This is a genomic window from Rhizobium sp. PRIMUS64 (assembly GCF_023006465.1).
Taxonomy (GTDB): domain Bacteria; phylum Pseudomonadota; class Alphaproteobacteria; order Rhizobiales; family Rhizobiaceae; genus Rhizobium; species Rhizobium leguminosarum.
The window spans coordinates 1-55,400 of the sequence record NZ_JALBGX010000026.1; the positions used below are offsets into that span (position 1 = coordinate 1).

57 protein-coding genes and 2 pseudogenes (1 of these 59 running past the window's edge) are annotated in these 55,400 nt (G+C 62.3%); 22 read left to right on the plus strand and 37 right to left on the minus strand.

Annotation, left to right across the window (positions count from 1 at the left end; all coding sequences use genetic code 11):
* Nucleotides 1–441 (plus strand): annotated as a pseudogene (locus tag MOV76_RS13180) (hypothetical protein); the annotation flags it as partial.
* Between the two features lie 96 nt (nt 442–537).
* Here the strand turns inward: MOV76_RS13180 and MOV76_RS13185 are convergent.
* From MOV76_RS13185 to MOV76_RS13225, 9 genes are all read right to left on the minus strand, one after another.
* Complete coding sequence (locus MOV76_RS13185; protein ID WP_247264676.1) at nt 538–1,617, minus strand: DUF1513 domain-containing protein; 1,080 nt, start codon at nt 1,615–1,617, stop codon at nt 538–540.
* A gap of 4 nt (nt 1,618–1,621) precedes the next feature.
* Nucleotides 1,622–2,722 (minus strand): imelysin family protein, encoded by a 1,101-nt coding sequence (locus MOV76_RS13190; RefSeq protein ID WP_247264677.1) that lies wholly within the window; start codon nt 2,720–2,722, stop codon nt 1,622–1,624.
* Nucleotides 2,722–4,260 carry a di-heme oxidoredictase family protein gene (locus MOV76_RS13195; RefSeq protein WP_247264678.1) on the minus strand — a complete coding sequence of 513 codons (1,539 nt, stop codon included), beginning with the start codon at nt 4,258–4,260 and terminating at the stop codon, nt 2,722–2,724. The genes MOV76_RS13190 and MOV76_RS13195 overlap by 1 nt, the downstream gene beginning before the upstream one ends.
* 47 nt (nt 4,261–4,307) lie before the next feature.
* Nucleotides 4,308–5,585, minus strand: a complete 1,278-nt coding sequence (locus MOV76_RS13200) for an imelysin family protein (protein WP_247264679.1) — start codon at nt 5,583–5,585, stop codon at nt 4,308–4,310.
* A 214-nt stretch (nt 5,586–5,799) separates the two neighbouring features.
* A complete protein-coding gene (locus MOV76_RS13205) occupies nt 5,800–7,089 on the minus strand; it encodes an RsmB/NOP family class I SAM-dependent RNA methyltransferase (RefSeq protein ID WP_247264680.1) in 1,290 nt (429 codons plus the stop codon).
* Nucleotides 7,090–7,220: 131 nt separating this feature from the next.
* Entirely contained in the window at nt 7,221–7,583 is a 363-nt protein-coding gene (locus MOV76_RS13210; RefSeq protein ID WP_018244428.1) for a septal ring lytic transglycosylase RlpA family protein, read from the minus strand.
* A gap of 407 nt (nt 7,584–7,990) precedes the next feature.
* Nucleotides 7,991–8,860, minus strand: a complete 870-nt coding sequence (locus tag MOV76_RS13215) for an SDR family oxidoreductase (protein ID WP_247264681.1) — start codon at nt 8,858–8,860, stop codon at nt 7,991–7,993.
* Nucleotides 8,860–10,017: a tRNA epoxyqueuosine(34) reductase QueG gene (gene queG, locus MOV76_RS13220; protein ID WP_247264682.1), complete on the minus strand. Its 1,158-nt coding sequence runs from the start codon at nt 10,015–10,017 to the stop codon at nt 8,860–8,862. Before queG ends, MOV76_RS13215 begins: the two co-directional genes overlap by 1 nt.
* 12 nt (nt 10,018–10,029) lie before the next feature.
* Complete coding sequence (locus MOV76_RS13225) at nt 10,030–10,722, minus strand: glutathione S-transferase family protein (RefSeq protein ID WP_003544722.1); 693 nt, start codon at nt 10,720–10,722, stop codon at nt 10,030–10,032.
* A gap of 232 nt (nt 10,723–10,954) precedes the next feature.
* Between MOV76_RS13225 and MOV76_RS13230 the strand changes: the two genes are divergently transcribed.
* Complete coding sequence (locus MOV76_RS13230; protein WP_247264683.1) at nt 10,955–11,752, plus strand: undecaprenyl-diphosphate phosphatase; 798 nt, start codon at nt 10,955–10,957, stop codon at nt 11,750–11,752.
* 680 nt (nt 11,753–12,432) lie between these two features.
* Here the strand turns inward: MOV76_RS13230 and MOV76_RS13235 are convergent.
* The 7 genes from MOV76_RS13235 to dnaN form a co-directional block, all read right to left on the minus strand.
* Nucleotides 12,433–13,413 (minus strand): complex I NDUFA9 subunit family protein, encoded by a 981-nt coding sequence (locus MOV76_RS13235; RefSeq protein WP_028731730.1) that lies wholly within the window; start codon nt 13,411–13,413, stop codon nt 12,433–12,435.
* A 112-nt stretch (nt 13,414–13,525) separates the two neighbouring features.
* The gene (locus MOV76_RS13240) at nt 13,526–13,813 is read right to left on the minus strand and encodes a DUF1330 domain-containing protein (protein ID WP_003544731.1); all 288 of its coding nucleotides are present in this window, start codon (nt 13,811–13,813) and stop codon (nt 13,526–13,528) included.
* A 28-nt stretch (nt 13,814–13,841) separates the two neighbouring features.
* Entirely contained in the window at nt 13,842–14,549 is a 708-nt protein-coding gene (gene pyrF, locus MOV76_RS13245) for an orotidine-5'-phosphate decarboxylase (protein WP_247264684.1), read from the minus strand.
* A 6-nt stretch (nt 14,550–14,555) separates the two neighbouring features.
* On the minus strand, nt 14,556–15,137 hold the full coding sequence (locus MOV76_RS13250; RefSeq protein ID WP_247264685.1) for a histidine phosphatase family protein: 582 nt from the start codon (nt 15,135–15,137) through the stop codon (nt 14,556–14,558).
* A gap of 1 nt (nt 15,138) precedes the next feature.
* Nucleotides 15,139–15,738, minus strand: coding sequence for a phospholipid N-methyltransferase PmtA (gene pmtA, locus MOV76_RS13255; protein WP_018244435.1), 600 nt, complete (start codon nt 15,736–15,738; stop codon nt 15,139–15,141).
* A gap of 95 nt (nt 15,739–15,833) precedes the next feature.
* Entirely contained in the window at nt 15,834–16,745 is a 912-nt protein-coding gene (locus tag MOV76_RS13260) for a DUF72 domain-containing protein (protein ID WP_065276939.1), read from the minus strand.
* Between the two features lie 54 nt (nt 16,746–16,799).
* Nucleotides 16,800–17,918, minus strand: coding sequence for a DNA polymerase III subunit beta (gene dnaN, locus MOV76_RS13265; protein WP_247264686.1), 1,119 nt, complete (start codon nt 17,916–17,918; stop codon nt 16,800–16,802).
* A gap of 93 nt (nt 17,919–18,011) precedes the next feature.
* Between dnaN and MOV76_RS13270 the strand changes: the two genes are divergently transcribed.
* The 4 genes from MOV76_RS13270 (at nt 18,012) to MOV76_RS13285 (ending at nt 20,076) form a co-directional block, all read left to right on the plus strand.
* Complete coding sequence (locus MOV76_RS13270) at nt 18,012–18,182, plus strand: hypothetical protein (RefSeq protein ID WP_165419720.1); 171 nt, start codon at nt 18,012–18,014, stop codon at nt 18,180–18,182.
* Nucleotides 18,179–19,096, plus strand: a complete 918-nt coding sequence (gene rsmI, locus MOV76_RS13275; protein WP_247264687.1) for a 16S rRNA (cytidine(1402)-2'-O)-methyltransferase — start codon at nt 18,179–18,181, stop codon at nt 19,094–19,096. Before MOV76_RS13270 ends, rsmI begins: the two co-directional genes overlap by 4 nt.
* On the plus strand, nt 19,086–19,454 hold the full coding sequence (locus MOV76_RS13280; RefSeq protein WP_018447878.1) for a YraN family protein: 369 nt from the start codon (nt 19,086–19,088) through the stop codon (nt 19,452–19,454). Before rsmI ends, MOV76_RS13280 begins: the two co-directional genes overlap by 11 nt.
* Before the next feature lie 118 nt (nt 19,455–19,572).
* Nucleotides 19,573–20,076 (plus strand): cupin domain-containing protein, encoded by a 504-nt coding sequence (locus tag MOV76_RS13285; RefSeq protein ID WP_247264688.1) that lies wholly within the window; start codon nt 19,573–19,575, stop codon nt 20,074–20,076.
* 29 nt (nt 20,077–20,105) lie between these two features.
* On the opposite strand, the gene MOV76_RS13290 is transcribed toward MOV76_RS13285, so the two are convergent.
* The gene (locus tag MOV76_RS13290; RefSeq protein ID WP_130653471.1) at nt 20,106–21,125 is read right to left on the minus strand and encodes a LacI family DNA-binding transcriptional regulator; all 1,020 of its coding nucleotides are present in this window, start codon (nt 21,123–21,125) and stop codon (nt 20,106–20,108) included.
* Between the two features lie 334 nt (nt 21,126–21,459).
* On the opposite strand from MOV76_RS13290, the gene MOV76_RS13295 reads away from it, so the two are divergent.
* The 6 genes from MOV76_RS13295 (at nt 21,460) to MOV76_RS13320 (ending at nt 29,001) form a co-directional block, all read left to right on the plus strand.
* Nucleotides 21,460–22,446, plus strand: a complete 987-nt coding sequence (locus MOV76_RS13295) for a sugar ABC transporter substrate-binding protein (RefSeq protein ID WP_028731722.1) — start codon at nt 21,460–21,462, stop codon at nt 22,444–22,446.
* Nucleotides 22,447–22,626: 180 nt separating this feature from the next.
* On the plus strand, nt 22,627–24,147 hold the full coding sequence (locus tag MOV76_RS13300; protein ID WP_247264689.1) for a sugar ABC transporter ATP-binding protein: 1,521 nt from the start codon (nt 22,627–22,629) through the stop codon (nt 24,145–24,147).
* On the plus strand, nt 24,131–25,153 hold the full coding sequence (locus MOV76_RS13305) for an ABC transporter permease (protein ID WP_018244445.1): 1,023 nt from the start codon (nt 24,131–24,133) through the stop codon (nt 25,151–25,153). Before MOV76_RS13300 ends, MOV76_RS13305 begins: the two co-directional genes overlap by 17 nt.
* A 146-nt stretch (nt 25,154–25,299) precedes the next feature.
* The gene (gshB, locus tag MOV76_RS13310; protein ID WP_018516393.1) at nt 25,300–26,247 is read left to right on the plus strand and encodes a glutathione synthase; all 948 of its coding nucleotides are present in this window, start codon (nt 25,300–25,302) and stop codon (nt 26,245–26,247) included.
* A gap of 216 nt (nt 26,248–26,463) precedes the next feature.
* Nucleotides 26,464–27,996 carry a YifB family Mg chelatase-like AAA ATPase gene (locus tag MOV76_RS13315; RefSeq protein WP_247264690.1) on the plus strand — a complete coding sequence of 511 codons (1,533 nt, stop codon included), beginning with the start codon at nt 26,464–26,466 and terminating at the stop codon, nt 27,994–27,996.
* 417 nt (nt 27,997–28,413) lie between these two features.
* Entirely contained in the window at nt 28,414–29,001 is a 588-nt protein-coding gene (locus tag MOV76_RS13320; protein WP_247264691.1) for a hypothetical protein, read from the plus strand.
* Here MOV76_RS13320 and cysK read toward each other — a convergent pair.
* The gene (cysK, locus tag MOV76_RS13325) at nt 28,998–29,960 is read right to left on the minus strand and encodes a cysteine synthase A (protein ID WP_018244449.1); all 963 of its coding nucleotides are present in this window, start codon (nt 29,958–29,960) and stop codon (nt 28,998–29,000) included. The genes MOV76_RS13320 and cysK overlap by 4 nt on opposite strands.
* A 145-nt stretch (nt 29,961–30,105) precedes the next feature.
* Nucleotides 30,106–30,723, minus strand: a complete 618-nt coding sequence (locus MOV76_RS13330) for a LysE family translocator (protein WP_128408388.1) — start codon at nt 30,721–30,723, stop codon at nt 30,106–30,108.
* 233 nt (nt 30,724–30,956) lie between these two features.
* On the opposite strand from MOV76_RS13330, the gene MOV76_RS13335 reads away from it, so the two are divergent.
* A complete protein-coding gene (locus tag MOV76_RS13335; protein WP_018447826.1) occupies nt 30,957–31,475 on the plus strand; it encodes a Dps family protein in 519 nt (172 codons plus the stop codon).
* A 44-nt stretch (nt 31,476–31,519) separates the two neighbouring features.
* On the opposite strand, the gene MOV76_RS13340 is transcribed toward MOV76_RS13335, so the two are convergent.
* Nucleotides 31,520–32,434: a DMT family transporter gene (locus tag MOV76_RS13340; protein WP_018244452.1), complete on the minus strand. Its 915-nt coding sequence runs from the start codon at nt 32,432–32,434 to the stop codon at nt 31,520–31,522.
* A gap of 99 nt (nt 32,435–32,533) precedes the next feature.
* Between MOV76_RS13340 and MOV76_RS13345 the strand changes: the two genes are divergently transcribed.
* Entirely contained in the window at nt 32,534–32,998 is a 465-nt protein-coding gene (locus MOV76_RS13345) for an Lrp/AsnC family transcriptional regulator (RefSeq protein WP_018244453.1), read from the plus strand.
* 73 nt (nt 32,999–33,071) lie between these two features.
* Here MOV76_RS13345 and MOV76_RS13350 read toward each other — a convergent pair whose 3' ends face one another.
* Nucleotides 33,072–33,971 (minus strand): GNAT family N-acetyltransferase, encoded by a 900-nt coding sequence (locus MOV76_RS13350; protein ID WP_247264692.1) that lies wholly within the window; start codon nt 33,969–33,971, stop codon nt 33,072–33,074.
* Entirely contained in the window at nt 33,971–34,441 is a 471-nt protein-coding gene (dut, locus tag MOV76_RS13355) for a dUTP diphosphatase (protein WP_018244455.1), read from the minus strand. The genes MOV76_RS13350 and dut overlap by 1 nt, the downstream gene beginning before the upstream one ends.
* A 90-nt stretch (nt 34,442–34,531) precedes the next feature.
* On the opposite strand from dut, the gene MOV76_RS13360 reads away from it, so the two are divergent.
* Nucleotides 34,532–36,115, plus strand: coding sequence for a peptide chain release factor 3 (locus MOV76_RS13360; protein WP_018244456.1), 1,584 nt, complete (start codon nt 34,532–34,534; stop codon nt 36,113–36,115).
* Between the two features lie 76 nt (nt 36,116–36,191).
* Here MOV76_RS13360 and MOV76_RS13365 read toward each other — a convergent pair whose 3' ends face one another.
* Entirely contained in the window at nt 36,192–37,109 is a 918-nt protein-coding gene (locus MOV76_RS13365) for a LysR substrate-binding domain-containing protein (RefSeq protein WP_247264693.1), read from the minus strand.
* A 113-nt stretch (nt 37,110–37,222) separates the two neighbouring features.
* Here MOV76_RS13365 and MOV76_RS13370 point away from each other — a divergent pair, with 113 nt between their 5' ends.
* Nucleotides 37,223–37,930, plus strand: a complete 708-nt coding sequence (locus MOV76_RS13370; protein ID WP_247264694.1) for a glutathione S-transferase family protein — start codon at nt 37,223–37,225, stop codon at nt 37,928–37,930.
* 44 nt (nt 37,931–37,974) lie between these two features.
* On the opposite strand, the gene MOV76_RS13375 is transcribed toward MOV76_RS13370, so the two are convergent.
* Nucleotides 37,975–38,361 carry a RidA family protein gene (locus MOV76_RS13375; RefSeq protein ID WP_247264695.1) on the minus strand — a complete coding sequence of 129 codons (387 nt, stop codon included), beginning with the start codon at nt 38,359–38,361 and terminating at the stop codon, nt 37,975–37,977.
* A 27-nt stretch (nt 38,362–38,388) separates the two neighbouring features.
* On the opposite strand from MOV76_RS13375, the gene MOV76_RS13380 reads away from it, so the two are divergent.
* Complete coding sequence (locus MOV76_RS13380) at nt 38,389–38,970, plus strand: Lrp/AsnC family transcriptional regulator (protein WP_247264696.1); 582 nt, start codon at nt 38,389–38,391, stop codon at nt 38,968–38,970.
* Nucleotides 38,971–39,060: 90 nt separating this feature from the next.
* Nucleotides 39,061–39,552 carry a tRNA (N6-threonylcarbamoyladenosine(37)-N6)-methyltransferase TrmO gene (tsaA, locus tag MOV76_RS13385; protein ID WP_018447816.1) on the plus strand — a complete coding sequence of 164 codons (492 nt, stop codon included), beginning with the start codon at nt 39,061–39,063 and terminating at the stop codon, nt 39,550–39,552.
* Between the two features lie 18 nt (nt 39,553–39,570).
* Here tsaA and MOV76_RS13390 read toward each other — a convergent pair whose 3' ends face one another.
* From MOV76_RS13390 to MOV76_RS13410, 5 genes are all read right to left on the minus strand, one after another.
* Nucleotides 39,571–39,780, minus strand: a complete 210-nt coding sequence (locus tag MOV76_RS13390) for a molybdopterin-binding protein (RefSeq protein ID WP_018447815.1) — start codon at nt 39,778–39,780, stop codon at nt 39,571–39,573.
* 68 nt (nt 39,781–39,848) lie between these two features.
* Complete coding sequence (locus tag MOV76_RS13395) at nt 39,849–40,250, minus strand: GFA family protein (RefSeq protein WP_047617326.1); 402 nt, start codon at nt 40,248–40,250, stop codon at nt 39,849–39,851.
* Between the two features lie 109 nt (nt 40,251–40,359).
* The gene (locus MOV76_RS13400) at nt 40,360–41,889 is read right to left on the minus strand and encodes a S10 family peptidase (RefSeq protein ID WP_247264697.1); all 1,530 of its coding nucleotides are present in this window, start codon (nt 41,887–41,889) and stop codon (nt 40,360–40,362) included.
* 100 nt (nt 41,890–41,989) lie between these two features.
* Nucleotides 41,990–43,282: an MFS transporter gene (locus MOV76_RS13405; RefSeq protein WP_247264698.1), complete on the minus strand. Its 1,293-nt coding sequence runs from the start codon at nt 43,280–43,282 to the stop codon at nt 41,990–41,992.
* Nucleotides 43,279–43,956 (minus strand): FadR/GntR family transcriptional regulator, encoded by a 678-nt coding sequence (locus MOV76_RS13410; RefSeq protein WP_131702148.1) that lies wholly within the window; start codon nt 43,954–43,956, stop codon nt 43,279–43,281. The genes MOV76_RS13405 and MOV76_RS13410 overlap by 4 nt, the downstream gene beginning before the upstream one ends.
* Before the next feature lie 527 nt (nt 43,957–44,483).
* On the opposite strand from MOV76_RS13410, the gene MOV76_RS13415 reads away from it, so the two are divergent.
* On the plus strand, nt 44,484–45,296 hold the full coding sequence (locus MOV76_RS13415; protein ID WP_131631052.1) for a class II glutamine amidotransferase: 813 nt from the start codon (nt 44,484–44,486) through the stop codon (nt 45,294–45,296).
* Nucleotides 45,297–45,326: 30 nt separating this feature from the next.
* On the opposite strand, the gene coaBC is transcribed toward MOV76_RS13415, so the two are convergent.
* The 3 genes from coaBC to MOV76_RS13430 form a co-directional block, all read right to left on the minus strand.
* The gene (coaBC, locus tag MOV76_RS13420) at nt 45,327–46,532 is read right to left on the minus strand and encodes a bifunctional phosphopantothenoylcysteine decarboxylase/phosphopantothenate--cysteine ligase CoaBC (protein WP_247264699.1); all 1,206 of its coding nucleotides are present in this window, start codon (nt 46,530–46,532) and stop codon (nt 45,327–45,329) included.
* Nucleotides 46,533–46,709: 177 nt separating this feature from the next.
* Complete coding sequence (locus MOV76_RS13425) at nt 46,710–47,459, minus strand: SDR family oxidoreductase (RefSeq protein ID WP_247264700.1); 750 nt, start codon at nt 47,457–47,459, stop codon at nt 46,710–46,712.
* 135 nt (nt 47,460–47,594) lie between these two features.
* Nucleotides 47,595–48,359: an SDR family oxidoreductase gene (locus MOV76_RS13430; RefSeq protein WP_247264701.1), complete on the minus strand. Its 765-nt coding sequence runs from the start codon at nt 48,357–48,359 to the stop codon at nt 47,595–47,597.
* Between the two features lie 125 nt (nt 48,360–48,484).
* On the opposite strand from MOV76_RS13430, the gene MOV76_RS13435 reads away from it, so the two are divergent.
* The gene (locus MOV76_RS13435) at nt 48,485–49,390 is read left to right on the plus strand and encodes a LysR family transcriptional regulator (RefSeq protein WP_131631056.1); all 906 of its coding nucleotides are present in this window, start codon (nt 48,485–48,487) and stop codon (nt 49,388–49,390) included.
* Between the two features lie 100 nt (nt 49,391–49,490).
* On the opposite strand, the gene MOV76_RS13440 is transcribed toward MOV76_RS13435, so the two are convergent.
* Nucleotides 49,491–50,366 carry a LysR family transcriptional regulator gene (locus tag MOV76_RS13440; RefSeq protein WP_130718720.1) on the minus strand — a complete coding sequence of 292 codons (876 nt, stop codon included), beginning with the start codon at nt 50,364–50,366 and terminating at the stop codon, nt 49,491–49,493.
* Between the two features lie 91 nt (nt 50,367–50,457).
* Between MOV76_RS13440 and MOV76_RS13445 the strand changes: the two are divergent.
* Nucleotides 50,458–51,709 (plus strand): annotated as a pseudogene (locus MOV76_RS13445) (MFS transporter).
* Nucleotides 51,706–52,092, plus strand: a complete 387-nt coding sequence (locus MOV76_RS13450; protein ID WP_018244472.1) for a VOC family protein — start codon at nt 51,706–51,708, stop codon at nt 52,090–52,092. The pseudogene MOV76_RS13445 and the gene MOV76_RS13450 overlap by 4 nt, the downstream one beginning before the upstream one ends.
* Nucleotides 52,093–52,109: 17 nt before the next feature.
* On the opposite strand, the gene MOV76_RS13455 is transcribed toward MOV76_RS13450, so the two are convergent.
* The 4 genes in view from MOV76_RS13455 to MOV76_RS13470 are tightly spaced (at most 33 nt apart) and all read right to left on the minus strand, a layout consistent with a single transcriptional unit that may run on beyond the window.
* On the minus strand, nt 52,110–53,771 hold the full coding sequence (locus tag MOV76_RS13455; RefSeq protein ID WP_247264702.1) for a urocanate hydratase: 1,662 nt from the start codon (nt 53,769–53,771) through the stop codon (nt 52,110–52,112).
* A 33-nt stretch (nt 53,772–53,804) separates the two neighbouring features.
* Nucleotides 53,805–54,134, minus strand: coding sequence for a TfoX/Sxy family protein (locus tag MOV76_RS13460; protein WP_247264703.1), 330 nt, complete (start codon nt 54,132–54,134; stop codon nt 53,805–53,807).
* 3 nt (nt 54,135–54,137) lie between these two features.
* Entirely contained in the window at nt 54,138–55,235 is a 1,098-nt protein-coding gene (locus MOV76_RS13465) for a DUF917 domain-containing protein (RefSeq protein WP_247264704.1), read from the minus strand.
* Nucleotides 55,216–55,400, minus strand: partial view of a Zn-dependent hydrolase gene (locus tag MOV76_RS13470; RefSeq protein ID WP_247264705.1) — the 3' portion only. It continues 1,096 nt past the right edge of the window; only the last 185 of its 1,281 coding nucleotides appear in the window; its start codon lies beyond the right edge, outside the window — the gene reads right to left on this strand; the stop codon is at nt 55,216–55,218. Before MOV76_RS13470 ends, MOV76_RS13465 begins: the two co-directional genes overlap by 20 nt.

Sequence of the window (55,400 nt, forward strand, 5' to 3'; positions counted from 1 at the left end):
AGCCTCGGCCGGCCGCGTTTCGTCGCCTATGCCGAATGGCAGGGTGGGCCGGTGCTGCGCGAGGCGAAGGCGCTGCTGCCGTCCGTCTGGTCGCTTCGCCACAGGCCGCAGGACGTGGCGATCCATGCGGACGAGATCGCCAATGGACGGGCGCGCTCAGCCGATCCTCACTACCGGATCTCCGACCGCATCCTCGTGCGCCGGCTCTCGCCGAACAGCTGCAAGATTGAAATCGACCGGCATCCCGAGATCTTGCTTTCGCCGACGATGCTGGAACTGATGGGCTTCGAGATCGCCAATTGCCATTCCGACGATGCGGCGACGGTTGCAGCGATCTTGAAGGACTTGGCGGTGCGGGGAAACGAATGGCTGCACGAGGCGGCAAGGGCGGCGGCATCGAGCGTCAGCGCCGAGCAGAAAGCCTATTCCCGCGCCACCTAGAGCAATTCCAGGAAAAGTGTGAAGCTGTTTCGTCCGGAATTGCGTAAAAACAAAAGGATAGAGCGGTTCTGCGCTTCCGTTAAAAGCTGAACCGCTCTAAATCCGCACGATGTGCTGATCCCAGGCGACGTCGCTGCGGGTCGACAGGAAATCGCCATCATAGGAGGAAACGGCAAAGCCGCCTCTTGCCGGCGCGATGCCCGCCGCATCGGGAACGACGGTCTCGGCCAGCACCTTGCCCGACTTTGCGTCAAGGGTCACCGAGGCGCCGCCCTTCGGTGAGGTGATGCCGACGAGACCTTCGCTGCGATTGACGGCGATCGCCCCGACGTAATTGGCAAGCCGGCGCGTCGTCTCCTCCGGCAGGTCGATGAAGGAGAGATCTTCACCCTTGGCGAAATGGCCGACGAGCGGCGGCAAATCCTTGCGGTGGCCTTCATACTGGCAGGCGAACCAGATGCGGCCCTCGCCGTCGAGATCGACGTGGCGGGTGGAGAGTTCTGCCCATTCCGCCGGCAGCACATGTTTTTCGACCAGCGCCCCGGTTGCCGCATCGATCAGCGCCAGCGATGGCTGCATCTCGCCGAGATTGAGCTTGGTGCGGCCGAAATCCGGATGCGTCTCGATGCCGCCATTGGCGACGATGAGAAGGCGTCCGTCCTCGGAAACGGTTATGTCGTGCGGACCGATGCCGTAGGTCTCGAATTCGCCGATGCGGGCGAAGCGGTCGGTGGCGTCGTAGAGGCCGATCATGCCGCGATTACCGTCGAAGTCGTTCTCGCTGGCGTAGAGCAAACGACCATCAGGAGAGAAGGCGCCGTGGCCGTAAAAATGCCGGTCCTCCCTGGAGTTGATGACAACAGGCTCGCTTTTGTTCCAGGGATCGAAGATCATCGCATAGGTGCCGGGCCGGCGCGCGAAGGCGACAGTCTTGCCGGTGCTGGCGCTGAAGGCCATGCCGTGAGCGCGGGCGGGAAGCGCCACTTGATCGACGATCTCGCCACGCTCGGTCACGGTCGCAATGGCAAAGGAGCCGTCGGCTGCACGAATACCCGATGCATAGACCGCATCGGCCCGCTCCAGCGCCATCAGCGACCTCGGCGCCAAGGCCGAAAGGAAGCCAAGGCCGGCCGCCTTGACGAAGTTGCGTCGGTCGATCGCGGCACTTGGCATCATCGTCTCAGTCTCCGTCCGAAAAGGAAAAGCCGGCTGAAAGGCCGATGGCCGCGCCATATTCGTCGCTGATCCGGGTGATCAGGTCGCGGCTATCGGCAAGCAGCGTATCGAGCTTGGCCTTCTCCGCATCGCTTGTGGCGACATCGATGTCGGGATTGAGCTTCGGCACGCTGTCGAGCAGCGATTTGAAGTCCTCATCGATCGAGGCGGCAACCGGCTGCTTGTCCGGCGGCAACAGCTCGGCCATGCCGGCCTTCTGCCAGAGCGTGCGTAGGCCCTCCAGATTGGCGGCCATCGATTTCCAGGTATTTTTGGAGCGCCAGTAGATCGCCATGCGCGGCCGTGGCGCGGTGTCCTTGCCCTTGTAGAACTGTTCCAGGCGCTGGTCGCGGACATTCTCGGCACCATGGACGAGAATGCCGAGCAGCGCCGTCACCGCTTCCTTATTGTCCATGAAATCGTTGCTCTGCGGGCCTGGATGTTTCCAGCTCGCCTGCACGCCATCGGGCTTTTCCCAGGCGGCGACGACTTCGCCGGCCTCACGCTGGATATTGCCGGCGACCGCCTGGCCGTAAAGGCAGCGGAAACTGCCCTTCTGTCCGACGAGATCGTCGGAGCCATTGCCGTAAAGCACGTATTCCAGCGCCGTCAGGCCCTGCAACGCAACACTCTTGCCGGCGATCGCATCAACGGTCGCATCCTTCGGATCGGCCTTGGCGATCAGCGCCTGCACCTGCTTGAGGCCGACGCCCTTGCGGTCGGGATAAAACAGGATGTGCTCGAAGAGATTGTCCTGGATAACAGGCCCGGTCTGGACGATCTCGATGATCGACCAATAGCGGATCGTGTCGTCGAAGGTGGACTTCGCTTTGTCGAGCGTCTGCTGCGTGCCGTCGGCGCAAAGATCCTTCATCGCCGTCGTCAGCCGGGCGGACGATTGCTGCATGTTGCGATAGCCGGGACGGATCACCTCGTCGACGGCGCGCTGCATGACGGCGGGAACGGCATCCTCGTTCAGCCCTGCCGGGGGAGTGGCCGTCTGGGCGGCCGCTGATGTCGCGAGGCCGATCAGAGGAAGGCAGAGCAGGGGGTGCCAAAGGCGCATCAAAGTGACTCCAGGAATGTAATCAGGGCCGCCCTGTCGTCGGTCGACAGGGAGGAGAAAGCGTTGCGGGCCTTTTCAGCTTCGCCGCCATGCCAGAGAATCGCCTCGGTGAGGCTCCGCGCACGGCCGTCATGCAGGAAAAAGCTGTGTCCGCTGACAGTCCGGGTCAGTCCTATACCCCATAGCGGCGGCGTGCGCCATTCACGTCCGCTTGCAAGGCCAACCTGTTGCCCGTCGGCAAGACCGTCGCCCATATCGTGCAGGAGAAAGTCGGAATAGGGCCAGATCAGCTGGAAGGATTGTGCCTTGTCCGGCGTATCCCGGCGGGTGACGAATTTCGGCACATGGCAGGAAATGCAGCCGGTTTCGTAGAAGATCCGCTTGCCCCTCAGCGTCTCGGGGAAGCTTGCCTTGCGGCGCGAGGGAACCGCGAGATTTTCAGAATAGAAGGTGACGAGGTCGAGAATGGGACCCGGCGCTTCTTGCGCGCCCAGCCGTTTCTGCACGCCGGTCGGCATATCAAGGCATTTTTCTTCTGCCCTGGTGCAGTCGCCCTGCGCCTTCGGCTGGTCGGGCGTCGAGATGCCGATATCATTGGCGAAGGCATCCGCACTCTGGTCGCGCACCGTGGCGTTCTGTGCCTTCCAGCCGAATCGTCCGAGCGCGATCTTGCCGCTGCGATGGTCGCGCACGATCGCCGCCTTCCCCGAAATGCCGTCGCCATCGGTATCGTCCGGATCGGCATGGGCGAGGATATCGGCTTCGGGAATGGCCTCGATCAGTCCGAGGCCGATCATCGCCGAGGCGACACGCGGCGAAATCGTCGTCGCGGGATCGAGCGGTCCATAAGCGGGATTGACAACCGCATAGCTCGGCCGGCGCAGCGACACGGTCTCGCCGTCGCCGAGCGTCACCCTCTCTTCGTAGTAGCTGATCGCCATCTTTCCTTCGGCAGCAAGGCCGGGAACGGCGAGGTCCTGCAGCTGATGGCCGTAGGCCGGATCGGGAAAGTTGACGACATCAGCACTCGCGATCGCCTTTTCTTCCGCCGGCGTCCGGGCCGCGCGGGAAAGCCGCAGCAACATCGAGGTGGCGCTCGGGCCTCCCTCCGGCGGTTTGCCGCGGCCGTCATTGACATGGCAGCTCATGCAGGAGCGGGCGTTGAAGAGCGGCCCGAGACCATCGGAGGCTTGCGTCGAGGAGGGAGCGGAAACCCAGAGCTTGCGGAAGAGCGCGTTGCCGAGCTTGAAATTCTGCTCTTCGTCGAAGGGGATGTTGGCCGAAATATGCGAGAAGCTGTCCTCGGTGACGGGGTCGATCGAGGTCGTCGCCCCTGCCTGCATCGCTTCGTATTGTTCTGCCTTGGAAAAATTTGCCGTTGGCCGGGTGACCTCGGCGACACGTTTCAGATCGTCCGCGGAAAGGTCGCTGCGTTTCGTCGGCAGATCGAAACCGGCGGCGATGCTGACGGAAAAACCGGCAAGCGTGGCGCAGAGCACTGCGCTGGCGATCAATCGGCGGGCCGGGGCATGCGACATTTCAGGGTCCGGGCCGCCTCGGCTTTCGAAGCGGCCCGCCTTTTTGCTTATTTGAAGACGGCGTTAGGATTATCCAAGCTGTCGGAACCTTCAAGCTGAACCGTGCCGAGATCGAGTGCGGCAATAACGCGCTGCACCGATTTCGTCTGGTCGATCAGCCCGTCGATGGCGGCCTGGACGACGGCATTGCCTTCCTTGTTGCCCTCGGCGATCATCTGGTCGTACTTCTCGACCGTCTCGCCGCGCTTAGCCATGGCGTTCATCGCATCGAGCGTCTTGTTGAGCTTGCCTTCCACTTCGGCATCGAGCGCCTTGTCCTTGGCGGCCACCAGATCGTGCAGCGACGGGCCGCTGAGCTTGGTGCCGTCGACGCGGGTATAGTTGCCGGTATAGGCGGCGGCGATGCCGATCGCGTCGTTGAGATGCGAGTTGTAGGTATTGTCCGAGAAGCAATCATGCTCTTCCTCGGGATCGTGCAGCAACAGGCCGAGCTTCATGCGCTCGCCGGCAAGCTCGCCGTAGGAAAGCGAACCCATGCCTGTCAGGATCGCGACGAGACCGGCCTTCGGATCGGCTTCGACGTTCTTCGTCGCAGCACCGTCCGGCGTCCAGTTGTCGGTCATTTCCTGCAGGTCGGAAACGAGCAGGGTGGAGGCGGATTTCAGATATTCGGCGCGACGATCGCAATTGCCGTGCGTGCAATTCTTGAGATCGTAATCCGTTGCCGGACGGTCGCCGGCGCCAGGCCCCGTGCCGTTCCGATCCTGACCCCAGAGCAGGAATTCGATGGCATGATAGCCGGTCGCGACATTGGCTTCGATGCCGCCGGCCTCGGCCAGCGTGCCGGAGAGGAATTCCGGCGTCAGCTTGGAGGCGTCGACATCCTTGCCGTCGATCTTGATCGTCTTGTTGGCGATGACATTTGCCACATAGAGAGAGTTTTCGTCGCTCTCGGTGCCGTAAGAGGCATCGACATAGTCAATCAGGCCTTCATCGAGAGGCCATGCGTTGACCTTACCTTCCCAGTCGTCAACGATCGGATTGCCGAAGCGATAGACTTCCGTCTGCTGGTAGGGAACACGTGCCTTGATCCAGGTGTCCCTGGCGGCCTTGAGCGTCGCGTCGGTCGGCGCCTTCAGGAAGGCGTCGATGGCGGCGTCGAGCGCCTTGGCTGTCGTCAGCGAGTCTTCGTATTTCGCATGCGCCAGATCGGCATAGTGTTTCACTACGGCGGCAGCATCGGTCTCGGCATGCGCGGGAAGGGCGAGCAGGGCGGCGGGGGCGATCGCCAGCACGGCTGCGCGGAATTTGCGGTTGAGCTTCATGATCCTCTCCTGTGACGGGATTTTCCGTCTAATCGGGCTCCGTCTCTTCGCCCAAAAGCAAACTGGTGTCAAACACTCTAGTTTGGAATGATTTTAAGAATGGACAGGCGCGGCCAACCGGTCATTTTTGAACGGCATCTGCTTGAAAAATCGGCAGCAACCGTGCCATTTCGCCGCGGCATCGCCATCCGTTGCAGGCCTCCGCTAAGCCGCGTCAGCCCTTCCGCTGCATACGGCAAAAGAAGAAGCCGTCCGTGTCGGTGGAGGCGGGCGTCAGCGTCACCGTCAGGCCGTCGGAAGAATGCGGACGCGGGGCGTCCTTTCCAAAGAGCTGATCCCAGGCAGGCAGGGCGCTGACGATCTGAAAATCAGGATTGGCGGCCGTGAAGCGGCGCGCCTGTTCCTCGTTCTCCTGGGGCAGGACCGAGCAGGTGACGTAGATCAGTTCGCCGCCTGATTTGACGAAGCTGCTCGCCTGCGCCAGCGCGTCCTGCTGCTGGGCCGTGCGTTCGTCGAGGTTCTTGGCCGTCAGCCGCCACTTCGTATCGGGGCGGCGGCGCCATGTGCCGGTGCCGGTGCAGGGCGCATCGACCAGCACCTTGTCGCAGAGTTCGGCAAGGGCGGAGAGCGCCCTGGCGTCGTCATGCACCTGGACATTGCGCGTGCCTGCCCGCTTCAGCCGCTCTATGATCGGCGCCAGCCGTTTGCGGTCGGCGTCATAGGCGTGAACCTGTCCCTTGTTCTGCATGGCCGCCGCCATGGCGAGCGTCTTGCCGCCCCCGCCGGCGCAATAGTCGAGAACCTGTTCGCCATCATGGGCGAGCACCAGGTCGGCGACGATCTGCGATCCCTCGTCCTGAACTTCGAACCAGCCCTTTTGGAACGAAAGCTCGGCTGTCACGTTGGGAAGTCGCGAGGCGCCTTCGCCGGCGGCAATCCGGATGCCGTGGCGGGCGATCTTCGCTGCATGCGCGTTGGCTCTTTCGAGCGCCTTGACGACCTTGTCGCGGGAGGCCTTGAGCAGGTTGGCGCGCAGATCGAGCGTCGGGCGGGCGGCGAGTGCCTGTGCCTCGGCGAGCCAGCCGGCACCGAAGGCCTGTTCGAAGGAGGGTTGGACCCATTCGGGAATATCGCCGCGGATATGCGGCGGCGCATCGTCGAGGGAGCGGCTTTGAATGGCCGAGGCGGCGTCGGCTGAAAGCGGCGTCGGCGCAAACTTGTCATCCGCCAGCTCAGTGGCAAGACTGTCCGGGGTGAAACCCCATTGGCGGAACATGACGGCATGGGCAATCGCCGCGGCACTATCGTCATCCATCAGCCAGGCATGGGAAAGCCGCATGCGCAGTGCGTCATAGACGATGTTGCCGATAGCAGCACGATCGCCGGAACCGGCGAAGCGGTGCGCGAGGCCCCAGTCCTTCAGCGCGTCGGCGACGGGCCGCTTGCGGGCATCGATGTCCGCGAGCACAGAAATCGCCCCTTCGAGGCGGCCGCCCAGACGCATTCACATGTCTCCTGTTGCCGTGGCGTGTGAACGACCAGCGCAAACGCGATAGTCACGCAGTGGATTGTTCACAAGTCTCAACCGGGTGGTAACCGCGATTGACGGCAAGAGCAAGCGCCGCTTCCGGCGCCTCAGCTGATGACTTGGTAGCAAACCTTCGCAGTGCCGGAGCTCACCATGCCGATATTCTGCGCGGCGGCGCGCGACAGGTCGATCACACGACCACGGATGAACGGACCACGATCGTTGATACGAACGACGACAGTGCGGCCATTATTGCGGTTGGTGACCTTCACCTTGGTGCCGAAAGCAAGCGAACGATGTGCGGCAGTCAAGATGGCAGGGTTCATACGTTCCCCGGAAGCAGTTTTGGAGCGAAGTGCGTACCATGAAGCACCGCCACAGCCATTTGCAGCAAAACCTTCCGCCGGAAGCATGGAAGAACAGGCGGCAATAGTTGCGGCGACGATAATAGAACGACGTATTTTCTTCAAAACAGAGTATCCCTCAACTATTGAACTCACGCCCTTGCAGGCGGCGGGGCTTAAATCTGCGAAAAAGTGGCGAAAAAGTGCCGGATGTGTTCACGGAATATTACAATCTGTAACATTCGTGAGTGCGTTGATGGAATCTCAGGAATCCATGCCGCCCCCAAATGTGGAAAAAACCTAATAAAATCAGCTAAAATCCGAACGAATTTTCCGAAGGGATAGTTAACGGCCTGGCGTTCACGAAAATCGCGAAAATATTTTTCCGATTTCGCCATATTTGTTGCCACATTTGGGCAAATTTAAAGGCCGTTAACCATAAGATGCGGCGAAAATTGTCCGGCCAAAGCGGCAAAGTAGGAATTTCCTACTCATTTTGGGTGAGTACATCCCGTCGCAAACAGGACTGCATTCTAACCACGCCAGCGCCCGTCCTGCCACAATTGCGCAAGCGACATCGGATAGTTCGGGAAGGAGAATTCGAAGCCGGTGGCCTTCAGTTTCGCATTCGAGATGCGTTTGTTCTCGCCGTAGAAGGAGCGTGCCATCGGCGTCAGTTCGGCGGTCTCAAACGCTTGCTCGGGCGGCGGTTCGACGCCCATCAGGCGGGCTGCCTCGACGATCACATCCTGCGGCGGGCCGGGCCGGTCGTCAGTGACATTATAGATGCCGCCGAGGCCGCGCTCCGACAGGAAGTGGGTCGCGGCACCGATATCTTCGACGCGAATGCGGTTGAACACCTGGTCCTTCTTGATCAGCCGTCGCGCCGTGCCCTTCGCCAGATTGCAGAAGGCGTTGCGGCCCGGCCCATAGATCCCGGAAAGGCGGAGCACCGCCGCCGGCACACCGCGCTCCTGGCCCATCGCCAGCCAGCCCTCTTCTGCCTCGAGCCGCTCCTTCGACCGCCCGGAAATGGGCAGGCACGGCGTTTCCTCACTCACCCAGGCTCCCTTGTGATCGCCATAGACGCCGACGGTGGAGAGATAACCGATCCATTCAAGCTTCGGCAGCAGGCTTGCGCCGTCCTTGTCAAGCAGCCGCAGCAGCGGGTCGGCCTTTCCAGGCGCGATCGACTGCGCGAGATGCGTTACACCAGTCAACGCCCGGCGCAGCCCCTCGTCCATGCTCTCGCCGTCGAAAAGGAATGCTTCGATGCCATTCTGGCGGAGCACGTCCATCTTGTCTGGCGAACGCGTGGTGCCGGAAACACGCACGCCGTTGCCGGCAAAGGCCTTGGCGATCGCTGTGCCGGAATAACCGCAGCCAAAGATCATCACATGCATCAGCCCACTCCCGCCAATCGCCATTCGTTCAGGACGTCGTCATCTTTCTCATCCGTCCTTTGTGCGGCAAAGACCGAGAATTCGCCAGCCTCCATCAGCCGTGAAAGCGCCCAGACCGCCATGCCGCGCACTACGGGCGAGGGATCGTCCGAAAGCGCGCAACATGGCCCGATGAGCACCTTGTCGCCGGAATTGCCGGCGGCGATCAGGACGTTGCGGACGAAGCGGTCGCGGCCGATCCGCTTCACCGGCGAGCCGCTGAAAAAGGTACGGAAGGCGGCATCGTCAAGCGTCAGCAGAAAGGCGATCGACGGCTCCTTCAGATCTTCCCGCGCCTGCAGCTTCATCTCGGAGGCGGAGCTTGCGAACTTGTTCCAGGGACAGGCGGCAAGACAGTCGTCGCAGCCATAGATTCGATTGCCGATCAGCACTCGCAAATCGGCGTCGATCGGTCCCTTGTGCTCAATGGTGAGGTAGGAGATGCAGCGCCGCGCGTCGATCTGGTAAGGCGCCGGAAAGGCAGCCGTCGGACAGATGTCGAGACAGGCGCGGCAGGAGCCGCAATGATCGCTCTCCGGCGCGTCGATGGCAAGATCGGCGGTGGTGAACATCGTGCCGAGAAACAGCCAGGAACCGTGCGTGCGGCTGACGAGATTGGTATGTTTGCCCTGCCAGCCGAGCCCCGCCGCTGCCGCTAAGGGCTTTTCCATGACAGGCGCCGTATCGACGAAGACCTTCACGTCGGCGCCGGCCCGTGCCGCAAAGCGCGTGGCGATTTCCTTCAGCCGGCCCTTGATGACGTCGTGGTAATCGCGGTTGCGGGCGTAAACGGAAATTGCCGCTTTATCAGGCTTGTCGAGGATACCGCGGGGATCTTCCTCCGGTGCGTAATTCAAGCCGAAGACGACGACGGAGCGCACGTCGCTCCAGAGTGTGCGCGGATCGCCGCGCCGGTCGCGAGTCTCCGCCATCCAGTCCATCGTCCCGTGGCGCCCGGCATCGATGAACTGGCCGAGACGCTCCTTGGCTTGCGGGATCGCGTCCGGGCGCGTGATGCGGCAGAGATCGAAGCCCTTGGCAGCAGATTCCGCCCGAACGAACTCGGTCAAATTGTCGCGGCGGCGGCGCCCTTTGTCGTCATTGTCAGGTTCGGGCATGAAGAGCCCTCGTCAGAAATCCAGATCGGCATAGTGTGAAACCGGTGTCAGTCCGCGCACGCGCTCGGTCAGCATCGGCCGGAAGGAGGGACGTGACTTCAGCCGCTGGTACCAGTCCTTGACGACGGGCGAATCCGCCCACTCGATCTCGCCGAGATAATCGAGGATGGAGATCGAGGCCGCGGCGGCAAGGTCGGCATAACTCATCCGCTCGCCCGCCAGCCACTGACGCGAACCGGCGAGCCAGGTGAGATAGCGCATATGCTGGCGGATATTCGCGCGCGCCGTGCGTAAAACCTTGGAATCTGGCGCTCCACCGCCTTGATCCGCGGTCATCTGCAACTTGTAGACACGCTCGCGGGCGAGCGGCTTGGTCACGTCGTTTTCCATTTTCTGCATGAACCATTCGGTCAGCCGGCGGATTTCCGCCCGCTGGAAAGGATCTTCGGCGAGCAGCCGCCGGTCGCGCTTCAAGACGCCATGCGTCTCGTCTAGATACTCGGAAATGACGCTCGCGCCGCAGAGCGCGCGCATGCTGTCGTCGACATAGACCGGCAGCGTGCCGGCCGGATTGAGCGCCAGGAAATCCCGGCGCTTCTCCCATGTCTGCTCTTCGATCAGATCCGCCTGATAGCCGTATTCCGCCAGGATCAGCCGGACGAAGCGAGATGCGGATGACATGGGATGATGATAAAGCGTGGGCATCGATACTCGGGCGTTGTGATTGCTGTTACAGGACTGTGTGGCAGCTCAATTATAGCGCCCTAGTCATGACTCATTGGTTGAAGCTATAGGAGCTTGGCCCCGCCAATACAAGCGAATCGGATTTTTCAGGCCACCTGATAATGGCGAAACACGGTCTAACGAACGAATGGAAGCGGCAGCCTGATCGGCCCAAGCGCTCAGGCCCGACCGAACTTTAAACCGGAGACAATGTATGGATTATATAAATGCTGCAATTCTCGGCGTCATAGAGGGGATCACCGAGTTCCTGCCGATCTCGAGCACCGGCCATCTGATCATTGCGGAGCAATGGCTCGGACATCGGTCGGATATGTTCAACATCGTTATTCAGGCGGGCGCTATCCTCGCCGTCACCATCATTTACTGGCGTCGGCTGCTGGATCTGGTGCTTGGCTGGCGTGATCCTGCCAACCGCGATTATGCCGCCAAGCTGATCGTCGCCTTTCTCATCACCGCCGTTCTTGGACTGGTCGTCAAGAAGCTCGGCTTTGAACTGCCGGAGACCGCGACGCCGATTGCCTGGGCGCTCATCATCGGCGGTATCTGGATGATTTTTGCCGAATGGGCCGCCGCCCGCAGGCCGCCCCATAAAGAGATCACCTGGCTTGTCGCCATCCTGGTCGGCATCGCCCAGATCGTCGCCGGCGTCTTCCCGGGAACCTCGCGCTCCGGCGCCACGATCTTCGTCGCCATGCTGGCGGGCACCGGCAACCGCGCCGCGGCGACGGAATTCGCCTTTCTCGTCGGCATACCCACAATGTATGCCGCCAGCGGCTATGAATTGCTGAAGACGTTTAAGGATGGTGGAGCGGCAGGCGAAGACTGGACGGCGCTCGGCATCGCCTTCGTCGTCTCCACGGTCGTCGCCTTCATCGCCGTTAAATGGCTGCTTGCCTATATCAGGAGCAACCGGTTTACCCTGTTTGCCATTTACCGCATCATTCTCGGTGCCTTGCTGCTCGGCATGGCCGCGACCGGTTTCATTGCCTGAGACATCCGTCCCGCATTGCATTCGCGCAACTCCCGGCGCGAATGCAAATGCCCGCCGGACTTCTCGAATAGACACTCGATTACCGGCAGGGCGCCGATTTCAGATAGGCGATGTTGAGGGGATAAGCGCCCGCCGCCGTTTTTGATACAGGCGAGACTGAACGTTCATTGCGGAGCGCGCTGTTTCAGGCGCTCCGGTCGACTGCTGGCTTGGAGCAGCATGCCGGCGCAGGGCCGGCCTTTCGTCAATGGATAATCGAAGCCGTCGAGCAAGGATCGACGCCGTAGGCCGGCGAGCAATCGCCCTTTACCGCCGCGACCGAACCGGGCGCAACGAAAGAGCCTGCAAGGATAACCAGCGCCGCACACGCAAACAGGAGCGCGATTGACTTGCCCATCGAGAAATGCCTTTCACAGTGATTGCCGCACGCGACCGCAGGCGTTGAGTCCGTTGGAAGACGCGCGGGTTTGGTAGTCAGTGGAATGGCAAATAGCAATAAACGTTCCTGCTAAATTTGGCGTTAATTCCACAAAAATTCCGATGCGTCTTTTATGCAACGCCGCTGAGTATGCCGAGCACCAGAACACTTCAAACTTGCGCCGGGCTTTGCGGGACACGCCAACGCCAAAACGCCGCCCGCGGTATCGGCGGACGGCGTTATCGTTCCTCGGAAAAGATGGTCAGGCGGCCTTGCCGGTACCCGTGTACTGGCCGTGCGGACGATAGTGCACCAGGTAGGAGCCAAGCACCGATGCCACCATGGTGGGCGCAATGCCGAGGCCCTTCAGCGTGCGGCCTTCCGCCTCGGCTTCGGGGGAGACGACATTGTCGCGCTTCAGCAGGCGCACTTGGTCCGGCGTGATCGGCGGCGTTATGAAGGGGACCAGCGAAGCGATGCTGCCGATCATCGAAGCGATGCCGAAGGGCAGGGATACCAGCGGGTTCTTGCGGCACGTTACCTTCAGCATCGTCTCGAGACATTCGCGGAAGCTCAGCACCTCAGGCCCGCCAAGCTCATAGACCTTGCCGCCGCCGACCTTGCCGTCGACGGCGCGGGCGACGGCCTCGGCGACATCCTCGACATAGACAGGCTGGAATTTCGTCTTGCCGCCGCCGACCAGCGGCAGGATCGGCGACATGCGCGCCATCTCGGCGAACTTGTTGAAGAAGCTGTCCTCCGGTCCGAAGACGATCGACGGACGGAAGATCACCGCATCGGGCTTGACCGAGAGGATGGCCGTTTCGGCGCGACCCTTGGTGCGGCCATAGTCCGAATCGGATTTCGCGTCGGCGCCGATCGCCGAAATATGCGTCAGTGTCGCACCTGCGCCGCGCGCCGCCTCAGCAATCGCACGACCGCCGAATTCCTGCACGGCGTCGAAAGTGTTGCGGCCGGTTTCGTGCAGAATGCCGACGCAGTTGACGACGTGGCTCGCACCGTCGACGGCGCGATCGATCGAGCTGCGGTAGCGCAGGTTCGCCTGGACGAAGGAGATCTGGCCGACATTGCCGAGCGGCTGCAGAAAGCCGGCGAGATCGGGACGGCGCACGGCGACGCGGATGTTATAGCCGCGCTTGGCCAGCGCCCGAACCACGTGCCTGCCCACGAAGCCGGACCCTCCGAACACGGTGACGAGCGGCGGCAGGTTTGCAAGGGTCATGGCAGGCTCCTCGAAAGGCTTTGCGGAATGCTTGATTGGCTTCGTCTTAGCCGAATCCCGGCGCGACGGGAAGGCCTATCGTACCGTCAGTTTTGCGGGATGCGAGACCGCTCTAGACCCCTTCGACGACGACCATTTCAGCATCCGCGACTTCCTGGCGGATTTTCGCGGCGATCTGGTATTCCGGCGAATTGTAGCAGTCGACCGCATGCTGCATCGACGGGAATTCGATCACCACGTTGCGGACGCGCGCCTTGCCCTCGAGTTCGGTGAAGGCGCCGCCGCGCGCCAGGAAATTCGCGCCATACTTTTCGAAGGCCGGCTTGGCGGCCGCCACATAATCCTTGTAGCGCTCGGCATCGCGAACGTCGACGCGGGCGATCCAATATCCCTTGGCCATGGTCTTCTCCCTTTTGTCGTTGAAACTATTAGCGGTTTGCCGGCCAGAGCGCCGACACCATCTCGCTGAGGATGGCGCGGGCGGCATCTCGGGGATCCGGCGCCTTGACGACAGGCCGGCCGACGACGAGATGCGTCGCTCCCGCCTTCAGCGCGTCGAAAGGTGTCATCACCCGCTTCTGGTCGCCCTTGTCGCTACCATCAGGGCGAATGCCGGGGGTGACGATCGCCATCTCGGGTCCGACGATCTCGCGCACCGCTGTCGCTTCCTCCGCCGAGCAGACCACGCCGCCCATGCCGGCCGCGCGCGCCTGTTCGGCCCGGCGCAGCACCAGGCTGTGCGGATCCTGGCTGTAGCCCGCCTCGGCAAGGTCATCGGCATCCATCGAGGTCAGCACGGTCACGCCGAGCAGGCAGAGGCCGGAACCGGCCGCGGCCTCGACCGCCGCCTTCATCGCTTTCGGATAGGCGTGCAGCGTCAGCATCGACATGCCCATCTTGGCGATGTTCTCGACGCCGGAGGCAACGGTGTTGTCGATGTCGAGCAGCTTCATGTCGAGAAAGATCTTCTTGCCGCTGGCGGCAAGCTCGCGGGCGAATTCCAGGCCGCCGGCAAAGACCAGCTGATAGCCGATCTTGTAGAAGAGAATGTCGTCGCCGAGCGCGGAAACCAGTCTTTCCGCCTCGCCGATCGTTGGAACATCCAGGCCGACGATCAACCGCTCGCGTGCGTCCATCTGAAGTCACCCCTGCCAGTCTTCGATGGGTGTCCAGTCGCATGATAAGCGGCGATCCGCAAGACCGAAAGCATAGAGATTGCCGCCACCGCCCGGCTGGTCACGGTCGCGCGCGATCGAGCTCCCCGCCAGATGGCATTTGAGCAGCGTGCCGACGCCGCCATGGCCGACAAAGGCGATTGGCGCCGTCGCATCATGCGTGGCAAGAACGGCGTTAACAGACTCGACGATGCGGGCCTGCGCGTCGACGGCCCGCTCCCAGCCCTTGAAGCTTTGTTCCGGATGGGCGAAGAACCAGTCGGCGGCTTCTTCGAATTGCGGCGGCGGCAGGAAGCCGGTGGCCGAGCGGTCGTTCTCATGCATGCCGTGGACGATTTCGATCGTCACGCCGGAAGCTTTCGCCAGGATTTCGGCCGTTTCTATCGCCTTCGTCTCGTCGCTGGAGACGATGCGCTGCAACTGCCTGGCCCAGCCGCTCTCTGCCGCTTTGCGGGCACGTGCCGCGCCGACATCGGAAAGCCCCCATTTTGGCACAGGCACGTTGGCGTCGATCCTGACCTGCGGATGAGTGATGTAGATCCCGAACATCTCAGCCGCGCTTGTAGATCCAGAGCTGCGCCGGCGGAATGTTGCGCATGACGAAGTCGAAATGCTGGATATGGTAGCGGTCGGGATTGGCGGCGATCGGCGAGATCGCCCCATAGGAAATCTGCACCATCGGCCGGCCGGCCGGCAGTCGATCGAGCAGGCTTTCGAGCAGCGAGATGCGCTTCGCCATCGGGAAATTCAGAAGCGGAATGCCCGAGACGACGGAATCGAAGGTGAGACCGCCGAAATTGCCAAGAGTGGTCTGAAGATCGAAAGCGTCGCCGTTGATGAAGTGCACGCCGGGATAGGTCCGCAGCAGATGCTTGTGGAAATCCGTCGAATATTCGATCGCAACGAGATTTTCCGGACGAACGCCGCGGCCGAGGATGGCCTTGGTGATGGCGCCCGTGCCCGGCCCGAGTTCAAGCACCGGCAGCCCGGAATGGATATCGACGACGCTTGCCATGCGCTTCGCCGTGATCGAGGAGGTCGGCACGATCGAGCCTACCGTCTTCGGCCCCTGCATCATGCCTCGGAAGAAGCGGATCTCGTCGTCGAACCTCTTCCCGAACCGTTCCTTCACCTTGACCCGTAAGCTCATTCTCCACCCATCCGCATGTTGATCGAATGCCTTAATATGCCGCTTGTCGCTTAAGGGACAAGGATTTTCGCAACAAGGACATCGGCATCAACAGTTCATGCGGCTTTCGGCGCGGAACCGGGCATGAGATCGGCCAGCCTTTCGGCCAGGTGATCGGCGTCGACAGGCGCGCGCAGCTTCACGTCGGTATTGTCGAAGTAGAGATAAACGTCGCGGCCCTTGGTGCGCGCCGGTACGGGGGGCAGTACCCGTGTCGCGTTCTCAGGTTCTCCGCCCGTGGCCCAGGCGCGGATGCGTTGCGCCCATATGTCGAGTGCTTCGTCCTCGTAGCCGCTGACATAGAGCTTTTCGGAGCCATGCAGGCGGCAATAGACGAAATCGGCGGTGATATCCATCAGCAGCGGCCATTTCACCGTATCGGCGCAGACGAGAGCGACCTTGTGACGCCTGAGCATGTCGATGAAGATGGGTGAGCGGAAGCTCTCGTGGCGGATTTCGAGCGCATGGCGGATCGGTTGGTGTCCGTCGCTTTTAAGCCAGGCCGGTCCCTTGATATGCCAGTCGTGACGCTTCGCAAGCGCTATCGCCGCGTCGCGGTCATGCGGCAGCAGCGACAAAAAGCTTTCGAAAAGGGATGGATCGAAGGCCATGTTCGGCGGCAATTGCCAGAGGATCGGCCCGAGCTTGGGACCAAGCCGCAGAAGGCCGGAGGCGAGGAAATTGGCGAGCGCCGTCTCGATATTCTGCAGCCGCAGCATATGGGTGATGAAGCGCGGTCCCTTGACCGCGAAGATGAAATCATCCGGCGTCTCGTCGCGCCAGCGGCCGAAGCTTTCGGGCCGCTGCAATCCGTAGAAGGTGCCGTTGATCTCGATCGACCGGAAGTGGCGCGCGGCGTAGGAAAGCTCCTGCTTCTGCGGCAGGTCCTTCGGGTAGAATTGGCCGCGCCAGGGCGCATAGGTCCAGCCGGATATGCCGATGCGCACCGTTCCCGTCTTTTTGGTCATGGGATCCTCCGTTTTGACAGGAGGAAAAACGGCAAGCGGTCGCCTTCGTTCCCCTCAGACGCGCATCGGCATCAGCACGTAGAGCGCATCGTCGCCCGCCGTGTCGCGGATCAGCGTCGGCGAGCCGGCATCGGCAAGCAGGAAGATCGCTTCCTCGCCGGAAAGCTGGGCGGTGATGTCGAGCAGGTATTTGGCGTTGAAGCCGATTTCCATCGCATCCGTGTCGTAGCCGACGGCGACTTCCTCAGTCGCGCTGCCGGAATCGGGATTGTTGACGGTCAGCATCAGCTGCCCCTCGGAAAGCGCCAGCTTCACGGCGCGTCCGCGCTCGGAGGAGATAGTCGAGACGCGGTCGACCGCCTGTGCGAAGGTCGTGCAGTCGACGCGCATTTCCTTGTCGTTGCCTGTGGGGATGACGCGCTGATAATCGGGGAAGGTGCCGTCGATCAGTTTCGAGGTCATGACGATCGAGCCGATCGTCAACCGGATCTTGGCGTCGGAGACCTCGACGGTCACCGTCGTCTCGGGATTGTCGACCAGCTTCTGCAATTCGCCGACCGTCTTGCGCGGAATGATGATGCCGGGCATGCCCTCGGAGCCGGAGGGCGCATCGACATCGGCGCGCGCCAGCCGGTGGCCGTCGGTCGCAACCGCCCTGAGTTTCAGCTCGCCATTGCTCTCGATCGTGTGGAAGAAGATGCCGTTGAGATAATAACGCGTCTCTTCCGTCGAAATCGCGAACTGCGTGCGGTCGATCAGCATCTTCAGATCGGTCGCCTTCAGCTTGAAGGAATGTGTGAAGGTACCGGCTGTGAGATCAGGGAAGTCCGACTCCAGCAGGCACTGCAGCGAGAATTTCGAGCGGCCGGACTGCACGGTCATCGCGCCGCCGTCGGTGCTGGTGGCAAGCAGCACTTCCGAGCCGTCGGGGAGCTTGCGCACGATATCGTAGAGAAGATGGGCGGGAACGGTAGTGGCGCCGGGCTGCTCGACGCTTGCAGGCGTCGCCTCGGTGATCTCGAGGTCGAGGTCGGTCGCCTTCATGTCGAGCTTCTGGCCATCGGCCTTGAGCAGTACGTTGGACAGGATCGGGATCGTGTTGCGACGTTCGACCACGCGGTGGACGTGGTTCAGCGATTTCAACAGGTTTGACCGCTCAATAGTAATACGCATGGGATGCTACCGCTTTCGACCGTGACTGTCCGGGCGCGTCGAGCACCCGAAGAATGCTGTCCCGGCTTGAGGCCGGGGGAGTGGACGGGCAAAATGGCAGACTTCAGCATTGCTTTGCAAGAGGCATGGACGCCGGCACCCCTGCATTTGCGGTTTTCCAGAGCAATGCTCACAGAAATCCGAACCCTTGCCGAAGCGCTGCCGCTCGCCCATAAAGGCTTCGATGCCGGCGACGAGCCGGCGGGACGAAAGCAAATGGCATGAATGAGGAAACGACAGCGGACGCCGCCACCCGGCGAAGCTTCCGCCTGCACAATGCAACGGTGCCGGCGCGGCCGCTGGAGCCGGCGCTCTATCTGGTCGCCACCCCCATCGGCAATCTCGGCGACATTACGCTGCGGGCGCTGGAAACGCTGGCCGGCGCCGATGTGCTCGCCTGCGAAGATACGCGCGTCACCCGCGTGCTGCTCGACCGCTACGGCATCCAGAACCGTCCCTTCGCCTATCACGAGCACAATGCCGACGAGGCCGGTCCAAGGTTGCTGCAGGCGCTCGAAGCCCGGCGTTCGGTGGCGCTGGTCTCCGATGCCGGCACGCCGCTTGTCTCCGATCCCGGCTATCGGCTGGCGCAGCAGGCGATTGCGGCAGGTTACCGCGTCATTCCCATTCCCGGCGCCTCTGCGCCGCTCGCAGCCCTTGTCGGCTCCGGCCTGCCGAACGATGCCTTCCTTTTCGCCGGTTTCCTGCCGGCCAAGGACAAGGCCCGTCGTGACCGTCTCAGTGAATTAGCCGCGGCACCCGCGACGCTGATCTTCTTTGAATCACCGCATCGGATCGGTGCAACGCTTCTGGCTGCCGCCGATGTGCTCGGGGGCACGCGGCCCGCCTCCGTCTGCCGCGAGCTGACCAAGACCTATGAGGAGTTCCGTCGCGGCACGCTTGCCGAGCTGGCGGCCCATTATCAGCAGGTGGAAAACGTCAAGGGCGAGATCGTCCTCGTGATCGGTCCGCCGGAGCCGGTCGAGACTGATGAGGCCGATGTCGAAGCCATGCTGGCCGACCTGTCGAAATCAATGCCGACGGCAAGCGCCGCCACCGAGGCCGCCCGCCTCACCGGCTTGCCGCGCAAGGTGCTCTACCAGCGCCTGCTGGAGATCAAGAACGCCGATGGGCGATAATGATCTCACCGCCATCAGGAGGAAGGCGCTGCGCCGGGGCCGCATGTCGGAATATGTCGCGGCCGCCTTCCTGATGCTGAAGGGCTATCGCATCCTGGCTCTGCGACACCGCACCCGGCTCGGCGAGATCGATATTATTGCCCGCAAGGGCGATCTCGCCGTCTTCGTCGAGGTCAAGGCCCGCCATGGCGAGGCCGCGGCGGTCGATGCCGTCTCTATCGCCGCGCAGAAGCGGATACGGGCGGCAAGCGATCTCTGGCTCGCCCGCCAGGCGGATCAGGCTCGCCTTTCCCAGCGCTATGATATCGTGGCGATCATGCCCGGCCGCCTGCCGCGGCACTTTCTGGATGCGTTTTAGCGCCTTTATGGTCCAATCCGTTTTCGAATCGTTAAACTTTTAGTTCCCGCGTGAACGAGGTTCTTACGACTCTCTGCTACCCCAAATCTCGGTAGGGATAACAATTGGGGATTGTTTCATGGCCTGGAAGCTGATGCTTGCAAGTGCGGTCGCCATGGCCGCGCGCTCCGCGCCTTATGCCGTGGCGAAGCCGGCCGGGAAATCCTTCGTCGCGCATGCGAGCGATCTGCTGCCATTGAAGCCGACACCGATCAATCCGGACTGGATCGTCAGCGGCAATCCGCAGGCGCGCACCGCCGAACACTCGCGCGGCCATGACGAAGCGTCGTTGACGGCGATCTGGGATTGCACGGCGGGTGAATTCCGCTGGCGCTTCGGCTGGGACGAGACCGTGATGATCCTCGAAGGCGAGGTGCATATCACTGCCGAGGATGGCACCGAACGCACCTTGCGCGCCGGCGACGTCGCCTTTTTCGCCGGTGGAACCTGGGCGAGCTGGCGGGTCGACAATTACGTCCGCAAGGTCGCCTTCCTGCGCAAACCCTTCCCGAAGCCATTGGCGATCGCCTACCGCCTCCGCAACATGCTGCGCAACGGCGGCAACCAGGGCGTCGCTGCCTGAAGATCGATTTCGATTTTGGGAGTTACGCGCTAATCAGGCTGAGGCGAAGCGGTTGTTTCGCCCTTCAAGATCTCGCAAGCGAATAGGATCGGATTGTCGAGCTCGGGCGCGGTTTGCTTGTTTAACAGAACGGCCACCGCCGCTGCGGCTATGTCTTGAATCGGCTGCTTCACTGTCGTCAGGCGTGGCGTTGTCATGCTTGCGAGCGGGATACCGTCGAAGCCGAGGATCGAAAGGGCTGCAGGTATCGGGATTCCCAGATCATGCGCTGCCCGCATGCAGCCGATTGCCTGCTGGTCCGAACTTGCAAAGATCGCCGTCGGCCGCTCGTTTCGCGCGCGGGCCAGAAGATAATTTCCCGCGGAACGGCCGCTCTCGTAGTCGAAGGCCGCCTCGGCAATCAGCGGTGGTCCTGCCATTCGTCTGCCGTCTGCCTGTTCCCTCGCCTGCTCGATTGCATCGAGATAGCCCCTGAGTCGATCGTTGGCGGGGACGGAGTGCCCGGGCCCCGAAATGAAGCCGATGCGGCGATGGCCGAGCTGCAAAAGATGCTCGACGCCAAGACGAACGCCATTGCGGTGATCGGCGGCAATGCCGGAATACCCTGGCATAAGCCGGTCGACGACGACGATCGGCAATCCCTTCGGCAGCTTGAGTGTGTGGAAATCATTGCTGGGAACCAGCATGATGCCGTCGACCTTACGGCTTGTCAGCTGTTTGATGCGGTCAGCCTCCTTGGCCGCATGATCAAACGACGTCATGACGATGATATTATAGCCGTGATTTGCCGCCGCTTGTTCCGCCGATTGGACAAGTTCCGCGAAGAAGGGATTGGTCAGATCCGGAATGACGATGCCGATGAGGCGGCTGACCTTGCCGCGCATGCTTCTCGCCGACGGGTCGGGCGTATAGCCGAGGTCTTTGATGATCGCTGTGACGCGCGCCCGCAACTCCTTCGTCACCGAGGGATGATCATTCAAAATTCGCGAAACGGTCCCGGTGGAAACTCCCGCAAGCTTGGCAACCTCTCGAATCCCGACCTTTGACATAACGGAAACAGTGGCCCTTTCTCTGCGCCTTCGGAAGACACCGAAGGGCGCCTGATCGAAGCTTCCAGCTAATGGTCTTTACCGCCCTCGTCAAAGGGCTGCATCTCAATATTGACCGCCAGTCTCCATAGCATGAGCGTGGGCCAACGCTCAATGGAAACGGTTCATCACATGCACACCGATACAGGCCAAGTGTACGAGTCTAAGCCGGCGTTTGGCTTGATTTCCACTGCTTGACAATTTCTAGGGGCGTGCTACCCAGATGTCGTTGGAAACGGTTCATTGCCGCAGGCAACTCAGGTGGAGCTGAGCCCAGGGCCGTTCGGAGGAAAAAATGTCCAATTCTATGAAGCGTGAATCCGTCTTGATCAATGCGCCGCGCCGTGCGGCATTGAAGCTCGGACTTGCCGGCACCTTGGTGCTTGCGCTGTCCTGTGGCGTGTCGCCTGCCTTTGCGGCCGGTAAGCCGAAGGTCGGCCTGATCATGAAATCCTTGTCCAATGAGTTCTTCAAGCAGATGAAGGCCGGCGCCGACAAATATGCGGCCGAGAACAAGGACAAGTTCGACTTCAAGGCCGTCGGCATGAAGGACGAGCGTGATTTCGCTTCTCAGGTCGATGCCGTCGAAAACTTCGTCACGCAGAAATACGATATCATCGTTGTCGCGCCGGCCGATTCAAAGGCCATGGCAACCCCTCTGGCAAAGGCGGTCAAGGCTGGCGTCAAGGTCATCAACATCGACGTGCCGCTCGATGCCGATGCGAAGAAGAAAGCCGGTATCGATCTCGCTTTCTTCGGGCCTGACAATAAGGGCGGGGCGACGCTTGCGGGCGATGCGCTTGCCAAGGATCTGGGACCCGGCGCCAAGGTCGTGATCCTCGAGGGTAACCCCGAGGCCGACAATGCCAAGGAGCGCAAGGAAGGCTTCATGGACTCCGTCAAGACGGGCAAGCTTGAGCTTCTCGACAGCAAGACGGCTCATTGGGAGACGGAAGAAGCCAATACCGTCATGACGAATTTCCTGACGAAATATAAGGATATTCAGGGCGTCATGGCAGCCAACGACTCGATGGCCCTCGGCGTCGTCAAGGCGCTCGATGCGACCGGCCAAAGCGGCAAGATCAAGGTTGTCGGCTTCGACAACATTCCGCCGGTGCAGCCGCTGATCAAGGATGGCAAGATGCTTGCCACCGTCGAACAGTATGGTGCGCAGATGGCGGTCCTCGGCATCCAGTATGGCATGCGTGAACTTGCCGGCGAGAAATTCACCGGCTGGGTCAAGACCGACATCAAGCTGGTCACCGCAGCGGATCTCAAATAGTCGAGATCGCCCGCATCGCGTGTCTGAAAAGACGCGCGGCAGTGTACGGGAAGCGCCGGCTGCGGCCGGCGCTCACCGCTAGCAACCGATTGACGCGTTGATCGCTTCAGGTGAGGCTCGCTTCCGAGCCCCTGGGATGCGTGCTGCGTGGAGTTCGAACAGAGCGTGCATGAGGTCGACGTGTCAGACGCAACAGATGACGAGATTTTGAGGCTGGAAGGGATCGGCAAGCGCTTCCCGGGCGTCGTGGCGCTCAAGGATGTCTCCATGCGGATCGGCCGCGGCAAGGGGCACGTTCTTCTGGGCGAGAACGGTGCTGGAAAGTCGACCCTGATCAACCTGCTCGGCGGTGTCTTCAGGCCGGATGACGGTCACATCCTGTTTGACGGCAAACCATACCATCCGGCCTCGCCGCTGGAGGCGTTCAAGGCGGGCATCCGGGTCATTCACCAGGAGCTGCATCCGCTTTCCAACCTCACGGTGGCAGAAAACCTGCTGTTCGAGCATCTGCCGCGCCGATATGGCCTGGTGCACTATCAGGCGATGAACAGCAGAGCGGCGGAACTCCTGGAAGAGGTCGGCCTCGACGTGGCTCCGACGACACTGGCGAGCCGCCTCAGCGTTGCCCAGCTTCAACTGGTCGAGATCGCCAAGGCGCTTTGCTACGAAAGCAAGCTTCTCGTTCTCGACGAACCGACAGCAACCTTGACCTCCAAGGAGGTCGATCGCCTTTTTGAAATTCTCAAGCGCCTGAAGCGGCGTGGCGTGACCACGCTCTACATCTCTCACAGGCTGGAGGAGATCTTTGACGTCGGCGACGACGTGACGGTGCTGCGCGACGGCCAGCATGTGATCACGCGTCCGCTGTCCGGACTTGCTATTCCTGACATCGTCGAACTCATGGTCGGGCGGAAGCTTTCGGATCATGGCATTTTTCGCAGCGACAGCACCGTGTCCGGCGAGGCGCTCGGCATTTCCGGCCTGAAGGTGACGCGAAACAGTCCGGAACTGTCATTTTCCGTGGCGAAGGGGGAAATCGTCGGCATTGCCGGGCTTGTCGGCAGTGGTCGGACGGAGGCGGTTCGCGCCATATTCGGCGCCGATGCCAAAGCGGCCGGCGAAATTCGCGTGAATGGCGAGCCGGTTGAGATCCATTCGCCAAAGGACGCCGTTGCTGCCGGGCTCTGCCTGGCAACCGAAGACCGCAAGATGCAGGGCTTGATGCTCGATATGAGCTGCGCCGAAAATGCCACCATAACCGATCTCGCCAAGATCTCCCGCAACGGCTTGATCATGCGAAGGGCGCAGGATGATCATTCGCAGCGCCTCGTGCGCGAACTGCGCATCAAGACCCCGTCCATCCATCAGGCCGTCAGGACGTTTTCCGGCGGCAACCAGCAAAAGGTCGTCATTGCAAAATGGCTGTTCCGCGGTCCCAAAGTGCTGATTTTCGATGAGCCGACCCGTGGAATCGACGTCGGTGCAAAGGCCGAGATTTATGAGCTTCTGTGGAAGTTTGCGGCTCAGGGAAAAGGCGTTCTGGTCGTCTCTTCGGATCTGCCGGAGCTCATGGGCATTTGCCATCGCATCATCGTATTCTCCGACGGCAAGATATCGGGCGAAATAGTTCGGGAACAATTTGACGAGAGCAGGATCCTTTCGCTCGCCTACAAGGAGTACAGTCGTGTCCGCCAACATTGAAAAACAGACCGAGGCGAAAGAGGTGAGCGTCTGGGACAAGCTTATCCGGATCTCGCTGAAGGAGGCGGGCGTCGCCATTGCCCTCATTCTGATCCTGGCGTTTTTCTCGGCGACGGCGCCCTATTTCGCAACGCCGGAGAACTTCCTGAAGATCTTCGTGCAGATTGCCATCAACACCGTGCTTGCTGCGGGCATGACCTTCGTCATCCTCGTTGGCGGCATCGATCTCTCGGTCGGGTCGCTGCTTGCCCTTTGCACGGTGATCGGTGCGACGATCATGATCAATCCGGCGTTTTCGCCATGGCAGGCGATTGTTCTCGCATGTCTTGCGTCGATGGGCACGGGTGCCATCCTTGGCGCCGTCAACGGGTGGATTTGCGAGAAGTGGAAGCTTCCTTCCTTTATCGTCACCCTTGGCATGCTGAACGTCGCGAGCGGCCTGGCGCGCGTGGTCAGCGACAATTCGACGATCACCGGCCTGCCTCAGCCTTTCGTCGATTTCGGCAACCTGATCTTCTGGGGCATATTTCCGTCGATCTTTCTGATTGCGATCGTCGTCGTCTTGATCGGCTGGTTCGTGCTGCGCTACACCGTCTTCGGGCGCTTCGTCTTCGCGATCGGCACCAACGAAGAGGCTGTCCGGCTGTCGGGGCATGAGCCCAAACGGTACAAGATTGCGGTCTTCACGATCTCAGGGCTGACGGCCGGCATTGCGGCCATGGTCTATCTGCTCCGTCTCAATGTCGGCAGCCCGGTTGCGGGCATCGGCTACGAGTTGAATGCGATCGCCGCCGTCATCATCGGCGGCACCAGCCTTTCGGGCGGCAAAGGCTCGATTGTCGGCACTCTGGTCGGCGCGTGCATTCTGCAGGTGCTGTCGACGGGATTGCAGCTCTTGGGCGCCGACGACAATATCAAGCCGATCGTCATCGGCGCCGTCATCGTGCTCGCCGTCATTCTCGATAGCTATCGCGGCCGGTTGATGCGGAAACTCGAAACGCGGTGAAAAGCAATTCCAGCAAAACTGCGCAGCGGTTTTGTGTCCGGAATTGCGCAAAAAACAAAAATGCTCCAGTGCCGAAGCCCTTGATTGGCCGTTGCGTTTGATATCTGGCCGACCTACATCTGTCCGGCATTCAGCGAGGGATGGAAATGGCCAAGATCACCAATGTAGCGGTCCAGATGGATCATGTCGCAGGCATCAATATCGCGGGTGATTCCACCTTCGCCATGAGCCTGGAAGCGCAGGCGCGCGGCTACAGGCTCTTCCATTACACGCCCGATCGCCTGAGCTTCCGTGACAACCGGCTTTATGCCAGCGTCGAGCCGATGGTGCTGCGCGACGTCAAGGGCGATCACTACGAGCTTGGCGCGCCGGAGCGCGTCGATCTCGCGACCATGGATGTCGTGCTGCTGCGCCAGGATCCGCCCTTCGATATGGCCTATATCACCGCGACGCATCTGCTCGAGCGCATCCACCCGAAGACGCTCGTCGTCAACGATCCGGCCTGGGTGCGCAATTCGCCGGAGAAGATCTTCGTCACCGAATTCTCCGATCTGATGCCGAAGACGCTGATCACCAAGGATGCCGCCGAGATCCGCCGCTTCCGCGACGAGATGGGCGATATTATCCTGAAGCCGCTTTACGGCAATGGCGGCGCCGGCGTCTTCCATTCGACCCGCGACGACCGCAACCTCTCTTCGCTGCTGGAGATGTTCGGCCAGCTTTTCCGCGAGCCCTTCATTGCCCAGCAATATCTGCCCGACGTGCGCAAGGGCGACAAACGCATCATCCTGGTCGACGGCGAATTCGCCGGTGCCATCAACCGCGTGCCGGCCGAACACGACAGCCGCTCCAACATGCATGTCGGCGGCCGCGCCGAGGCGACCGAGCTGACGCCGCGCGAACAGGAAATCTGCGCCCGCATCGGCCCGGCGCTGAGGGAGCGCGGCTTCCTGCTCGTCGGCATCGATGTGATCGGTGATTACATGACCGAGATCAACGTCACGTCGCCCACAGGCATTCGCGAGGTGAAGAAGTTCGGCGGTGCCGATATAGCCGCCCTGCTTTGGGATGCGATCGAGCGCAAGCGCGGCTGAGCCAGCCGCCCATGACCGTTCTGGGGTCCCGCGACCGAGCGCAACCAAGGTCACAGCGGATGCCTGATTCCGTTCTTTGATTGTTCTTGTTTTATTCCAGTTTCCATGCCAGATTGCAACCGCTAGCCTTAATGCATGTCGCCCAAGGGGCCACGACATGCATCGAATAAAGGCTGCAGGGCGGTATATAAAAGTTTGCGGCAAGGGGATGGGTTGATGGTCGCGCGTGTCAGTACGGTTGCATTTCAGGGTATCGAAGGTGTGCCGGTCGAGGTCCAGGTCATGGTCGCTCCCGGAAAGGTCGGGATGCAGATCGTCGGCCTGCCTGACAAGGCGGTTGCCGAAAGCCGCGAGCGCGTGCAGGCCGCCCTCCACGCCTCCGGCCTGGCGCTGCCGGCCAAGCGGGTGACCGTCAATCTGGCGCCTGCTGACCTGCCGAAGGAAGGCTCGCATTTCGATCTGCCGATCGCGCTTGCCCTGATGGCTGCCCTCGGCGCCATTCCCGCCGATGCGCTGTCCGATTTTGTCGTCGTCGGCGAGCTCAATCTCGACGGCACGATCGCCGCCATATCAGGCGCGCTGCCGGCCGCGATCGGCGCCAATGCGCTCGGCAAGGGGCTGATCTGCCCCGCCGAAAGCGGCGCCGAAGCCGCCTGGGCAGGCGCCGACGTCGATATCCTTGCACCCCGCAGCCTGATTGCGCTTGCCAATCATTTCCGCGGCACGCAAGTCCTATCCAGGCCGGAGGCGTCGATCCGCGCCAATGCCGCAAACCTGCCGGATCTCGCCGAGATCAAGGGTCAGGAAAGCGCCAAGCGGGCGCTCGAGGTGGCGGCCGCCGGTGGCCATAATCTGCTGATGGTCGGTCCTCCGGGCTCCGGCAAGTCGATGCTGGCGGCCAGGCTGCCGTCGATCCTGCCGCCGCTCTCGGCCGCCGAGCTGCTTGAAGTCTCGATGGTGCATTCGATCGCCGGCCAGCTCTCCGGCGGCAAGCTTTCCGATCGCCGGCCCTTCCGCACCCCGCATCATTCCGCCACCATGGCGGCCCTCGTCGGCGGTGGCCTGCGCGCCCGTCCAGGCGAAGCCTCGCTTGCCCATCACGGCGTGCTGTTTCTCGACGAGTTCCCCGAATTTACGCCGCAGGCGCTCGATGCGCTGCGCCAGCCGCTCGAAGGCGGCGAATGCGTCATTGCCCGTGCCAATCACCGCGTCTCCTATCCGGCGAGATTCCAGCTGATCGCGGCGATGAACCCCTGCCGCTGTGGCATGGCCGGCGAGCCGGGCCATACCTGCGCCCGCGGGCCGCGCTGCATGAGCGATTACCAGGCCCGCATCTCCGGCCCGCTGATGGACCGCATCGATATCCGCATCGATGTGCCGGCCGTCTCCGCTGCCGATCTCATCCGGCCGATGGCGGCTGAAACCAGCGCCGATGTCGCCCGCCGCGTCGCCCGCGCCCGCGCAATCCAGCAGGAGCGCTTCGAAAGCACCGGCGCCAAGGGCATCGGCACCAATGCCCGCTGCTCTACGGCGATGATCGAGAAACTGGCCGAGCCCGATGCCAGCGGCCTGCAGCTGCTGCGCGACGCCGCCGAGAAGATGAAGTTCTCCGCCCGCGGTTACCACCGCGTGCTCAAGGTCGCCCGCACGCTGGCCGATCTCGACGGCAAGCCGACAGTCGGCCGCATCCATCTCGCCGAAGCGATCTCCTACCGCATCGCTGGTGAGAGGTTGACGGCGGCGGCATAAGAAGAGGGGCGGATGCGCGCAGATATTTTGAAGTACTAGTCGTCAGGCCGCTCACCGATCTGCCGATCGCGCTGGCGCTGCCCTCAGCGAAATCCCCGCTGGTGCGCTGCCGGATTATGAGATTATGTCGCTGTCCGCGAACCCAACCCCGACGGAACGATTGATCGCTGCCGTTATGGCGCGCTGCCGGCCGCGAATGCTCTTGGCAGGGGCTGACCTGCCAGAAGCGGTGCCGAAGCTGCCTAGGACGCCGATTTAAACATCCCTCTGGTTGCTTATCCGTTAGGGGTAAGGGCCTCTCCTCACTTCGTCGCTATTTACAATATTAGATTCAGCTGAAAAAATTTCGAGAAGGATGTCGGTCCGTTCGACATAGTCGATCGGAGGTGACGGATAAGAAAGCTGCCGGGGATGTAGATGAGTAACGAATATCCGGGCTCGAACGCTAACCCATCGGAGGTTCTAGACTTAGCGAATGCCTACTCTCTCGCTTCGAAATTCCTGTTCGGGAAGGGTCAGAAGCGAGTTGCAATATCCATTGCTCCAGCTCGAATGTGCGCCATTCACGCTATCGAACTCTACTTAAATGCCTTCCTGCGCCATGAAGGCGTTGCTCCAGAAGAAATACGAAAACGGATGCACAATCTCGCTGAGCCTTTGTTCGTTGCCAAACTTAAACTGAGAAAGAAGACTGCCTTGCATCTCGAGGCAATGACAGCAAAGCGTGAGTACATCATATCGCGCTATGCTCCGGAGCGGACGAGAGAGCACACTGAGCTGACTCGTTTGACCGCGACGCTGGCGGAAGTCATGGCGAAGGTTGGCAAACACCTGCATTCAACGAGCTCAGGTGGACATCGACAATCGTTATTACGGACTGCCACAGAACTTTCGTCCCACGTCGATTGGGATGCAGGTGACGGCACAAATGATGGGGCGCCGAAGCGCCCCGATATTCTGCAGGATAAATTGCCGGCGGAAAGGCCCCGCCATAGCCACCTTTAGCTCCCGAGCCCTTCAAACAGCGCCGTCGACAGATAACGCTCCGCAAAGGACGGGATGATGATGACGATGTTCTTGCCGGCGTTCTCGGGACGGATGCCGACCTTGATGGCGGCGGTCAGTGCTGCACCCGAGGAGATGCCGACCGGCACGCCTTCGAGCCGGGCGACGAGGCGTGCCTGTTCGAAGGCCTCGTCGTTGGAAACGGTGACGACTTCGTCATAGATGCCGGTATCGAGGATCTTTGGCGCGAAGCCGGCGCCGATGCCCTGGATCTTGTGCGGGCCGGGGTTGCCGCCGGATAGGATCGGCGAATCGGCCGGTTCGACGGCGATGATCTTGATCTCGGGCTTGCGGCTCTTCAGCACTTGTCCGACGCCGGTGATCGTGCCGCCGGTGCCGATGCCCGAGACGACGATATCGACCGTGCCGTCGGTATCGTTCCAGATTTCCTCGGCCGTCGTCTTGCGGTGGATCTCGGGATTATCAGGGTTTTCGAACTGCTGCGGAATGACGGCATCGGGAAGGGAGGACGCCAGTTCCTCGGCCTTGGCGATGGCGCCCTTCATGCCCTTTGGCCCCTCGGTCAGCACCAGCTCGGCGCCGAGCAGCGCCAGCATCTTGCGGCGCTCGACCGACATCGTCTCCGGCATGGTGAGGATCAGCCGATAGCCCTTGGCGGCGGCGGCAAAGGCGAGCGCGATGCCGGTATTGCCGGAGGTCGGCTCGATCAGCACCGTCTTGCCGGGGGTGATCTTGCCTTGCGCTTCGAGGCCCTCGATCATCGCGACGCCGATACGGTCCTTCACGGATGCGATCGGGTTGAAGAATTCGAGCTTGCCGATCAGGTTCGCCACGACGCCTTTTTCCCGCGCCAGCTTGTCGAAGCGCACGAGCGGCGTGTCGCCGATGGTCTCGGTGATCGAGGAATAGATGCGGCCGCGGCCGGGCTTGTGCGACATGGGTGCTCTCCCTTTGAAATCCTGCTCCTGAAATCGAGGGGGAGAATAGGGTCAAAGACCCGTCTAGGCCAGACCGCGTTCGACCTGGAGGAGCGGTCAGGAGAGAAAAAAACCTTTGATAACCGTTTCTTGCCGAATGTTTATTTCAGGCCGCCCGCGTGGCGATGAAGGCGGCCGTGCCGGCGAGGATGCCGGCGGCAACCCGGTTCAGCGCCTGCAAGGCCCGCGGCTCTCTCAGCATCGTGCGGGCCCGCGAGGCAAGCAGCATATAGGGCACAAGCACGACGATCAGCACGACGAAGGTGGCGGCGAGCAGGATCGCATAGTCGCGCAGGCCGATATTGCCGATATCGATCAGCGTCGGCACCAGGGCGACATAGAAGAGCATCGTCTTCGGATTGCCGAGCGTCACCAGCAGGCCGGAGAGGAAGGACAGGCCGATATTGGTCGATTTCCGTGCCGCAATATCCTGCGGCAGCAGCCCCGCCGTCCAGAGTTTCCAGGCGATGTAGCCGAGATAGAGGACGCCGGCGATCTTGATTGTTATGAACACCTCGGTGAAGGTCTGCGCCACGAAGGCAAGGCCGAGAATGACCGCTGTGAGATAGGTCATGTCGCCGATCACCAGGCCGAGACCCATGAAGAAGGTCTCGCGGAAATTCGAGCCGAGCGCACGCGCGACGATTGCGGTAATCCCGGGTCCCGGAATGGCCGCGGCGATGAACAGCGCTCCGGCATAGGTGATCAGGACGGTGAGGCTCATCTTCTTAACCCTCAGGGCTTCCACCGCCCATCTATAGGCAAGCGCCGCTTCTTCATCAATGCTTTGGCGCTGATCGGTCCATAACCATAAGGAATAGGTCTGCTAGACCATGATCTACTTGGAAAGCGACCCGGCCTTGCTATTTCTCTCTCTGCAAATGCGCGATCAGCGCGGCCCGCCGCGGTTGTCCCGGCCGGTGGCGCTAGAGATTTTCATCACCAAGGAGAGATTAAATGTCCCATACGCCAGCCGAAACCCGCAGGCTTTCGCCACTCAAGACGCCGTCCAGCCTGCCGACCAACGCCATTACCGATATTTCGGCGGCGCTGACCGCACTGCTCGCCGATGTCTTTACGCTTTATGTGAAGACCAAGAATTTCCATTGGCACATGTCCGGCCCGCATTTTCGCGACTATCATCTGCTGCTCGACGAACAGGCGGAACAGATCTTCGCGATGACCGACGACATTGCCGAGCGTGCCCGCAAGATCGGCGGCACGACGCTCCGCTCCATCGGCCAGATCGCTCGCCAGCAGCGCCTTTTGGACAATGACGCGGATTTCGTCACGCCCGAAGACATGTTGTCGGAACTGCGCGAGGACAACGCTCAACTCGTTTCGCTGCTGCGCGAAGTGCATGGCCTTTGCGACGAGCACAATGATGTCGCAACCGCCAGCCTGATCGAGAACTGGATCGACGAGGGCGAGCGCCGCACCTGGTTCCTGTTCGAAACGACGCGCCCGCAGAGGTAATGTCGGCAACCGGGCGTCTCGGCCATCCCGATCGAACGCCCGGTTCAGCTCTCCACCGCCCGCGGCCGCAGCCAGCGCGGCGTCCAGCCGAGATTCATGCCGGCGGCGGCAAGGAGAATGATCGCGGCGCCTGCGATCTGCATCGGCTGCAGCGCGTGGCCGAAGGCCAGCCGGTCGACGAGGATCGCCGCGATCGGATAGATGAAGGACAGGGCGCCCGTGAGATGCGTCGGCAGCCTCTGGATCGCACCGTAGAGCAGCACATACATCAGCCCGGTATGGACGACGCCGACGGTCACCAGGATCGCCCAGGATCCGACATCGCCGGGCGGATGAGAAAAATCGGTCATCGGCGCCAGCATCAGCATGCCGGTTGCGACCTGGATGAGCGCGATCAGATGCGGCGGCGTGCCTTTCAGCCATTTCGCGGCAAGGGCGGCGAGCGCGTAGAAGAAGGCGGCACCGAGCGCCATCAGGATGCCGAGGCCGTAACCGTCAGATGCCGCCCCGCCTGTCCCCGGTTTTGCCTCGACGATGGCAATCATGCCGGCGAAGGCGAGTGTCAGCCAGAACAGCTTGGTGGCCGTGATCTTCTCGCCGAGAAAAAGCGCGCCGAGCACGAGCAGCATGAAAGGCTGGGTGTTGTAAACCGTCGTCGCGATCGAGATCGTCGCATGCGAGTAGGAGGCAAACAGCAGCAGCCAGTTCAAGACGATGGCGATACCGCCTGATATGGCGATGCCGAAGGCGCGCAGCGTGATGATGCCTGGCCGCAGCAGCCCGAGAGCACCGCAGATGACAAGCAAAGTGAGCGCGCCGAACAGGCAGCGCCAGAAGACCACGCCGCTGACAGGCTGGCCCGACATGACGACGAACCAACCGATCGTCCCCGAGATCAGCATCGCTGCCGTCATTTCCACCGTGCCTCTTTTGATGTCACTGCCCATGATTGCCTCCATTTCGGTGGCATAAGAATATTGCGGCGATAGGCGATTTTATATAAGGATAAGAAGGAAGATGATCGATGTTGCCTAATCATAAGAGGAGAATATCTCGCCGTGGCTAATGATGTGCAATCGCTCGACGAAATTGATCAGGCCATTCTGGAGGCGCTGGCCGGGAATGCGCGGATCTCGCTGAAGGAACTGGCCCAGCAGGTCGGCCTCTCTTCGCCGAGTGCGGCCGAGCGCCTGCGGCGGTTGGAGGAGCGTGGCGTCATCAAGGCCTTCACCATTGATCTCGATCCCGCCGCCGTCGGTTATCCCCTGCAGGCGATCGTGCGCGTGCGTCCGCTGCCGGGGCAGTTGCACATCGTCGAGCGCATCATCGAGGAAATTCCCGAAATCATCGAATGCGACAAGGTGACGGGTGATGATTGTTTTATCGCCCGCCTGGTCATCCGCTCGATGGCCGATCTCGACGGCATCCTCGACCGGGTTGCCGAAAGGGCGGAGACCAACACCGCGATGATCAAGGCCTCGCCCGTCAAACGCCGCCTGCCGCCGCTTTCCCGGCGGAAATAGGGGGCGGCGAAACGCCTTTTTGTTTTTGCGCATTCCGGTCGCAAAACCGCTGCGCAGTTTTGCTGGAACTGCTCTAGAATTCCGCCATCGGCGACAACATCGCCGGAAAATCCGGGGTGGCATGGCCGAGCCCGCGCAGCATCAACCTCGTGCCGCTTTCCAACGGTTGCGGAACACCGTCCCAGCCGAGCTTGTCGGGACGGAAAAGCACTTCGACAGAGGCGGGGGCGATCTCCAGTCCGCCAAGGATCGCTGCAAGCGACGGTATGTCAGCCGCCACGACGTCGAGGAGGCTGAAGCGGCCTGCCTCATCCATCTTCCATGCGATCGCCGCCTGCCGGTCTTCCAGGAAGCTGATGTGGATATCGGGATCGAGCCGGGTGTTGATCAGAAACATCGCCGCATTGACTGTGACCGCCAGCGAGGTCGAAACCGGGCGTCGTCTTTTCAGCAGCGATTGCAGCAGGGCAAGATCATCCGCGTTTGTCGGCAAAAGCGGCCGGGCGCGGGCGGCGGAAGACGAAGGGTCGGGCGTCGGTCCCTCGTATCGGTGCAGCGCTATCGCGCGGAAACCGTAGGGTTCGTAGAGCGACGGTTTGTCGGTATAGAGGATGACGGCTTCAAAGCCCTGTCGCTCGCACCAGTCGAGGGCTTTTACCGTGACGTCGCGATAGAGCCCGCGGCCGCGCCATGGCGGCCGCACGGCGCCGGATTGCAGGCCGGCGGCATGGACGTTCCTGCCGTTGAGGACGAAGGGCAGCGCAAAGGCCGAGATATTCGCCGCAAGTTCCCCTTCGGCGTCGAACCAGCCGAAGGGCATGCTGGTGGGGTCGGGGCCGCCGAGCTGTTGCAGCGGTCCGATATCGATGCCGAAAATATCCCTGAGCAGGCAGACCAGCGCCGCCCAGCCGGCGGGGTCGCCGAAATAATCCTGCCGGAAGGTCAGGCCCGCGCTGTCGAGGCGCTGTGCCATCAGACGCCGGTGGAGCCGAAACCGCCTGCGCCGCGCACCGTTTCGCTTGCCTCGGTGATCTCCACCACCCGTGCCTGGGTCACCGGCGCGATCACCATCTGGGCGATGCGCATGCCGCGCGAAATGACGAAGGCTTCCTCGCCGAGATTGACGAGCAGCACCTTCACTTCGCCGCGATAGTCGCTGTCGACGGTACCAGGCGAATTCAGGCAGGTGATGCCGTTTTTGAAGGCAAGGCCGGAACGCGGCCGCACCTGTCCCTCGAAATGCTCGGGGATCTCGAAGATGAAGCCGGTCGGCACCAGCGCCCGTTTGCCGGGCAGAAGCGTCAGCGGTGCTGCCTCGTCAACGGCAGCGCGCAGGTCCATGCCGGCCGCCCCCTTGCTTTCATAGGCGGGCAGATCGAGGCCTTCGCCATTCGGCAGGCGGATGAGTTTCAGCCTGGGGCTGACGTCGTGATGAATGTTCATGGGCCATTACTTTGCGCGCGCGACGCCGAGGTCAATTGCAAAGTCGGCCTTTAGTCGCTAGATACGCGGCAATTCCACAGGATTCACATTATGGCCGAAAGTCTCGCCGAGGCGGTCTCCCGCCGCCGCACATTCGCTATTATCGCCCACCCGGACGCGGGTAAGACGACGCTCACCGAAAAGCTGCTGCTGTTCGGCGGCGCCATTCAGCTTGCCGGCGAAGTCAAGGCAAAGAAGGATCGCATGCAGACGCGCTCCGACTGGATGAAGATCGAGCGCGAACGCGGCATCTCCGTCGTCACCTCGGTGATGACCTTCGAATATAACGATAATGTCTTCAATATCCTCGACACGCCGGGTCACGAGGATTTCGCCGACGACACCTATCGCACGCTGACGGCCGTCGATGCCGCGGTCATGGTCATCGATGCCGCCAAGGGCATCGAGCCGCGCACGCTGAAGCTCTTCGAAGTCTGCCGCATGCGCGATATTCCGATCATCACCTTTATCAACAAGATGGACCGCGAAAGCCGCGATCCCTTCGAGATCCTCGACGAGGTGGAAGAGAAGCTGGCGCTGGATACCGCGCCGATCACCTGGCCGATCGGCCGCTCCAAGACCTTTTGCGGCTCCTACAATATCGCCGCCAACACGGTGCGCGGTTCGGATACCGAAATCGAGGGAACGCCGGTCAACGGTCCGCAAAGCGTCGCCGGTAGGCTGCCCGAAAACGAGCGTAAGGCTTTTGTCGAGGAGACCGAACTGGCGATCGAGGCCTGCCGTCCGTTCGACCGCGAATCCTTCCTGGAAGGCCATATGACGCCTGTCTTTTTCGGCTCGGCGCTGCGCAATTACGGCGTTCGCGATCTCATCAACGCGCTCGGCGATTTCGCGCCGCCGCCGCGTGACCAGGTCGCCGATACCCGAACCGTGCATGCGACCGACGACAAGATGACGGCCTTCGTCTTCAAGATCCAGGCCAACATGGACCCCAACCACCGCGACCGCATCGCCTTTGCCCGCATCTGCTCCGGCAAGCTCGAGCGCGGTATGAAGGCAAGGCTCGCCCGCACCGGCAAGCAGCTGGGCCTGACGGCGCCGCAATTCTTCTTCGCCTCGCAGCGCCAGCTCGCCGACACCGCCTATGCCGGCGACGTCGTCGGCATTCCCAACCACGGCACGCTCCGGATCGGCGATACGCTGACCGAAGGTGAATCGCTGGTCTTCCAGGGCGTGCCGAACTTCTCGCCGGAGATCCTGCGCCGCGTGCGCCTGGAAGACGCGATGAAGGCGAAGAAGCTGAAGGAAGCCCTGCAGCAGATGGCCGAAGAAGGCGTCGTCCAGCTGTTCTCGCCGGAAGACGGCTCGCCGGCGATCGTCGGCGTCGTCGGCGCCCTGCAGCTCGACGTCTTGAAGGAGCGGCTGATGGCCGAATACGGCTTGCCGGTCTCCTTCGAAATGTCGCGTTTCTCCGTCTGCCGCTGGATCTCGGCCGAGCAGCCGGCCGATCTCGAGAAATTCCTCACCGTCAAACGCGGCGATATCGCCCGCGACCTCGACGGCGACCCGGTCTTCCTCGCCCAGGACGGTTTCTCGCTGCGTTACGAGTCCGAGCGCCATCCGACGATCAAGATGGTCGCCATCAAGGAATATCACGCCGCAAAGGCGGCGTGATCTCTACAGCGCCGCGCGTCTTTTCAGACGCGCAAAGGACGCTGTAGCACTTTGAACTACCGCATAATTCCTTAAATCAATTCCGACTTAAGGAGTTATGCGGGGCCGCCAGCCGTTCGGCCAGGAAATCGACGACGGCGCGCACTGCCGGCAGTTGGCCACGCCGATGCGGCATCAGGATCGTCGTCTCGATGCTGCCCGCCGTCCATTCCGGAAGCACCCGCACCAGCCGCCCGTCTGCCAGCGCCTTGCGGCAGACGGATGTCGGCAGGCAGGTAATGCCAAGCCCCGACACGGCCATTTCCATCAAGACATAGGGTTCATCCGCCGCCATGACGGAATGCAGCGTGACGAGAGCCTCATCGCCGCCATCGGAGTGGAGCCGCCATTGGTTTTCCGTCAGGCTGGTCATGATCGTCGCATGCTGCGCCAGTTCCTCCGGCAGGCGCGGCTGCCCATGGGTGCTGATATAATCCGGCGAGGCGAGGATGAAGAAAGGGTGGCTGGCGAGCTTCCGCTGTACCAGTGCGGAATCCGGCAGCGGCCCGCGATGGCTGCGCAGCGCGATGTCGAAACCTTCCTGCACGATGTCGACAAAACGGTCCGTCACGTGCACGGAAAGCCTGAGCTTCGGATATCGCGCTGCCAGCGCCGGCAGATGCTCCGTCAAGGTAAACTGTGCCGTCGGCACCGAGGCGGTGAGGCGAACGCTGCCGGCGGGTTCAGCCAGATGCCGCCGCACGATGCCTTCGGCCATCTCCGCCTCGATGATCGAGGCCTGGGCGTGCTGAAAGAATTCCCGGCCGAGCTCGGTCAGCGCGAAGCTTCGCGACGTGCGCTGGATCAGCCTGACGCCAAGCCGTGCCTCCAGCTCCGCAACGCGTTTGCTCACAGTCGATTTCGGAATACCGAGATGCCTGGCGGCGGCGGTAAAACTGCCGCTGTCGACGGCCTGCACGAAGAGATGGAGGTCGTTGAGGTTGAAGAGCGCCATTGTCATCTTCCAGATATGTGGACATTGCGACGCATTTATAGCCTCTACCGCAGGATCGTCCACATCTTCACATTCATCGTGTCCAACGGGTTCAATTCTGAAAGGAACGATTGATGTCACCCATATTGTTTTACGGCGTGCCGGAGGGCTGCTCCTTCGGCTCGATCGTCGCGCTGGAATGGTCCGGCCTGCCTTACCGGCTCTGCCGCGTCGAGATGCCGGAAATGGTTTCCAGTGAAGACTACATCAGGATCAACGCAGTCGGCGAAACGCCGTCGCTGCTGCTCGAGGATGGCAGGACGATCAGCGAAAGCATGGCGATCCTCCATCATATCGGCGCTCGGGCGATCGGCGGCGGTCTGGGTTTTGCACAGGGGTCGGAGGATTTCGATCGGCTGAACCAGATGCTTGCCTTTCTCAACACCAGTTTCTTCAAGGCTTTCGGCCCGCTCTGGTATGCGTTCGAACACCCGCTGGAGCCGCAGCAGAAGCAGGCCCTCACAGCCTATGGCAGCGCGGCGGTCGAAAAGGCGCATCAGACGCTGGAGCGTCTGCTCGATGGCCGCGAATGGCTTCTGGGCAACGGGCCGAGCCTGGCGGACGCTTATTTCGTCGGGATCGCCCGATGGAACGATTTCCACAAGGTCGTCGACCGCCGGGTGTTTCCCGGCCTGCATCGCCTCTATGAGCGCATGCAGCAGGAGCCGGCCGTGCGTTTTGCCCATGCGATCGAGCATCGGCAGGAGGCGAAAAGCAGCGGCGGTTTCCGCGGCGAGGTCGATCTGGCCGAAGCGCTCGGCCTGTTGAAACAGGCGGCCTGATCGCCGCCGCCGTCGCACCCCTGCGGTGCGACGGCCAATGTGCCTTAGCCGGCAGCGATGATCTCGATCTCGACCAGCCAGTCGTCGCGCAGCGTTTCGACGATGATCGCCGTGGTCGGCACGGCGCGGCCGTTGAGGGCCCGAAGGCGGGCATCCTGGTTCGCCTCCATAAAGGCGCCGTTGCTGAGATAGCTCGTCAGCCGCACGATATTGTCCACGGTCATATCAGCGGAAGTGAGGATGGCGCGCAGATTGGACCAGATGAGCTCCAGCTGTCCTTCCAGATCGGCCGCCGCCATTCCCTCGTGATCGAGACCCATGGTGCCGCTGACGAAGAGCAGCCGGGATGGATGCCTGACCTCCAGCGCATGGATGTAATCAGGGCCGGTGGGATAGACCCCACTTGCCGGATTGCGCGCGATCATCTCCATGAAATCTCTCATCCTCCGAATATTCTGTTGAATAATGGCAGTATCGACGATTATTCTTCGACAGAAAGGGGCTTTTGCGGAATGACGAAAAATACAGAGGATCTTCGGCAAAGACGCCCACAGCAGCCGGTCATCGATGCCTTCGACCGAAAAATATTAGCCGCGCTCGCCGCCGACAGCAGCCAGAGCTATGCCAGGCTTGGCGAAACGGTTGGCCTGTCGGCGCCGGCCGTGCATGAGCGTGTGCGCCGCCTGAGACAGTCCGGCACCATCAAGGGCGTGCATGCCGCGCTGGACGGCGCAGCGCTCGGCAAACCGCTGCTTGCTTTCGTGCATGTGGAAGCGGCCGGCTGGGGCAAGAGCGAGCGGCTGATGCAGGTTCTGCAGTTTCCCGAGGTCGAGGAGATGCATTCGGTCGCCGGCGACGCCAGCGTTCTCTTCAAGGTCCGCACCGCCAGCCCGCAGGCCTTGGAGGCTTTTCTCTCGCAGATCCATGCCGTTCCCGGCGTCACCGGCACCCGCAGCTATATCGCGCTTTCCACCTATCTGGAGCGTCCGGTACAGGCCGGCGTCACCGACAGTTGGCCTGATATGCATCTGCCGGAATAGGCTCGCGGCACGTTATGAACGAGATGTTCCATGAAATATAACGGCATGGCATAGTCCCGGCCGATTTTGCGGTTGGAATGAGGAAAAGCGATGGTCCGTGAGAATGAAATCCGCGAAAACGAAGTGGCAATTGAGCCGCCGGCGCCGACGGATGCAGGCCTCGTTTTCATCGGACGCATCGCCACGCCGTGGACGTCACGGCTGGAAACGCCGCGTCAGGGCCGTCATGATGGCCCCATCTGCCGGATCGAGATCTTCGAGCCCTGGGTGCCGGCACTACAGGGCGTCGAGGCTTTCGAGCGGCTGGAGGTCCTCTACTGGCTCGATCGCTCTCGCCGCGACCTGCTTCTGCAAAGCCCGGCGCGAACCGGCAAGACCCACGGGACCTTTTCGCTTCGCTCGCCGGTCCGGCCCAATCCGATCGGCACCTCGATCGTCCGGCTCGAAGCCGTCGAAGGCGCGATTCTGCTCGTGCGCGGTCTCGATTGTCTCGACGGCACGCCGCTTCTTGACCTGAAGCCGGACCGCACGCTCTTCACGCCAATCGCACCGCCGCAGCCGGGCGATTTTCAAACCGGCTGACGATCGGGCTGATGATCGTCAGTCAACCGCGACCATGACATCGGAGGCCTTGATGACAGCATAGGCATCCGAACCGACCGCAAGACCGAGTTCGTCGACGGCCTCGTTGGTGATCGAAGCGGTGACGATCGTGCCATTGCCGATGTCGATACGGACATGGGCGGTCGTCGCGCCTTTGACGACCTCGACCACTTTGCCCTTGATACGGTTGCGCGCACTGATCCTCATGGCTTTCTCCGGGTTCCTATCCGCCCAGCCTGACCGCTGTCCCTGCCGCTCGTCAAGCCGGCATCAAGTTAATCCTCACCCTCGAAACGTGGCAGCGGCTCGATATTCTCCACCCCGGGCAAAGCCGACCGGCACCATATCTGTTTCCTGGGCGTCAGCTCCCGCCGCTGGTCGATGCTGCCGACGCGGATACCGATCGCGCCGCCTTCGCCATCCGTGCGGTAGAGCGGCGATCCGCAATTCGGGCAGAAGAATTGCCGGCTGAGACCGCCGCTGTCGCCATATTTTGCGTAGCCTCTCGGCTCGCCTGATAGGAGTGTGAAACTTGCCGGCCGCGCCGGTGCGGTGATGCGATAGGCGGAGCCCGTCAACCGCTGGCAATCGGTGCAATGGCAGATCGAGATCCGCTCTGCATCGATCTCCGCCTGATAGCGGATCGCGCCGCAATGGCATCCTCCGGTGATATGCATCGGCAAGCCCCCAAAGCATGTCGCGCAAAAGTGTAGACCGGTTTTGCGATCATGACATGCGGAAAACAAAGAACCAAAGCGTGGCAGGCGAATCTGATCGCGCCACGCTTTACTCTGCCGGCTGAGCGGCCGGGTGTGAGGCGTAGAAGGCCTTCGCATCCGCCGTGAAGGCGGCCCGCTGATCGGCTTTCGTATAGAACATATGCCCGCCGCGATAAAGCTTTAGCCCGACGCGGCCGTCGGCGAGCGAGGGCGGCAGATGGTCGACGACGTAGCGGCTGACGCTGTAAGGCGTCACCAGATCGCTGTAGCCATGCGCGATCAGCAGGTGGAATGCCGAGTTCGAGGCGAGCAGCTGCCGGATGTCGTCGGTGGCGCTGGCCTGGAAGCGCGATCCGCCGCCGCGCCCGCCGCCCCATTCCCAGCGCCGGCTGATATCGCCGTCGAGCAGCGAATAGGTCATCTCCGTCTTGAAGCCGAGCTCGTTGCGGGCGTAATCGGCAAAGGCGCCGCCATAGGCGCGGGTGAAGCCGTCAAGGATGGCGTCGTCGCCGCGGTCGTAATCCGATTCCGGATAGGGATCGGGTGCTGCAAAGGAGGCGTCGTAGGCGCTCATCACCTCGCCGCCCCCATCTGAATGTTTGACGAAGGAACTGCCGAGGAAGCCGCGGTTGCGGGTGACGATATCCTCTGGAATGCCCGTCAGGCGCGCGATCCTGCCATAGAAGGCGGCGGCATCGGCACCCATCGGCGGTGGTCCGGCCAGCGTCGTCAGATAGTCGCCGAGCGCGAAGGTCTCGGCCTCCTTCTGCTTCTCTTCGTCAAAGGCCTTGTGCCGGTCGAGTTCGGCCGCCGCCAGTGACGGCAGCTCCAGCGCCGCGCCGAGCGCAAACTGATCGGCATTGAACATCAGCTGGCCCTCGAGCAGGGGGGAAAGCATCACAGCACCGGCGACGATGATGCCCTGGCTTTCCTGCAGCACCGAGGCGACCTTGGCCGCACGGAAGCCGCCATAACTCTCGCCGAGAAGATATTTCGGCGAGTTGGAACGGTTGTTGTGCGCGACATAGAGCGCAATCGCCTTGGCGATGCTCTGGGCATCGGCACTGACGTTATAATAATTGGAGGCGTCGTCGGCCTTTGCCGTCCGGCTCCAGCCGGTACCGATCGGGTCGATCAGCACGATATCGGTGAAATCGAGCCAGCTTTGCGGATTGTCGACGAGTTTCGCATTGGCGCCGTCACGTCCATCCGGCCCGAAATCGAGCACCTTCGGCCCGACCAGCCCGAGATGCAGGAAGGCGGAAGCAGCACCCGGCCCGCCGTTGAAGGCAAAGGTCAGAGGCCGGTTCGGCCCGCCATCCCTTGCGACATAGGCGGTGTAGAAGACCGCGCCGGTCTGTACGCCGTCCTGGCCGAAGAGATCCAGCGTGCCGGCGGTGGCAGTATAGGCAATCTTCCGGCCGCCGATCGTCAGCGCGTGCTCTGTGACGGAATCGGCCGGCAGCAGCTTCAATACGCCGTCGCGCGCGCCGCTCTGGACATTCGCCCTCGGTGGATCGCTTTCCTGCGCATGGGAAAGGGCAGGTGCCAGCGACGCCATAAACGCGGCGAGCAGAAACAAGATTCGGATGCGCAAGATGTCTCCTCCGGCGTGGGGAATGAGAGGCTGAGATAGCGTAGCATCCGCGGCCGACGACCGACATCAAGAGATGGTGATGGGCCAGTGAGCGAAGAGCTCAGCCGGCCTTCTCAATGGCATGGACATTGATCTCCACCGCACGGCCGGCCTTCCAGCCGTTGATCGCCGCTCCGAGCCCGAGCGCAACGAAGAGGGCCGCGCACCAGGAAAAGCTTCCGGTCCAGCCGCGGATGAGGCCGACGATGAGCGGGCCGATGGCGGCAAGCAGGTAACCGACGCATTGCGCCATGCCGGAAAGATGGGCGGCGACATCGGGATCGCGTGAGCGCAGCACGATCGTCGTCATGGCCGCCGCGATCAGCCCACCCTGGCCGATGCCCTGCAGCACCGCCCATAGCCAGACCGTCGAAAGTGGCGCGAAGAGCAGGCCGAGCAGGGCGATGACGGCGACGCCGCAGAGGCTCGCATTGATCAGCCGCTGGTCGCGGCCGCGCACGGCGATATGCGGAACGATCAGGCAGGATGCCGCCTGTACCATCACCGACAGGGAAACGATCGCCCCTGATGTGACGCCGTCGAGCCCGCGTTCGCGTAAGATCGGAACCAGCCAGCCGAAGACGCAATAGGCAAGTGCCGATTGCAGCCCCATGAACAGCGTGACTTGCCAGGCGAGCCGGTCGCGCCAGAGGCCTTTGACGTGGAAGCCATTTCGTCTTGCCTGTCTGCCGCTGCGAAGAACCTCGGGCAGCCAGAGCAGGCTGACGATCAGGGCGGGCAGCGCCCAGATGGCGAGCGCGCCCGCGAGAGAGCCGCCCAATCCATGCTCGATCGGCAGCGTCAGCCCGGCGGCACTTGCCGCCCCGGCGCAGAGCGCCATCGTGTAGAAGCCGGTCATCAGCGCGGGGCGCCCGGCGAAATCGCGCTTCACCAGCCCGGGCAGCAGCACGTTGCCGACAGCAATACAGGCGCCCGCAAGGGCGGTGCCGATGAAGAGCAGTGGCACGGAGGAAAGTCCGCGCAAACCCGTGCCGAGTGCGAGAAGCAGTAGAACGCCGAGCAGCGTGCGCTCCGTCCCGAGGCGCTGGGCAAGACGAGGCGCAAGCGGCGAGAAGGCACCAAGGCAGACGACCGGTAGCGTCGTCAGTAGGCTGGCGCCCAGCGCGCTGACACCGAGCTCCGAGCGGATCTCCGGCAGAAGCGCCGAGGCGCTCGAGAAGACCGGGCGCAGGTTGAAGGCGATCAGCACCAGGCTCGCGCCGAGCAGGAAACGCCCGGCAGCTCCCCGCACTGGCGTTGCCTGCGGCGGCGGAAGGCTGCCGGCCTCGGCGTCGATCAGCAATTCGTCGGCGGGGTCGAGCGCGCTGGCGGCATGGCTGGACGGCGTGTTCATGACAGGATCATCCGGTCGAGGGCGGCAAGAACGGGCGCCATGAAACGGCGCACCGCCGCATCCGCCTTGTCGGGATCGCCGGTTTCGATGGCGTCGACGATATCGGCATGCGCCTGCATGTCCGGTTCGGGAATGTCCTTGCCGAGCGTCGCCGCGATGGTATCGGCAATCGAGGCCGAGAAGAAATCGTAGATCTCGATCATCGCCCGGTTGCCGGAAGCGGCGATGACAGCCTTGTGGAAGGCGAGGTCGCGTTCGATGAAGGCGGCCTGGTTGCCGCCGTCGTAATTGCCACGTTCGGCAAGCAGCCTGCGAAGCCCGGCAACCGTCTTCGGCGTCTTGCGGATCGCCGTCAGCCGGGCTGCCTCGACGTCGAGCGCCAAGCGCGCCTCGAACTGGTCACGCAGGCTGGCGCGCCGGGCCATCGTCAACGGCCGGCCGGCATCGGTCGTCGAGCGGACATAGGTTCCCGAACCCTGCCTTGTTTCGAGATAACCCTGGGAGACGAGAACGCGCACCGCCTCGCGCACGGTGCCGCGGCTGACGGAAAGCATGGCCGACAGCGAGGCTTCATTCGGCAATTTCTCGCCGACCGCCCAGCGTTTGCCGAGAATGTCGCCGCGGATCGCCTCGATCGCCTCATCCGCGAGATTGGTTTTGCTAAGCGCTCGCATCTCACTACTCATAAAGTCATCTGATGACTTTATGAGTAGTGAGATTTCGATCTTTCGTCAACGCCTGACATCAAGACGATAAAGACATCAAGACAATAAAAAAGGGCCGCCTCGGCGACCCTTTCCATGAGTTTGGCCTCAAACTGGCCTGGACTGTCTATGCAGCCCTAGGAAGGCGGGGATTAGAGCGAGGGCTGCCTCGCCTTCGTCACCTCTTCCATGCCCGTTACGAGGTCCGAAATCTCATTAGACATTGGATCACCTTCCTTTCGTTCTGTTGCTGATGGCTTAAAGTTAGGCTGATTCTTCTGAGATGCAAGCAGAAATGCACGCATGCGCTGCTTTGAGAGAACCGCGGGTGTTCACAAAAGAACACGGCTTTTCGCCGAATGTGAAGGTGCCAGACGTCACGAAACCGTCATGTTGCGCTTGCAAACCGGCAACGCGTTAAGCTGTTATTAGCCGTGACATCAGACAATTTAGAGCATTCCCGCCGATACGGCGGCGGGTTCCGGAGCAAGAAAGCCATGTGTCGCTGGGCAGCCTATCGCGGAGACCCTCTCTATCTTGAGGAACTGGTATCCTCGCCTGCGCACTCGCTGATCGAGCAGTCCCATTGCGCCACCCGCGCCAAGACGGCGACGAATGGTGATGGCTTCGGTATCGCCTGGTATGGCGACAGGCCCGAGCCCGGGCGCTACCGCGATATCCTGCCGGCCTGGTCGGATTGCAATCTGAAGAGCCTGGCACGGCAGATCCGTTCGCCGCTCTTCCTCGCCCATGTCCGGGCTGCTACAGGCGGCGGCACGCGCCGCGACAACTGCCACCCCTTCACCCATGGCACCTGGTCCTTCATGCACAATGGCCAGATCTCCGGTTTCGAGCGCCTGCGCCGGCCGATGGAGGCGATGCTCGACGACGAGCTGTTCAATGCCCGCGGCGGCACGACCGATTCCGAACTGATGTTCCTGCTGGCGCTGCAATTCGGCCTGCGCGAGGCGCCGATCGCGGCGATGGCTCACATGATCGGTGTCGTCGAGGACCTGGCCGACAGCGTCATCGGCTCGATCCTGCTGCGCTTTACCGCTGCCTTCTCCGATGGCAACATGCTCTATGCTGTTCGCTATGCGACCGACCGCAAGGCGCCGACGCTCTATGCCTCGCCTGTGGGTGCGGGCTATTGCCTCGTGTCCGAGCCGCTGAACGACGATGGCGATGCCTGGGCGGAAATTCCGGATGGCAGCGCCGTCACCGTCGGTAAAGACGGCATCGACGTCGCCGACTTCCGGCCGGAGAAGCGGAGTGCCTCAAAGCCGCAGCGCGTGGCCATTCCTGCCTAAAACGCTCGGCGTCAGCCGAGCCGCTGGCGATTAGCTCAGTTGTTTGGCGATCAGCGCCGCGAGTCGTTCGGCAACCTCTTCCTTCGTCAGGTCAGGCCATTGCTCGACGCCGTCGCGGCGAACGAGTTTGACGCGGTTGCGGCTGCCGCCCATGATGCCGGTCGCAGGAGAAACGTCATTCGCGACGATCATATCGGCGCCTTTCCTCTCGAGTTTCGCCTTCGCATTGCTTTCGACGTCCTGCGTCTCGGCGGCAAAGCCGATCACCAGCTTCGGCCGCATCGTATGATGGCCGACGGTTTTCAGGATGTCCGGGTTCTCGGTCAGCGCCAGCGTCGGGATGGATTCGCCGGGATGTTTCTTCAGCTTCTGGTCGGCCGCCGAGGCGACGCGCCAGTCCGCCACCGCTGCGACCATCACGGCGATGTCGGCCGGCAGCGCCGCAAGCACGGCATCACGCATTTCTTCAGCCCGCTCGACATGCACGACTGTCACGCCGACGGGGTCGGCGATTGCCACCGGCCCCGATACGAGCGTCACCTCCGCTCCGAGCTTTGCAAGGGCTGCGGCGATCGCATGCCCCTGCCGGCCGGAGGAGCGGTTGGCGATATAGCGCACCGGATCGATCGGCTCATGCGTCGGTCCTGACGTGACGATTGCCTTGCGTCCCTTGAGCGGCTTTTCTCCGTCGTCGAGCATGGTTTCGGCAGCAGCGACGATCTCCAGCGGTTCCGCCATCCGGCCGAGCCCTGCCTCCCGGCTTTCCGCCATCTCGCCGGCCATCGGCCCGACGAAGCGGATGCCGTCGGCTCTGAGCATCGCGGCATTCCGCCGCGTCGCCGGATGCGCCCACATGGCGGGGTTCATCGCCGGTGCGGCAAGCACCGGCCTATTGGTCGCCAGAAGCACCGTCGAGGCGAGATCGTCGGCAAGCCCGTTCGCCATCTTCGCCATCAGGTCGGCGGTCGCAGGGGCGATCAGCACGAGGTCGCAGTCGCGCGCCAGCCGGATATGACCGATATCCTGTTCGTCCTGTCGCGAAAACAGATCGAGGTAGACATGGTCCGCCGCCAATGCACCGACGGCAAGCGGCGTGACGAATTCCTGGGCGCCTTTGGTCATCACAGGGCGCACGCTCGCGCCGCGCTCGCGCAGCCGGCGGATCAGATCCAGGCTCTTATAGGCCGCGATGCCGCCGGAGATGATGAGGAGGATGCGTTTGCCGCTGAGAGCCATGGCCTTCTACCCGTTGCCTTTTCTGACCGCCCTCGACCCTAAGCCTTTGGCGGAGAACATGCAATCGCGAGGGCGACAGGCATCGGAGCTGGTCCGGAAGCCGCCGCATGACGATCGGGATCGCCATGCCGAGGCGGGCAAGCTGCGGCGGCAGCCAGTCTCCGCCGCACTCGTCGGTCAGAGGTTGCTCATCCCGCCGTCGATGATGAGTTCGCTGCCGACGATGTAGGCCGCCTCATCGGAGGCGAGGAAAACGATCGTCTTGGCGACTTCGCCGGGGGTTCCGAAACGGCCGACGGGAATCTGGGCCTGGATCTGCGCAGTCATCGCCTCGGATTGGGCTTGTGAAGCGCCGAGCTTGCTGTAGAGCGGCGTGGAGATCGGACCGGGGCTGACGGCGTTGACGCGGATGCCGCGGCCGATGAGCTCGCCCGACAATGTCTTGGCAAGCGTCAGCAGCGCGCCCTTCGTCAGCGAATAGACGCTGGAATTCGGCATGCCGATATGGGCGTTGATCGAGGTGTTGAGCACGATCGCGGCCTGAGTCGAAAAAATCGGCAGCAGCGCCTGAATCAGGAAGAACGGGCCCTTGACGTTGATATCAACCGACTTGTCGAAGGCGGCTTCGCTCCACTGTTCCAGCGGCCCGAAATCGGCGACCCCGGCGTTGACGAAGAGGATGTCGAGCGTGCCGAAAGCCTCTCTCACGCTATCGGCGACGGCCTTCTGGCCGACCGCATTGCCGGCATCGGCCTGGATGACGGTGGCTTTGCCGCCGAATTCGGCGCGGGCCGCCTCGACGCTTGCCGCGCTGCTGCCGGTAACGACGACGCGGGCGCCCTCAGCGATGAACTGGCGGGCGGTCTCGAGGCCGATGCCGCTGGTGCCGCCGGTGATGAGGGCTGTCTTGTTCTGCAGGCGTGACATGATGAAGTTCCTTTGACCGAATGTTGGGGCGTGGCCCGTTCTTGTTCAATGCGAGAATGCTCTGAAAAAGGCGGCGCGATAAGCCGGCGCGTTGAAGGATCATCAACCCGCAGCGGATAACCGCGCCGCGCCGCCTCAGGTGCGGGTGATCGAAGCGCCGCCGTCGACCAGCGACGCCGTACCGGTGACGAAGCTTGCATCGTCGGAGGCGAGGTAGAGGACCGAGCGGGCAAGTTCTTCGGGTGTTGCGACACGCTTCAGCGCATGCAGATTGGTGACGAAGGCCTGCTTCTCAGGCGTATCGTTCATGTCCCGATACATGTCGGTATCGACCGCACCCGGCAGGATGGCATTGACGCGCACGCCCTGCTGGCCGAATTCGGCGGCAAGCGCCTGTGTCAGGCCGATCAGGCCGGATTTGCTGGCGGCATAGGCGGCAACCCCCGGGAAGGCGAAGCTGTAGCCGACGAAGGTCGAGGTGAAGATCACCGAGCCGCCGCCATTTTCCACCATCGCCCCGATCTGGTGCTTGGCGGCGAGGAAGGAGGCCGTCAGATTGATCGCCAGCGCCTCGCTGAAGCCCGCTTCGGAAACGGCGGTGCTCGGACCGGCTTCGCCGAGCGTGCCGGCATTGTTGAAGGCGATGTCGAGCTTGCCGTAATTTCTCACGGCGGCCGCGACCAGCGCCTTGTGATAATCTTCCGAGCGCACGTCGCCGGCAATGGCGATGGCATCGCCGGCCTCTGCCTTGACCTCCGCAACGAGGCTGTCGAGTTCGCCTTGACGGCGGGCGCCGACGACGACCTTGGCGCCTTCGGCGGCGAAGAGCTTTGCCGTGGCCCGGCCGATGCCGGAGCTTGCGCCGGTGATGATCGCGACCTTGTTGTTCAAGCGGTTCATGGTTCCATCTCCTGTGTTGAGGCGAGGCGGCCCCTGCCGTCCGTTCCGTTGAATGGAAGATGGCATTTTCCTTTCGTTCGGATTAGTCTCCAGATCGGGGAATTCGAATTCGGAAAGACCGAACGATGATCAGGATAGAAGGCATTGCGGCTTTTGTCGCCGTGGTCGAGGCAGGCTCGGTCAGCGAGGCGGCCCGGCGTCTTCGGCTGTCCAAATCCGTCGTCAGCGAAAGGTTGGCCGAGCTGGAGAAATCGCTCGGCGGCATCCTGCTGCACCGAACGACCCGCAAGCTCACTTTGACCGAGGATGGCACGGTCTTCCTGGAGCGGGCCGCGCGCATCGTGCGCGAGATCGAGGAAGCTGCGGCAGATATGGCGGAGCGGCGCGGAACGCTGTCAGGCCCGATCCGCATCGCCGCTCCCGTCACCTTCGGCCGCATGCATCTCGGCCCGGCGCTCTATCCCTTTCTCGCCAAACATCCCGAGATCGAACTGACCCTCGATATCGATGATCGGCGGGTGGATGCCGCTTCGGACGGCTATGACGCCATTATCCGCAATGGTCCGATCGCCGATAGCCGGCTGGTCGCCTGGAAGCTCACGCGAAGCCGCCGTCTTCTCTGTGCCTCACCGGATTATCTCGCCCGCCAGGGAATTCCGTCGTCGCTGGCTGATCTCAACGACCATCGCGGCATCTTCTACACCAATCGCGGCGTTGCCGACTGGCGCTTCCAGACGCCGGAGGGTGCGATCGTCGTCCGTGCGAAACTGGCGCTCGGCATCAACAATGGCGACATGCTCCGCGACGCGGCGATTGCCGGCCTCGGCATTGCGCTGCTGCCCGCCTTCATCGCCGGCCCGGCCATCCGCGAGGGCCGGCTTGCCGAAATCGATGTCGGTCACAAGCCGGAGGCCGAATTCATCTATATGGCGCATCCCGAGGGCCGAAACCCCTCCGCCAAGCTCCGTGCCATCGCCGATCACCTGAAGAAGAGCTTCGGCGATCCTCCCTATTGGGATCCGGCGGGCTAGAGCATGTCGCGCAAAAGTGTGCAGCGGTTTTGCGACAACGACATGCGCAAAAACAAAGACCTAAAGCGCGAAGAGCGAATCTGAAAGATCGCGACGCGCTTTAGCTCAGCAGGCTCATCAGGTTCTCGGTGACCGGCGAGCGGTGTGTTTTCAGGATTGCCAGCGCCAGGCGCGCCACGGCCGGCGGCCCCTCGATCGGCCGGTAGGCCACACCTTCGAGCTTGATCTGCGAAATCGAGGCCGGCACGATCGAGACGCCGAGATCGGCCGCCACCAGATTGACGACCGAGGAAATCTGCGGCGCCTCCTGCGCCACGGTCAGCTCGAATCCCGCCTTGCGGCAGGCGAGCACGACATCGTCGTAGAGGCTCAAGCCCACGAGCCGGGGAAAGAGGATGAAGGGTTCGTCCGCCAGCATTGCAAGCGGCAGGCTACGATGTCTTGCCAGAGGATGGCTGGCGGGCAGGGCAATCACCATCGGCTCGTCCGGCAGCCGCCGCAGCCGGATGCCGGCCGGATCGTCCAGGCTGGGGCGCATGAAGGTGGCGTCGAGCTCGCCGCGTTCCAGCTTCTGCATCAGCGCCAGCGTATTCATTTCCGTCAACGACAGCCGAACCTCCGGCCAGCGCGCGCGAAACCGGCGGATCGTCGTGCTGACCACGGGGTTGAAGGCGGAGGATGCAGTGAAGCCGAGCGACAGCCGGCCGGTCTCGCCGCGATTGGCGCTTTGCGCCGCAAGCTTCGCCTTCTCAGCTGCCACCAGCGACGCCTTTGCCTCGCCAAGGAAGGCCGCGCCCGCTGCCGTCAATTCGGCGCCGTGCGGCACACGGTGAAACAGCGCCGCACCCACTTCCCTCTCCAGGTCGCGGATCTGCTGGCTGAGCGGCGGCTGCCCGATGCCAAGCTTGCCGGCGGCACGGGTGAAATTGCCTTCTTCCGCCACCGCCAGAAAATACCTGAGATGCCGCAGCTCCATCACTATCTCCAAAACCTATCGGAATCGACGGTCTCATATATTGGACAAATGGAGGCGCTTTGACTAGATCGGAGGCTGGAAGGATGAAGATATGCCGCCGTCAGTGCATGCAGTGAAGACCTCCGAGACAGCTGCGACCCCAGGGCAGAAGCACTACCTGACCCGTGGCGCCGGCGCCTATCGCCGCGCCAGCCTGGCACTCTTCCTTTCCGGCTTCTCCACCTTCTCGCTGCTCTATTGCGTCCAGCCGCTGCTGCCGATCTTCTCGCAGGAATTCGCTGTCAGCCCGGCCGAAAGCTCGCTGTCCCTTTCGCTCTCCACCGGTTTCCTGGCGGTCGCCATCGTCTGCGCCGCCGCCGTCTCGGAAGGTCTCGGCCGCCGCAGCCTGATGTCGATATCGCTGGTCGGGGCGGCATTGCTGACCATTGCCACCGCCTTTGCCCCGAACTGGCATCTGCTGCTCGTCATCCGCGCGCTTCAGGGCCTTGTTCTCGGTGGTGTGCCGGCCGTTGCCATGGCCTATCTCGCCGAGGAAATCGATCCGCGCGGCCTTGGCGCCACCATGGGCCTCTATGTCGGCGGCACGGCCTTCGGCGGCATGTCCGGCCGTGTGCTCACCGGCATCTTCGCCGAATATCTCACCTGGCGTCCGGCGCTCTTCATCATCGGCACCATCGGCCTTGCCGCCGCGCTCGGCTTCATCGCCCTCTTGCCACCGTCACGCAATTTCGTCCGCCGGCCGGGCTTCGACCCACGCTTTCATGCAAAGGCCTGGCTCGGCCATCTCCGCAATCCGGCGCTGCCCTTCATCTTCGCCATCGCCTTCCTGGCGATGGGCTCCTTTGTGACGATCTACAATTATGCCGGCTTCCGCCTGGTGGCGCCGCCCTACGGCCTCAACCAGACCGAACTCGGCCTGATCTTCACCGTCTACCTCTTCGGCATCGGCGCCTTCCTCGATCGGCGGCCTGTTGGGAGACCGGATCGGGCACTTTTCCGTGCTTCTCTTCGGTCTGGCACTCACCGCCGCCGGCAGCGCGCTGACGCTCTTTGCCTCGCTCCCGGCGATTATCCTCGGTATCATCGTGCTCACGACCGGCTTCTTTATCAGCCATTCGATCGCCAGCGGCCTTGTCGGCAAGCTGGCACATGGCACCAAAGGGCACGCCTCGTCGCTCTATATGCTCGCCTATTATGTCGGCTCCAGCCTCATGGGTTCGGCGGGCGGCTGGTTCTTCGCGGTTGAAGGCTGGGCCGCCGTCGTTATCTTCACGCTTGCCATGCTGGCGCTGGCCTTTGTCTCCGCCTGTCTTGCGCAGCACCTCGCGAGGAGAAAAGCATGATCCGCATAGACCGGCTCGACCATCTCGTGCTGACCGTCGCCGATATCGCGATCAGCTGCGACTTCTATTCCCGCATCCTCGGCATGTCGGTCGAAACCTTTGCTGAAGGCCGTAAAGCACTGAAATTCGGCGGGCAGAAGATTAATCTGCACCATGCCGGCCACGAATTCGATCCCAAGGCAAGGCAACCCACACCCGGCTCCGGCGACCTCTGCTTCATCGCCGAGACTCAGCTTGCCGATGTCATCGCCCATCTGGAGGCCTTAGGCGTTGCCATCGAAGAGGGTCCGGTCGAGCGCACCGGCGCGACCGGGCGTTTGCGCTCGGTCTATTTCAGGGACCCCGACGGCAACCTCCTCGAGGTCTCCAATCTGATTGCCTGACGTCGGCCTCCCGCACATCAACCGAGCCGGATATAGGGCACGTCCTTCTTCGCCACCTCATCCAGCGCCTCCTCGTAACCGGCATCGGCGTAACGCATGACGCCAAGCGCCGTATCGTTGGTCAGCGCATGGTCGAGCCGTTCGTCGGCGGCATCCGTGCCGTCGGCGACCACGGTGACGCCGCAGCTCGTCATGTAGCCGGCATAGCCGCCGCCGCCGGAATGGATGACGACCAGATCGGCCATCGACGAGCAGAGCATCATCGCATCGATCAGCGGCCAGTCGGCGATCGCGTCGGAGCCGTCCTTCATCCCCTCGGTCATGATATTCGGATGCGCCATGGCGCCGGCGTCGAGATGGTCGCGGGAGAAGGCGACCGGGCCTTTGAGTTCGCCGCTCGCAACCAGCGCGTTGACGCGCCTTGCGAGTGCGGTGCGTTCGCCGTGGCCAAGCCAGGCGATGCGGGCCGGCAGCCCCTCGAAGGGCACATGCTCGCGCGCCAGCCGGATCCAGTTGGTGATGATCTTGTTATCGGGAAACATCTCGAGCAGCAGATCGTCAATGCGAGCGATATCGCTCTCCTCGCCTGACAGAGCCATCCAGCGGAACGGGCCGATCGCCCGGGCAAAGAGCGGCCTGAGATAGGCTTCGGTGAAGATCGGAATGTCGAAGGCATTGGCGACACCGCCCTCGCGGGCCTGCGTGCGGATTAGATTGCCGTTGTCGAAGACTTCCGAGCCACGCTTCTGGAATTCCAGCATCGCCGTCACATGCTCGACGATCGAGGCCCGGCTTGCCGCCATCAATTGTCCCTGGCCGTCGTCGCGCAGGCCCTTGACCTGATCGAGGCTCATGCCCTTCGGCACGTAACCGTAGACGAGGTCATGCGCCGAGGTTTGGTCGGTGACGATGTCAGGCACGATGCCGCGGCGGGCGATTTCGGGATAGACCTCCGCCGCATTGCCGACGAGGCCGACTGACAGCGCCCGCTTGTCCTTCACCGCCGCATCGATCATCTGAAGGGCGCTATCGAGATCGGGGGCGATTTCCTGGAGATAACCGATCTGCTGGCGCTTGCGGGCCCGCTCCGGATCGATGTCGATGCAGAGGATTGCAGCCCCTGCCATGCGGCCGGCGAGAGGTTGCGCCCCGCCCATGCCGCCGAGGCCGGCCGTCAGCACGAACCGGCCGAGGAGATCGCCGCCGAAGCGCCGCTCGGCAATGCGCATGAAGATCTCGTAGGTGCCCTGGATGACGCCCTGGCTGCCGATATATTGCCAGGCGCCGGCCGTCAGCCCGCCCCAGCAGATCAACCCCTTGCGCTGCAGCTCGTAGAACACTTCGGCCTTTGCCCATTGCCCGACGATATTGCAGTTCGCCATGATGACCAGCGGCGCCTTGGCATGCGTTCGAACGAGGCCGATCGGCTTGCCGGACTGGATGAGCAGCGTCTGGTCCTCGTCCATCTCGGTCAGCGCCTTGACGATGCCCCTATGCGCCGCCCAGTTGCGGGCCGCCTTGCCGAGCGCGGCATAGACGATCAGATTGTCGGGATCCTCGCCGACGGAGAGCACGTTTTCGAGCAGCCGCAGCAGCGCCTCCTGCCGCCAGCCCTTGGCCCGCAGTTCCGGCCCGCCGGGAATCGGAAATTTCGGATGACGTGGATTGGCCTTCGGCATCGTGGGTTCCTCGTTTTGCTCTGCCTTCGTTCGTTATTTCCTGGGCAGCGATTCCACATAGGCGAGTGCCGCATCGAGCAAACGCCGTCTCAGGGTATCGTCGCCGTAAACTTCGGCACCGCCTCGCACCCAGCCATGCATCACACGCTCGCCCGACAGCATCTGGATCACGCCTGGCAGTGCCAGCGCCCAGTCGTCATTGCCCTTGCCGAGACGAATCAGCATGCCGTCATGGCGTGCGCAGCAGAGAAGATTGCCGTTCAGCATGAAGGCCCAGCCGCCGAACATCGATTTTTCGGCAAGACCCGGCCGATCGCCGAGTTCCTCACGCATCAGTTCTTCGAGACCGGGATCGCGCGCCATGGCTCAGGCCTTTGTCGCCAGTGCGTAGCGTGCGATCTCGATCCCCATCGCCTTTTCGACGACGGGATAGACGGTCCGATCGAGCACGCTTGCCGACAGCGGAATGATATCCATCGGTACATGCAGGATGAACACCCGCATGCCCTCCTTGAGCTGGCCTACGCTGAGCGGCTCGCCCTCTGGTGAAAGCGTGGTGATGACGGCGGGAAAGGTGGCAAGCCGCCCGCCATCCGCGTCGTCCACCGCCATATATTCGTTCATCACATGCAGCGTCACCGACTTTTCGCCCGCGCCGACGGTGATCGTGCCGATGTCGAAGGCTTCCTTGGTGTAGACGACGTCCTTGCGGGTAATGACGCCCTCGGCAAGGATATGTCCGCCCGTCGTCTTGCAGATCGCGTCGATGACATCAGATCCGCCTTTCTTCTCCGCAGCGATGATCGCCTCACCGAGCGAAAGCGCCATCGAGATGCCGCCGAGCGCCGCATGGCTGCGGACATAGGAGGCTCTGAGCGGATTGCGGCAACTGGCGATGAAGCCGCCGGATTGATCGGCGGCAGCGCGCAGCACCGGCGAGATCTTCGCCGTCGCGCCCTTCACCACCAACTCGATATAACGGTTTTCGGCCCGATTGCCGCCGACAGCGGTCTGGATCATCTGCTCGGGCGAGCCGGCCATGCCGATCGAGCCCATGTCGCCTGTGGGATGTGCGCGGATATCCCCGACCGCGTCGACCACCTTGGTGCCGAGGACTGCCGACGGCAGCCAGCCGTTCAGCGTCGAGGATTTGCCGTTCTGGCCGATGATCAGCCCGGAAAGCTTTTCACCCAGTGCCTCCTGCAGCAATTGCACCGCCTTCACATAGTCGATGCCCTGCATTTCCCAGGGGGTGGTGGAAGCCGGCGCGCCGATCGCAGCCGCAGTCGCAATCCAGTCCTCGTCCTTCAACTCGTCGATCGAGACCAGCTCGGGCTTGCCGACATTGACGGCGGCATAACCGAGCATCCGCCCGTGATCGGCCCAGCCGCCGCCACCGGCGGCATAGACGGAGCCACCCTTGACGGCAGCTTCCACGTCCTTCTCAACGAGTATGCGTCCCATCGGTCCTCTCCTGATTCAAATCCTTGTCCATCTCGCGCACCGCCTCGAAAAGTACGGCGGCGCCGAGCGCGATATCGTCATTTTCAGCCCATTCGTCGGCCGAATGGCTGCGGCCTTCCCGGCAGGGCACGAAGATCATCGCCGCCGGTGCCACCTTGGCGATCC

Bases quoted from the DNA above. Each gene is read 5' to 3' on its own strand.
- MOV76_RS13185 (WP_247264676.1), bottom strand. From the start codon at position 1,617: ATGATGCCAAGTGCCGCGATCGACCGACGCAACTTCGTCAAGGCGGCC.
- MOV76_RS13190 (WP_247264677.1), bottom strand. From the start codon at position 2,722: ATGCGCCTTTGGCACCCCCTGCTCTGCCTTCCTCTGATCGGCCTCGCG.
- MOV76_RS13195 (WP_247264678.1), bottom strand. From the start codon at position 4,260: ATGTCGCATGCCCCGGCCCGCCGATTGATCGCCAGCGCAGTGCTCTGC.
- MOV76_RS13200 (WP_247264679.1), bottom strand. From the start codon at position 5,585: ATGAAGCTCAACCGCAAATTCCGCGCAGCCGTGCTGGCGATCGCCCCC.
- MOV76_RS13205 (WP_247264680.1), bottom strand. From the start codon at position 7,089: ATGCGTCTGGGCGGCCGCCTCGAAGGGGCGATTTCTGTGCTCGCGGAC.
- MOV76_RS13215 (WP_247264681.1), bottom strand. From the start codon at position 8,860: ATGCATGTGATGATCTTTGGCTGCGGTTATTCCGGCACAGCGATCGCC.
- queG (WP_247264682.1), bottom strand. From the start codon at position 10,017: ATGCCCGAACCTGACAATGACGACAAAGGGCGCCGCCGCCGCGACAAT.
- MOV76_RS13225 (WP_003544722.1), bottom strand. From the start codon at position 10,722: ATGCCCACGCTTTATCATCATCCCATGTCATCCGCATCTCGCTTCGTC.
- MOV76_RS13230 (WP_247264683.1), top strand. From the start codon at position 10,955: ATGGATTATATAAATGCTGCAATTCTCGGCGTCATAGAGGGGATCACC.
- MOV76_RS13235 (WP_028731730.1), bottom strand. From the start codon at position 13,413: ATGACCCTTGCAAACCTGCCGCCGCTCGTCACCGTGTTCGGAGGGTCC.
- MOV76_RS13240 (WP_003544731.1), bottom strand. From the start codon at position 13,813: ATGGCCAAGGGATATTGGATCGCCCGCGTCGACGTTCGCGATGCCGAG.
- pyrF (WP_247264684.1), bottom strand. From the start codon at position 14,549: ATGGACGCACGCGAGCGGTTGATCGTCGGCCTGGATGTTCCAACGATC.
- MOV76_RS13250 (WP_247264685.1), bottom strand. From the start codon at position 15,137: ATGTTCGGGATCTACATCACTCATCCGCAGGTCAGGATCGACGCCAAC.
- pmtA (WP_018244435.1), bottom strand. From the start codon at position 15,738: ATGAGCTTACGGGTCAAGGTGAAGGAACGGTTCGGGAAGAGGTTCGAC.
- MOV76_RS13260 (WP_065276939.1), bottom strand. From the start codon at position 16,745: ATGACCAAAAAGACGGGAACGGTGCGCATCGGCATATCCGGCTGGACC.
- dnaN (WP_247264686.1), bottom strand. From the start codon at position 17,918: ATGCGTATTACTATTGAGCGGTCAAACCTGTTGAAATCGCTGAACCAC.
- MOV76_RS13270 (WP_165419720.1), top strand. From the start codon at position 18,012: ATGGCAGACTTCAGCATTGCTTTGCAAGAGGCATGGACGCCGGCACCC.
- rsmI (WP_247264687.1), top strand. From the start codon at position 18,179: ATGAATGAGGAAACGACAGCGGACGCCGCCACCCGGCGAAGCTTCCGC.
- MOV76_RS13280 (WP_018447878.1), top strand. From the start codon at position 19,086: ATGGGCGATAATGATCTCACCGCCATCAGGAGGAAGGCGCTGCGCCGG.
- MOV76_RS13285 (WP_247264688.1), top strand. From the start codon at position 19,573: ATGGCCTGGAAGCTGATGCTTGCAAGTGCGGTCGCCATGGCCGCGCGC.
- MOV76_RS13290 (WP_130653471.1), bottom strand. From the start codon at position 21,125: ATGTCAAAGGTCGGGATTCGAGAGGTTGCCAAGCTTGCGGGAGTTTCC.
- MOV76_RS13295 (WP_028731722.1), top strand. From the start codon at position 21,460: ATGTCCAATTCTATGAAGCGTGAATCCGTCTTGATCAATGCGCCGCGC.
- gshB (WP_018516393.1), top strand. From the start codon at position 25,300: ATGGCCAAGATCACCAATGTAGCGGTCCAGATGGATCATGTCGCAGGC.
- MOV76_RS13315 (WP_247264690.1), top strand. From the start codon at position 26,464: ATGGTCGCGCGTGTCAGTACGGTTGCATTTCAGGGTATCGAAGGTGTG.
- MOV76_RS13320 (WP_247264691.1), top strand. From the start codon at position 28,414: ATGAGTAACGAATATCCGGGCTCGAACGCTAACCCATCGGAGGTTCTA.
- cysK (WP_018244449.1), bottom strand. From the start codon at position 29,960: ATGTCGCACAAGCCCGGCCGCGGCCGCATCTATTCCTCGATCACCGAG.
- MOV76_RS13330 (WP_128408388.1), bottom strand. From the start codon at position 30,723: ATGAGCCTCACCGTCCTGATCACCTATGCCGGAGCGCTGTTCATCGCC.
- MOV76_RS13335 (WP_018447826.1), top strand. From the start codon at position 30,957: ATGTCCCATACGCCAGCCGAAACCCGCAGGCTTTCGCCACTCAAGACG.
- MOV76_RS13340 (WP_018244452.1), bottom strand. From the start codon at position 32,434: ATGGAGGCAATCATGGGCAGTGACATCAAAAGAGGCACGGTGGAAATG.
- MOV76_RS13350 (WP_247264692.1), bottom strand. From the start codon at position 33,971: ATGGCACAGCGCCTCGACAGCGCGGGCCTGACCTTCCGGCAGGATTAT.
- dut (WP_018244455.1), bottom strand. From the start codon at position 34,441: ATGAACATTCATCACGACGTCAGCCCCAGGCTGAAACTCATCCGCCTG.
- MOV76_RS13360 (WP_018244456.1), top strand. From the start codon at position 34,532: ATGGCCGAAAGTCTCGCCGAGGCGGTCTCCCGCCGCCGCACATTCGCT.
- MOV76_RS13365 (WP_247264693.1), bottom strand. From the start codon at position 37,109: ATGGCGCTCTTCAACCTCAACGACCTCCATCTCTTCGTGCAGGCCGTC.
- MOV76_RS13370 (WP_247264694.1), top strand. From the start codon at position 37,223: ATGTCACCCATATTGTTTTACGGCGTGCCGGAGGGCTGCTCCTTCGGC.
- MOV76_RS13375 (WP_247264695.1), bottom strand. From the start codon at position 38,361: ATGGAGATGATCGCGCGCAATCCGGCAAGTGGGGTCTATCCCACCGGC.
- tsaA (WP_018447816.1), top strand. From the start codon at position 39,061: ATGGTCCGTGAGAATGAAATCCGCGAAAACGAAGTGGCAATTGAGCCG.
- MOV76_RS13390 (WP_018447815.1), bottom strand. From the start codon at position 39,780: ATGAGGATCAGTGCGCGCAACCGTATCAAGGGCAAAGTGGTCGAGGTC.
- MOV76_RS13395 (WP_047617326.1), bottom strand. From the start codon at position 40,250: ATGCATATCACCGGAGGATGCCATTGCGGCGCGATCCGCTATCAGGCG.
- MOV76_RS13405 (WP_247264698.1), bottom strand. From the start codon at position 43,282: ATGAACACGCCGTCCAGCCATGCCGCCAGCGCGCTCGACCCCGCCGAC.
- MOV76_RS13410 (WP_131702148.1), bottom strand. From the start codon at position 43,956: ATGCGAGCGCTTAGCAAAACCAATCTCGCGGATGAGGCGATCGAGGCG.
- MOV76_RS13415 (WP_131631052.1), top strand. From the start codon at position 44,484: ATGTGTCGCTGGGCAGCCTATCGCGGAGACCCTCTCTATCTTGAGGAA.
- coaBC (WP_247264699.1), bottom strand. From the start codon at position 46,532: ATGGCTCTCAGCGGCAAACGCATCCTCCTCATCATCTCCGGCGGCATC.
- MOV76_RS13425 (WP_247264700.1), bottom strand. From the start codon at position 47,459: ATGTCACGCCTGCAGAACAAGACAGCCCTCATCACCGGCGGCACCAGC.
- MOV76_RS13430 (WP_247264701.1), bottom strand. From the start codon at position 48,359: ATGAACCGCTTGAACAACAAGGTCGCGATCATCACCGGCGCAAGCTCC.
- MOV76_RS13435 (WP_131631056.1), top strand. From the start codon at position 48,485: ATGATCAGGATAGAAGGCATTGCGGCTTTTGTCGCCGTGGTCGAGGCA.
- MOV76_RS13440 (WP_130718720.1), bottom strand. From the start codon at position 50,366: ATGGAGCTGCGGCATCTCAGGTATTTTCTGGCGGTGGCGGAAGAAGGC.
- MOV76_RS13450 (WP_018244472.1), top strand. From the start codon at position 51,706: ATGATCCGCATAGACCGGCTCGACCATCTCGTGCTGACCGTCGCCGAT.
- MOV76_RS13455 (WP_247264702.1), bottom strand. From the start codon at position 53,771: ATGCCGAAGGCCAATCCACGTCATCCGAAATTTCCGATTCCCGGCGGG.
- MOV76_RS13460 (WP_247264703.1), bottom strand. From the start codon at position 54,134: ATGGCGCGCGATCCCGGTCTCGAAGAACTGATGCGTGAGGAACTCGGC.
- MOV76_RS13465 (WP_247264704.1), bottom strand. From the start codon at position 55,235: ATGGGACGCATACTCGTTGAGAAGGACGTGGAAGCTGCCGTCAAGGGT.